This is a genomic window from Micromonospora sp. H61, from assembly GCF_018070325.1.
Lineage (GTDB): Bacteria > Actinomycetota > Actinomycetes > Mycobacteriales > Micromonosporaceae > Micromonospora > Micromonospora salmantinae.
In genome coordinates this window covers 1-41627 of the sequence record NZ_JAGPXY010000061.1, presented here as the reverse complement: position 1 = coordinate 41627, position 41627 = coordinate 1, and the positions used below count along the sequence as shown (strand labels likewise).

The 41627-nt window shown below is 70.5% G+C and carries 42 protein-coding genes; 27 read left to right on the top strand and 15 right to left on the bottom strand.

Annotated features, from left to right (window positions below):
- Positions 1–220: 220 nt before the first annotated feature.
- On the bottom strand, positions 221–1681 hold the full coding sequence (locus KBX08_RS25070; RefSeq protein WP_210785823.1) for an SDR family oxidoreductase: 1461 nt from the start codon (positions 1679–1681) through the stop codon (positions 221–223).
- Positions 1682–1716: 35 nt separating this feature from the next.
- On the opposite strand from KBX08_RS25070, the gene glyA reads away from it, so the two are divergent.
- The 13 genes from glyA (at position 1717) to KBX08_RS25005 (ending at position 12743) form a co-directional block, all read left to right on the top strand.
- Positions 1717–3006 (top strand): serine hydroxymethyltransferase, encoded by a 1290-nt coding sequence (gene glyA / locus KBX08_RS25065; RefSeq protein ID WP_210785822.1) that lies wholly within the window; start codon positions 1717–1719, stop codon positions 3004–3006.
- A complete protein-coding gene (locus KBX08_RS25060) occupies positions 2999–3424 on the top strand; it encodes a hypothetical protein (protein ID WP_210785821.1) in 426 nt (141 codons plus the stop codon). Before glyA ends, KBX08_RS25060 begins: the two co-directional genes overlap by 8 nt.
- A 181-nt stretch (positions 3425–3605) precedes the next feature.
- On the top strand, positions 3606–3842 hold the full coding sequence (locus KBX08_RS25055) for an AtpZ/AtpI family protein (RefSeq protein ID WP_210785820.1): 237 nt from the start codon (positions 3606–3608) through the stop codon (positions 3840–3842).
- A gap of 11 nt (positions 3843–3853) precedes the next feature.
- Complete coding sequence (gene atpB, locus KBX08_RS25050; RefSeq protein WP_210785819.1) at positions 3854–4651, top strand: F0F1 ATP synthase subunit A; 798 nt, start codon at positions 3854–3856, stop codon at positions 4649–4651.
- Positions 4652–4718: 67 nt separating this feature from the next.
- Positions 4719–4961 (top strand): F0F1 ATP synthase subunit C, encoded by a 243-nt coding sequence (locus KBX08_RS25045; RefSeq protein WP_130404096.1) that lies wholly within the window; start codon positions 4719–4721, stop codon positions 4959–4961.
- A gap of 28 nt (positions 4962–4989) precedes the next feature.
- A complete protein-coding gene (locus KBX08_RS25040; RefSeq protein ID WP_130404094.1) occupies positions 4990–5529 on the top strand; it encodes a F0F1 ATP synthase subunit B in 540 nt (179 codons plus the stop codon).
- Positions 5529–6350 carry a F0F1 ATP synthase subunit delta gene (locus KBX08_RS25035; protein ID WP_210785818.1) on the top strand — a complete coding sequence of 274 codons (822 nt, stop codon included), beginning with the start codon at positions 5529–5531 and terminating at the stop codon, positions 6348–6350. The genes KBX08_RS25040 and KBX08_RS25035 overlap by 1 nt, the downstream gene beginning before the upstream one ends.
- Positions 6351–6515: 165 nt before the next feature.
- A complete protein-coding gene (gene atpA / locus KBX08_RS25030) occupies positions 6516–8168 on the top strand; it encodes a F0F1 ATP synthase subunit alpha (protein WP_210785816.1) in 1653 nt (550 codons plus the stop codon).
- A 4-nt stretch (positions 8169–8172) separates the two neighbouring features.
- The gene (locus KBX08_RS25025; protein WP_210785814.1) at positions 8173–9102 is read left to right on the top strand and encodes a F0F1 ATP synthase subunit gamma; all 930 of its coding nucleotides are present in this window, start codon (positions 8173–8175) and stop codon (positions 9100–9102) included.
- A complete protein-coding gene (atpD, locus tag KBX08_RS25020) occupies positions 9102–10538 on the top strand; it encodes a F0F1 ATP synthase subunit beta (RefSeq protein WP_210785813.1) in 1437 nt (478 codons plus the stop codon). The genes KBX08_RS25025 and atpD overlap by 1 nt, the downstream gene beginning before the upstream one ends.
- Positions 10539–10762: 224 nt before the next feature.
- Positions 10763–11905, top strand: a complete 1143-nt coding sequence (locus KBX08_RS25015) for an LCP family protein (protein ID WP_210785826.1) — start codon at positions 10763–10765, stop codon at positions 11903–11905.
- 88 nt (positions 11906–11993) lie between these two features.
- Complete coding sequence (locus KBX08_RS25010; protein WP_030333186.1) at positions 11994–12275, top strand: F0F1 ATP synthase subunit epsilon; 282 nt, start codon at positions 11994–11996, stop codon at positions 12273–12275.
- 12 nt (positions 12276–12287) lie between these two features.
- Positions 12288–12743 carry a DUF2550 domain-containing protein gene (locus KBX08_RS25005; protein ID WP_210785812.1) on the top strand — a complete coding sequence of 152 codons (456 nt, stop codon included), beginning with the start codon at positions 12288–12290 and terminating at the stop codon, positions 12741–12743.
- A 362-nt stretch (positions 12744–13105) separates the two neighbouring features.
- On the opposite strand, the gene KBX08_RS25000 is transcribed toward KBX08_RS25005, so the two are convergent.
- Positions 13106–13678, bottom strand: a complete 573-nt coding sequence (locus KBX08_RS25000) for a cob(I)yrinic acid a,c-diamide adenosyltransferase (protein WP_091405871.1) — start codon at positions 13676–13678, stop codon at positions 13106–13108.
- On the opposite strand from KBX08_RS25000, the gene murA reads away from it, so the two are divergent.
- Positions 13677–15119: a UDP-N-acetylglucosamine 1-carboxyvinyltransferase gene (gene murA / locus KBX08_RS24995; RefSeq protein WP_210785811.1), complete on the top strand. Its 1443-nt coding sequence runs from the start codon at positions 13677–13679 to the stop codon at positions 15117–15119. The two genes, KBX08_RS25000 and murA, sit on opposite strands and share 2 nt — an antisense overlap.
- 96 nt (positions 15120–15215) lie before the next feature.
- Entirely contained in the window at positions 15216–16064 is an 849-nt protein-coding gene (locus KBX08_RS24990; protein ID WP_030333194.1) for a 3-hydroxyacyl-CoA dehydrogenase family protein, read from the top strand.
- Positions 16065–16104: 40 nt separating this feature from the next.
- Here the strand turns inward: KBX08_RS24990 and KBX08_RS24985 are convergent, their stop codons facing one another.
- Positions 16105–16950 (bottom strand): ABC transporter permease, encoded by an 846-nt coding sequence (locus KBX08_RS24985; RefSeq protein ID WP_112584029.1) that lies wholly within the window; start codon positions 16948–16950, stop codon positions 16105–16107.
- Positions 16947–17798: an ABC transporter ATP-binding protein gene (locus KBX08_RS24980; RefSeq protein WP_210785810.1), complete on the bottom strand. Its 852-nt coding sequence runs from the start codon at positions 17796–17798 to the stop codon at positions 16947–16949. The genes KBX08_RS24985 and KBX08_RS24980 overlap by 4 nt, the downstream gene beginning before the upstream one ends.
- Positions 17799–17949: 151 nt before the next feature.
- Between KBX08_RS24980 and KBX08_RS24975 the strand changes: the two genes are divergently transcribed.
- The gene (locus KBX08_RS24975) at positions 17950–19956 is read left to right on the top strand and encodes a protein meaA (RefSeq protein ID WP_210785809.1); all 2007 of its coding nucleotides are present in this window, start codon (positions 17950–17952) and stop codon (positions 19954–19956) included.
- A 54-nt stretch (positions 19957–20010) separates the two neighbouring features.
- Here the strand turns inward: KBX08_RS24975 and KBX08_RS24970 are convergent, their stop codons facing one another.
- Positions 20011–20307 carry a DUF1540 domain-containing protein gene (locus KBX08_RS24970; RefSeq protein WP_210785808.1) on the bottom strand — a complete coding sequence of 99 codons (297 nt, stop codon included), beginning with the start codon at positions 20305–20307 and terminating at the stop codon, positions 20011–20013.
- An 85-nt stretch (positions 20308–20392) separates the two neighbouring features.
- Positions 20393–21010 carry a DUF4126 domain-containing protein gene (locus tag KBX08_RS24965; protein WP_210785807.1) on the bottom strand — a complete coding sequence of 206 codons (618 nt, stop codon included), beginning with the start codon at positions 21008–21010 and terminating at the stop codon, positions 20393–20395.
- Between the two features lie 71 nt (positions 21011–21081).
- On the opposite strand from KBX08_RS24965, the gene nucS reads away from it, so the two are divergent.
- Complete coding sequence (gene nucS, locus KBX08_RS24960) at positions 21082–21741, top strand: endonuclease NucS (RefSeq protein WP_112584054.1); 660 nt, start codon at positions 21082–21084, stop codon at positions 21739–21741.
- An 8-nt stretch (positions 21742–21749) separates the two neighbouring features.
- Here the strand turns inward: nucS and KBX08_RS24955 are convergent, their stop codons facing one another.
- Both KBX08_RS24955 and KBX08_RS24950 read right to left on the bottom strand, forming a co-directional pair.
- Positions 21750–22406 (bottom strand): methyltransferase domain-containing protein, encoded by a 657-nt coding sequence (locus KBX08_RS24955; RefSeq protein ID WP_210785806.1) that lies wholly within the window; start codon positions 22404–22406, stop codon positions 21750–21752.
- An 80-nt stretch (positions 22407–22486) separates the two neighbouring features.
- A complete protein-coding gene (locus tag KBX08_RS24950) occupies positions 22487–23983 on the bottom strand; it encodes an aldehyde dehydrogenase family protein (protein WP_210785805.1) in 1497 nt (498 codons plus the stop codon).
- 256 nt (positions 23984–24239) lie between these two features.
- On the opposite strand from KBX08_RS24950, the gene KBX08_RS24945 reads away from it, so the two are divergent.
- From KBX08_RS24945 to KBX08_RS24925, 5 genes are all read left to right on the top strand, one after another.
- Positions 24240–24656, top strand: a complete 417-nt coding sequence (locus KBX08_RS24945) for an FHA domain-containing protein (protein ID WP_210785804.1) — start codon at positions 24240–24242, stop codon at positions 24654–24656.
- Between the two features lie 80 nt (positions 24657–24736).
- Positions 24737–25807 (top strand): alpha/beta hydrolase, encoded by a 1071-nt coding sequence (locus KBX08_RS24940; protein WP_210785802.1) that lies wholly within the window; start codon positions 24737–24739, stop codon positions 25805–25807.
- Between the two features lie 126 nt (positions 25808–25933).
- The gene (locus KBX08_RS24935) at positions 25934–27724 is read left to right on the top strand and encodes a 3-hydroxyacyl-CoA dehydrogenase family protein (RefSeq protein ID WP_210785801.1); all 1791 of its coding nucleotides are present in this window, start codon (positions 25934–25936) and stop codon (positions 27722–27724) included.
- A gap of 98 nt (positions 27725–27822) precedes the next feature.
- Positions 27823–28152 (top strand): ATP/GTP-binding protein, encoded by a 330-nt coding sequence (locus KBX08_RS24930; protein WP_124821217.1) that lies wholly within the window; start codon positions 27823–27825, stop codon positions 28150–28152.
- Positions 28153–28218: 66 nt separating this feature from the next.
- Entirely contained in the window at positions 28219–29028 is an 810-nt protein-coding gene (locus KBX08_RS24925) for an alpha/beta hydrolase (protein ID WP_210785799.1), read from the top strand.
- 27 nt (positions 29029–29055) lie between these two features.
- Here the strand turns inward: KBX08_RS24925 and KBX08_RS24920 are convergent, their stop codons facing one another.
- The 3 genes from KBX08_RS24920 to KBX08_RS24910 all read right to left on the bottom strand — a co-directional run bounded on the left by KBX08_RS24920 (position 29056) and on the right by KBX08_RS24910 (position 30647).
- Complete coding sequence (locus tag KBX08_RS24920) at positions 29056–30156, bottom strand: AI-2E family transporter (RefSeq protein ID WP_210785825.1); 1101 nt, start codon at positions 30154–30156, stop codon at positions 29056–29058.
- 165 nt (positions 30157–30321) lie between these two features.
- Positions 30322–30510 (bottom strand): DUF397 domain-containing protein, encoded by a 189-nt coding sequence (locus KBX08_RS24915; protein ID WP_210785798.1) that lies wholly within the window; start codon positions 30508–30510, stop codon positions 30322–30324.
- Positions 30501–30647: a hypothetical protein gene (locus KBX08_RS24910; RefSeq protein ID WP_210785797.1), complete on the bottom strand. Its 147-nt coding sequence runs from the start codon at positions 30645–30647 to the stop codon at positions 30501–30503. The genes KBX08_RS24915 and KBX08_RS24910 overlap by 10 nt, the downstream gene beginning before the upstream one ends.
- A 348-nt stretch (positions 30648–30995) precedes the next feature.
- Here KBX08_RS24910 and KBX08_RS24905 point away from each other — a divergent pair, with 348 nt between their 5' ends.
- Positions 30996–31970, top strand: a complete 975-nt coding sequence (locus KBX08_RS24905) for a hypothetical protein (protein ID WP_210785796.1) — start codon at positions 30996–30998, stop codon at positions 31968–31970.
- 72 nt (positions 31971–32042) lie between these two features.
- Here the strand turns inward: KBX08_RS24905 and KBX08_RS24900 are convergent, their stop codons facing one another.
- The 4 genes from KBX08_RS24900 to mce form a co-directional block, all read right to left on the bottom strand.
- Positions 32043–34133 carry a hypothetical protein gene (locus KBX08_RS24900; protein WP_210785795.1) on the bottom strand — a complete coding sequence of 697 codons (2091 nt, stop codon included), beginning with the start codon at positions 34131–34133 and terminating at the stop codon, positions 32043–32045.
- A gap of 177 nt (positions 34134–34310) precedes the next feature.
- Positions 34311–35576, bottom strand: a complete 1266-nt coding sequence (locus KBX08_RS24895) for a DivIVA domain-containing protein (RefSeq protein ID WP_091405818.1) — start codon at positions 35574–35576, stop codon at positions 34311–34313.
- A 379-nt stretch (positions 35577–35955) separates the two neighbouring features.
- On the bottom strand, positions 35956–37311 hold the full coding sequence (ccrA, locus tag KBX08_RS24890) for a crotonyl-CoA carboxylase/reductase (protein ID WP_210785824.1): 1356 nt from the start codon (positions 37309–37311) through the stop codon (positions 35956–35958).
- A 363-nt stretch (positions 37312–37674) separates the two neighbouring features.
- Entirely contained in the window at positions 37675–38151 is a 477-nt protein-coding gene (gene mce / locus KBX08_RS24885; protein ID WP_210785794.1) for a methylmalonyl-CoA epimerase, read from the bottom strand.
- Positions 38152–38212: 61 nt separating this feature from the next.
- Between mce and KBX08_RS24880 the strand changes: the two genes are divergently transcribed.
- The 4 genes from KBX08_RS24880 to KBX08_RS24865 all read left to right on the top strand — a co-directional run bounded on the left by KBX08_RS24880 (position 38213) and on the right by KBX08_RS24865 (position 41590).
- Positions 38213–39412, top strand: coding sequence for an acetyl-CoA C-acetyltransferase (locus tag KBX08_RS24880; RefSeq protein WP_091405811.1), 1200 nt, complete (start codon positions 38213–38215; stop codon positions 39410–39412).
- Positions 39413–39467: 55 nt separating this feature from the next.
- On the top strand, positions 39468–40469 hold the full coding sequence (gene meaB, locus KBX08_RS24875; RefSeq protein WP_210785793.1) for a methylmalonyl Co-A mutase-associated GTPase MeaB: 1002 nt from the start codon (positions 39468–39470) through the stop codon (positions 40467–40469).
- A 228-nt stretch (positions 40470–40697) separates the two neighbouring features.
- Positions 40698–41117, top strand: a complete 420-nt coding sequence (locus KBX08_RS24870; protein ID WP_112584058.1) for an Asp23/Gls24 family envelope stress response protein — start codon at positions 40698–40700, stop codon at positions 41115–41117.
- A gap of 59 nt (positions 41118–41176) precedes the next feature.
- Positions 41177–41590, top strand: a complete 414-nt coding sequence (locus KBX08_RS24865) for an Asp23/Gls24 family envelope stress response protein (protein WP_210785792.1) — start codon at positions 41177–41179, stop codon at positions 41588–41590.
- Positions 41591–41627: the final 37 nt, after the last annotated feature.

Below are 41627 nucleotides of genomic sequence, written 5' to 3'. Positions count from 1 at the left end.
CTTGCACAAGGCACACCCGCACTCCGAGCGGCCGGATCGGCAATGAGCCACCCAAGCGATCACCGACGCCGAACCTAGCGGCAACCAGCCGAACCGATCACCACCGACATAGAAGCGTCTTGCACTTTCTGTCGCGACAAAAGGTGCCGAGGCCCACAAATCAGCAACACAAAGTGCAAGATCGCGGGGAGCGGGGAGCGGGGGCGGGTGCGGGGGGCGGTTAGGGGGTTTGCTCGGCGTTGCGGGCTATGTTGCGGGCCATCCCGCCGAAGACCACCGCGTGGAACGGGGCCACCGACTTCCAGTACGCGTGCCCCGGCAGGCCGCGCGGCAGGAAGACGGCGCGTTGCTGGTAGCGGCTGCGACCGTCGTCGGCCGGCACCACCCGCATCTCCAGCCAGGCCCGGCCGGGCAGCCGCATCTCGGCGCGCAGTCGCAGCAGCTCGCCCGGGACGATCTCCTCGACCCGCCAGAAGTCCAGCGCCTCGCCGACCTGGAGGCGGTGCGGATCGCGTCGACCCCGGCGCAGCCCGACCCCGCCGATCAGCCGGTCCAGCCAGCCCCGGATCGACCAGGCGAGGGGAAACGAGTACCAGCCGTGTTCGCCGCCGACGCCCTCGACGACCCGCCAGAGCGCCGCTGGTGTTGCGTCCACCGCCCGTTCCCGGACGTCGGTGTAGGCGGTGCCACCGGACCACACCGGGTCGGTGGGCAGTGGCTCGGCGGGCGCGTCCGGGCCGCTCGCGGTGGACCAGCGGGTTTCCACCTGGGCGTCGCGCACCTTAACCAGCGCCAGCGCCACCGCGTCGTCGAAGCCGGTCAGCCCGCCGGGCGGGTCCGGGACGTAGCGGGCGATGTCGTGTTCGTCCGCGACCGCCTCCTGGATCAGGCTCTCCACCAGCGGGCGGGCGATCTTGTTCGGCACCGGGGTGATCAGACCGACCCAGTGCGAGGAGAGCGACGGGGTGAGCACCCGGACCGGCACGATGATCCGCCGGCGCAGCCCGGCCACCCGGGCGTAGCGCTGCATCATCTCGCGGAAGGTGAGCACGTCCGGCCCGCCGATGTCGAAGCCCCGGTTGACCTCCTTTGGCAGGGCGGTGCAGCCGACCAGGTACCTCAGCACGTCGCGGACCGCGATCGGTTGGATCCGGTTGCGCACCCAGCGTGGCGTGATCATGGCCGGTAGCCGCTCGGTCAGGTACCGCAGCATCTCGAACGACGCCGAGCCGGACCCGATGATCACCGCGGCGCGCAGCACCGCCGTGGGCACCCCGCTGCCCAGCAGGATCCGGCCCACCTCGGCACGGGACCGCAGGTGCGGCGAGGGGACCGCGTCGGTCGCCGGCAACGGACCGCCCAGGTAGACGATTCGACGTACGCCGGCCGCGCGCGCCGCCGCCGCGAAGTTGGTCGCGGCCGTTCGGTCGACCGCCTCGAAGTCGGACCGGCCCAACGAGTGCACCAGGAAGTAAGCGACGTCCACGTCCGCGAACGCGGCGGCCAGCGTCTCCGGTCGACTGAGGTCTCCTTCCACGATTTCGGCCGCCGAGGCCCAGGGCACGTCGCGCAGCCGCACCGCCTTGCGGGCGAGGCAGCGCACTGTGTGCCCGTCGGCGAGCAGCAGCGGCGTCAGCCGCCCGCCGATGTAGCCGGTCGCTCCGGTGACGAGGCATCTCACAGGTCCCAGTCTGCGGCCCCCTAGACTCGTTCGCTGTGGAGACCGAGACGAGCACCTTCTGGGGGCCGGATTTCGCGCAGCTCAGGGCCACCGACCCGGAGATCGCCGGGGTGGTCCTCGGCGAGCTGGACCGGTTGCGGGGTGGCCTGCAGCTCATCGCCAGCGAGAACCTGACCTCGCCGGCGGTGCTGGCCGCGCTCGGTTCGACGCTGACCAACAAGTACGCCGAGGGTTACCCGGGTCGGCGCTACTACGGCGGCTGCGCCGAGGTGGACCGGGCCGAGGAGATCGGCATCGCCCGGGCCAAGGAGCTGTTCGGGGCCGAGCACGCCAACCTCCAGCCGCACTCCGGGGCGAGCGCCAACCTGGCCGCGTACGCCGCGTTGGTGCAGCCGGGGGACACGGTGCTGGCGATGGACCTGCCGCACGGCGGGCACCTCACCCACGGCAGTCGGGTGAACTTCTCCGGCAAGTGGTTCCACCCGGTCGGCTACCCGGTCCGGCCGGACACCGAGCAGATCGACTACGACGAGGTACGGGACCTGGCGCGGGCGCACCGACCCAAGCTGATCATCTGTGGGGCCACCGCGTACCCGCGCCTGATCGACTTCGCGCGGTTCCGGGAGATCGCCGACGAGGTCGGCGCGTACCTGATGGTGGACGCGGCGCACTTCATCGGCCTGGTCGCCGGCCGGGCGATCCCGTCTCCGGTGCCGTACGCCGATGTCGTCTGCGCCACCACCCACAAGGTGCTGCGCGGGCCGCGCGGCGGCATGATCCTGTGCCGCGAGTCGCTGGCCCAGCGGATCGACAAGGCGGTCTTCCCGTTCACCCAGGGCGGCCCGCTGATGCACGCGGTAGCGGCCAAGGCGGTCGCGCTGCGCGAGGCCGCCCAGCCGGAGTTCCAGACGTACGCCCGGCAGGTGGTCAGCAACGCCCAGGCGCTCGCCGCCGGGCTGGCCGACGAGGGGATGCGCCCGGTGTCCGGTGGCACCGACACCCACCTCGCCCTGATCGACCTGCGGGAGCTGGGGGTGACCGGCGCCGAGGCCGAGCGCCGCTGCGACGCCGCGTCGATCACCCTGAACAAGAACGCCATCCCGTACGACCCGCAGCCGCCGATGGTGGCCTCCGGCATCCGGGTGGGCACGCCGAGCGTCACCACGCAGGGGATGCGCGAGGGGGAGCTGCGCCAGGTGGCGACGCTGATCGCCCGTGCGGTGCGCACCGATCCCGCTGTTCCGGGCGGAGCCGACGAGTTGACCCGGCTCGGTGCCGAGGTGTCCGAGCTGGTCGCGGCGTTCCCGGCGTACCCCCGTGGCTGAGCCCGGGGTGGTCGGGCCGGACACCGACCGGCGGTGGCGGCTGCGGCACCTGCCGGTGCTGTTGGGCGCGTCGGCGGCGCTCGCGGCGGTCGCCGCCGTGGTGGGCGGGGTGACCGGCGGCGTGACGGCAGCGCTCGGCGCGGCGGCCGGCGTGGGCGTCACGGTGCTCAGCTACACCCTCACCACTGTGGTGCTGGCCCGGGCCGACCAGATCAACCCGCAGTTGCTGCTGCCGCTCGGCCTGGGGCTGTACGTGCTGAAGTTCAGCCTGCTGGGTGTGGTGATGGTGGCGGTGGCGTCGACCGGTTGGCCCGGGTTGATCCCTCTCTGCCTCGGCATCGTCGCCGGGGTGGCAGTGTGGACTGCGGTGCACATCTGGTGGCTGACCACGGTGCACGCTCGTCGGGCGCAGAGTTGACCTGACGGTCGTCCCACCTTTCGGACGCGCGGCAATGTGTCGGCCTCCGGTCATTTTCCGACGGGCGGAAGGGGAGTAGCGTGCCCACAGACGACGGCGCCCACGAGAAGCCCACACAACCACGGTTGTGCGGGGGGTGAGGCACAGCCTCGTCTTCCCGGCTGATATCGTTCGCCCCGTCATGGCTGGTGACCAAACCCCCCGTCCCGCCGGTGAACCGGACGATTATCCGTCCGGTGCCGGTCAGGGTTGGACCGCGCTCAGCTACCTCATCGGAGGCATGCTCGTGTGGGGTTTCATCGGTTGGGTTGTTGACCAGTGGCTCGACACCGGCGGCGTCGCCACCGGGATCGGCGTCGTGCTCGGTATGGCTGGGGGCATCATCCTGGTCATCCGCCGACTCGGCACGCCTACTTAGGAAGGGACGCGGTGTTCGGACAGGCGAACGTTCTGGCAGCGGGCCAGGCGGGATTCCCACCCAGTGTGGACGACTTCTACCTGCCCAGCATCCTGCCCTGGGGTGCGGAGAACTCGTACTGGTTCACCAAGATCACGGCGATGGTCTGGATCGCGGTCGGCGTCCTGATCATCTTCTTCCTGGCGAGCTACCGGAACCCGCAGTTGGTGCCGACCAAGAAGCAGTGGTTCGCCGAGTCGATCTACGGCTTCGTGCGTAACAACATCGCGGTCGACATGATCGGGCACGCGGGTGTGCGGTTCGCTCCCTACTTCACGACGCTGTTCTGCTTCGTGTTGCTGACGAACGCATTCGCGATCATCCCGCTCTTCCAGATCTCGCCGAACTCGCACATCGCCTTCCCGGCGATTCTCGCGATCATCAGCTACGTGCTGTTCAACTACATCGGCATCAAGAAGCACGGCTTCGTCAAGTACTTCAAGAACTCGCTGATCCCGCCGGCACCCTGGTACATCCTGCCGCTGCTGATCCCGATCGAGCTCTTCTCGACCTTCATCGTCCGGCCGTTCTCGCTCGCGGTGCGTCTCTTCGCGAACATGTTCGCCGGCCACATGCTCCTGCTGGTCTTCACGCTCGGCGGCTTCGCGATGCTGAGCGCCAACGCCTGGCTGGCCCCGGTCTCGGTGCTCTCCTGGGTGATGACCATCGCGCTCACCTTCCTCGAGTTCCTGGTGATCTGCCTGCAGGCATACGTCTTCACCGTCCTCACCGCCAGCTACGTGCAGGGCGCGCTCGCCGAAGAGCACTGATCCACCCGCACCATCCGTTGTCGTCCCGCGTGAGAGTCACGTGTGATAACCAGGAGGAACCACACCAATGGACGCTAGCGTTCTCGCCGAGGTCACCGGTAGCACCGCTGCCATCGGCTACGGTCTCGCCGCCATCGGCCCGGGCATCGGCGTTGGCCTGGTCTTCGCTGCCTACATCCAGTCGACCGCCCGCCAGCCGGAGTCGTCCCGGATGACCCTGCCGTACGTCTGGATCGGCTTCGCCGTCATCGAGGCGCTCGCGCTGCTGGGCATCGCGTTCGGCTTCATCTGGGCCGGCTCCGCCGCCTGATCCAGCCCTTTCGACCGGGAGGTCTTCCATGTACTTCCTCGCCGCCGAGGGTGGTGAGTCCGCCCACAACCCGATCATCCCGCTCTGGCAGGAGATCGTGGTCGGTTCGGTGGCCTTCGCCGTGCTCTGCTTCGTGCTGATGAAGTTCGTCTTCCCGCGCATGGAGCAGACGTTCCAGGCTCGGGTCGACGCGATCGAGGGCGGCATCAAGCGCGCCGAGGCTGCTCAGGCCGAGGCGAACCAGCTGCTCGAGCAGTACCGTGCCCAGCTCGCTGAGGCCCGGACCGACGCCGCCAAGATCCGTGACGACGCGCGGGCCGACGCCGAGGGCATCCGGCAGGACATCCTCGCCAAGGCGCGAGAAGAGTCCGACCGGGTCATCCAGGCGGGCAAGGACGCGCTCGCCGCCGAGCGGGCCACCATCGTGCGCGAGCTGCGCGCGGAGGTCGGCACCATCGCGGTGGACCTGGCCAGCAAGATCGTTGGCGAGTCGCTGGCCGACGAGGCGCGGCGTAAGGGCACCGTCGACCGGTTCCTGAGCGGCCTCGAGAGCACGGGGGCCCGCTGATGCAGGCCGCCAGCCGGGAGTCGTACAAGGTCGCGGCCGAGCGCCTCGACGCGTACGTCCGCGGCGCGGAGCCGTCAGCGGTGGCCTCCACCGCCGACGCCATCCTCTCCGTGGCGACCCTGCTGCGGCGTGAGCCGCGGCTGCGCCGGGCGCTCTCCGAGCCGTCCCGGTCCGGCGAGGATCGCGGCGCTCTGCTCGGCGACATGCTCGGCGGGCGGATCGGCGCCGACGCGCTCGACCTGCTCGTGTCGCTGGTCGCCGGCCGATGGTCGGCACCGTCGGAGCTGCTCGACGGCGCCGAGCGGCTGGGCGTGGAGGCGCTGCTGGCCAGCGCCGACAAGGCCGGCGAGCTGGGCGAGGTCGAGGACGAGCTGTTCCGCTTCGGTCAGGTAGTGGCCGGTCAGTCGGCGCTGAGCAACACGCTCGCCGACCCGGTCGCCCCGGTCGAGCAGCGGGCCACCCTGGCTCGCGAACTGCTCGCCGACAAGGCCCGTCCGGTCACCGTCCGCCTCGTCGAGGTCGCACTCGGCGGGTACGGCGGGCGCTCCTTCACCGGCGCGCTCACCCGGCTGGTGGAACTCGCCGCCGAGCGACGCGACCGGCAGGTGGCGTACGTGACCGTCGCGGCCCCGTTGAGTGACGAGGACGAGCGCCGGCTGGGTGCGAGCCTCAGCGCGATATACGGTCGAGAGGTCTCCGTCAAGCAGACGGTGGACCCCCACGTCCTGGGTGGCGTGAGCGTGCGGGTCGGCTCCGACCTGTACGACGGCACCATTTTGCGCCGCCTCAACGAGACCCGCAACGCGCTCGCGAAGCGCTGAGCGGCTCCGCCGCCCAGCAATGCGGTGGCTTCGCCGCCCCGGCGCTGAGCGGCTCCGCCGCCCAGCATCGGGGTGACTGGATCGCTCAGTGCCCGGAATGACAGACGCCATTCGGACCGGTCGGTACTAGGTATCCCGGGCCCCTGAATTTTAAGGAAGCAGAGGATGGCCGAGCTGACCATCTCGACGGAGGAGATCCGCGGCGCCCTGGAGCGCTACGTCTCTTCCTACTCGTCCGACGTCTCCCGCGAGGAGGTCGGCACCGTCGCCGACACCGGCGACGGTATCGCCCACGTCGAGGGCCTGCCCTCGACCATGACCAACGAGCTCCTGGAGTTCGAGGACGGCACGCTCGGCGTGGCGTTGAACCTCGACGTCCGGGAGATCGGCGTCGTCGTTCTCGGTGACTCCGCCAAGCTGGAGGAAGGGCAGCGCGTCAAGCGCACCGAGCGGGTTCTCTCCGTTCCGGTCGGCGACGCCTTCCTCGGCCGCGTGGTCAACGCGCTCGGTGAGCCGATCGACGCGCTCGGCGACATCGCCAACGAGGGCTTCCGCGAGCTGGAGCTGCAGGCTCCGAACGTGATGTCCCGGCAGTCCGTCGACGAGCCGCTGCAGACCGGCATCAAGGCCATCGACGCGATGACCCCGATCGGTCGGGGCCAGCGGCAGCTGATCATCGGTGACCGGAAGACCGGTAAGACCACTGTCGCCCTGGACGCCATCCTCAACCAGCGGGACAACTGGCGCACCGGCGACCCGAAGAAGCAGGTTCGCTGCATCTACGTCGCCATCGGCCAGAAGGCCTCCACGATCGCCTCCATCAAGGGGCAGCTCGAGGAGGCGGGCGCGATGGAGTACACCACCATCGTCGCCTCCCCGGCCTCCGACCCGGCCGGCTTCAAGTACCTCGCCCCGTACACCGGCTCGTCCATCGGGCAGCACTGGATGTACGGCGGCAAGCACGTCCTGATCGTCTTCGACGACCTGAGCAAGCAGGCCGAGGCGTACCGCGCCGTGTCGCTGCTGCTGCGTCGCCCGCCGGGCCGTGAGGCGTACCCGGGTGACGTCTTCTACCTGCACTCCCGCCTGCTGGAGCGCTGCGCGAAGCTCTCCGACGAGCTGGGTGGCGGCTCGATGACCGGTCTGCCGATCATCGAGACGAAGGCCAACGACATCTCGGCCTTCATCCCGACCAACGTCATCTCGATCACCGACGGCCAGATCTTCCTGGAGACCGACCTGTTCAACCAGGGCGTTCGTCCGGCGATCAACGTCGGTACCTCGGTCTCCCGAGTCGGTGGCGCCGCGCAGGTGAAGCCGATGAAGAAGGTCGCCGGTTCGCTGCGGCTCAACCTGGCCCAGTACCGCGAGCTGGAGGCGTTCGCCGCCTTCGCCTCCGACCTGGACCGGGCCTCCCGGGCCCAGCTGGACCGCGGTTCGCGCCTGGTCGAGCTGCTCAAGCAGCCGAACTACTCGCCGTTCCCGGTGCAGGAGCAGGTCGTCTCGGTCTGGGCCGGCACCGAGGGCAAGCTGGACGACATCCCGGTGGGCGAGGTTCGGCGCTTCGAGGCCGAGTTCCTCCAGTACCTGCGGCACAAGCACCAGGGTGTGCTGGCCGGCATCGCCGACAACCAGTGGAACGATGACATCATCGGCTCGCTGGACAGCGCGATCGCCGAGTTCAAGCAGGTCTTCCTCGGCAAGGAGGACGAGCGCAAGGTCAACGACGCGCCGGCCGCGCCGCTTGAGGGCGACGAGAACCGCGAGACGGTGACCCGCTTCCGCGACGGCGCGACCGACCGCCCGGCCGAGAGCTGATCCCATGGCGGCCCAGGTACGCGTTCTTCGTCAACGGATCCGCTCGGCGAAGTCGATGAAGAAGATCACCAAGGCGATGGAGCTCGTGGCGACGAGCCGGATCGCCAAGGCTCAGGCCCGGGTGCAGGCGTCCCTGCCGTACGCCCAGGCCATCACCGGTGTGCTCACGGCGCTGGCGTCCAACGCGCGGATCGACCACCCGCTGCTCACCCCGCGTGAGCGGGTGCGGCGGGCCGGCGTCCTGTTGGTCACCAGCGACCGTGGCCTGGCCGGCGGCTACAGCTCCAACGCGATCAGGATGGCGGAGTCGCTGATCGCGCGGCTCAAGGCGGACGGCAAGGAGCCGGTGCTCTACGTCATCGGGCGTAAGGGCGTCGGGTTCTACCGGTTCCGCGAGCGGCCGATCGAGGCGAACTGGACCGGCTTCAGCGAGCAGCCGTCGTTCGAGGACGCCCGTACCGTTGGTGAGACGCTGATCAAGGCGTTCACTGCCGGTGCGGACGACGTCGACGGCGGCGCCGGAGCGGACGGGGTGCTCGGGGTCGACGAGTTGCACATCGTCTACACCGAGTTCCACTCGCTCATGACGCAGAACCCGGTGACCAAGGTCATCGGTCCGATGCAGGTGGAGGACCGGCCGCGCTCCGAGGGGTTGCTGCCGGCGTACGAGTTCGAGCCGGAGGCGGAGGCGCTGCTCGACGCGCTCCTGCCGAGGTACATCAACACGCGGATCTACGCGGCGTTGATCGAGTCGGCGGCGAGTGAGTCGGCGGCACGGCGGCGGGCGATGAAGAGCGCCACCGACAACGCCGAAGAGATGATCGAGAAGTACACGCGCGAGATGAACTCGGCTCGCCAGGCCGGGATCACCCAGGAGATCAGCGAGATCGTCGGCGGCGCCAACGCGCTGGCCGCGTCGGGAAGTGAAGTGTGATGACTGCACCAGTAGAGACCAAGACGGCCACGGGTCGCGTGGTCCGGGTCATCGGCCCGGTCGTCGACGCCGAGTTCCCGCGCGACGCCATGCCGCCCCTGTTCAACGCCTTGAACGTGAAGGTGAACCTGTCCGGCGGTGAGAAGACGCTGACCCTGGAGGTTGCCCAGCACCTGGGTGACAACCTGGTCCGTGCCATCTCGATGCAGCCGACCGACGGCCTGGTCCGTGGCGCCGAGGTGCGCGACCGCGGCGAGCCGATCACGGTGCCGGTGGGCGACGCGGTCAAGGGCAAGGTGTTCAACGCGATCGGCGAGGTGCTCAACCTCAAAGAGGGCGAGACGTTCGAGGCCGACGACCGGTGGGGCATCCACCGCAAGGCCCCGGCCTTCGCGGACCTCGAGCCGAAGACCGAGATGCTGGAGACCGGCATCAAGGTCATCGACCTGCTCGCCCCGTACGTCAAGGGCGGCAAGATCGGCCTGTTCGGCGGCGCGGGCGTGGGCAAGACGGTGCTCATCCAGGAGATGATCACCCGGGTCGCCCGCAACTTCGGTGGCACCTCGGTGTTCGCCGGCGTGGGTGAGCGCACCCGTGAGGGCAACGACCTCATCGCCGAGATGACCGAGTCCGGCGTCATCGACAAGACCGCGCTGGTCTACGGCCAGATGGACGAGCCGCCGGGCACCCGGCTGCGGGTGGCGCTCTCCGCGCTGACCATGGCCGAGTACTTCCGGGACGTGAAGAAGCAGGAGGTGCTGCTCTTCATCGACAACATCTTCCGCTTCACGCAGGCCGGTTCGGAGGTGTCCACCCTGCTCGGCCGTATGCCGAGCGCCGTGGGTTACCAGCCGACCCTGGCCGACGAGATGGGCGAGCTCCAGGAGCGGATCACCTCCGTCCGGGGCCAGGCCATCACCTCCATGCAGGCGATCTACGTGCCGGCGGACGACTACACCGACCCCGCCCCGGCCACCACGTTCGCCCACCTGGACGCGACCACCAACCTGGAGCGGTCGATCTCCGACAAGGGCATCTACCCGGCCGTGGACCCGCTGGCGTCCTCGTCCCGGATCCTCGCCCCGGAGTTCGTCGGCGCCGAGCACTTCCAGGTAGCCACCGAGGTGAAGCGGATCCTGCAGCGCTACCGCGACCTGCAGGACATCATCGCCATCCTCGGTATCGAGGAGCTCTCCGAGGAAGACAAGATCACCGTGGCTCGCGCCCGGCGGATCGAGCGCTTCCTCTCGCAGAACACCTACGCGGCGGAGCAGTTCACCGGCGTGCCGGGCTCGACGGTCCCGATCAAGGAGACCATCGAGGCGTTCCGCAAGATCAGCGAGGGTGAGTACGACCACTTCCCCGAGCAGGCGTTCTTCATGTGCGGCGGTCTCGAGGACCTGGAGCGCAAGGCTGAGGAGCTGATGAAGAGCTGACCCAGCTCTCATCCGATTCGTAGCAAAAAGACTGCCCCGGCAATGCCGGGGCAGTCTTTTGTTCATGTTCGCGTCTTACCATCGTCGCGGTCCGTTACTCGTGGTCGTCACTTCCGCGGCTCCCGAGCTACGGTTCGTTCCGCGCTCACCTGAACGAGCGTTGATCTCTGCAACCTTTCGACGACGTGCGCCCGTCTTCCTCGTCGTGGGCGTAACGAACGGAGCTGCTCGTGGGTAAGGCCGGCAAGAGTGGCCGCAAGCCGTCCATCTGGCGAGGTGTGCCGCGATGGGCCAGGATCTGCACGGTGTTCGGCACCGTGCTGACCGTGCTCAGCGGCGCCGTGCTGGTCGGCACCGAGGTGCTCATGGCCCGCTACGAGGGGTCCGTCGGCAAGGCCGACCTCTTCGGCGACCAGGCGGCGGGCGCCCAGGCGAAGAAGAGCGACATCAAGGGTCCGCTGAACATCCTGCTCGTCGGCATCGACCCGCGTACGCCGACGGCCGCGCCGCTGGCCGACTCGATCATGGTGTTGCACGTGCCGGCCTCGATGGACCGGGCCTACCTGTTCTCGCTGCCTCGTGACCTCTACGTGCGGATCCCGGCGTTCAAGAAGGCCGACTTCCCGGGTGAGACCACGAAGATCAACGCCGCGATGTCCTTCGGCAGCAAGGTGCCGGGGGCCAACCCCGACGCGGCGCGGGGCTTCGAGTTGCTGGCCGCCACAGTGCAGAACGTCACGGGCATCAAGCGCTTCGACGCCGGCGCGATCATCAACTTCACCGGTTTCCAGAAGATCGTCGACGCCATGGGCGGCGTCGACATGTACATCGAGCGCGACGTGAAGTCCGAGCACAAGCAGCCGGACGGCAAGCCGCGGCCGGGCAACACCCGTGGTGAGGGCTACGTCGGCCCGCAGGCGATCTACAAGAAGGGCAACCGGCACCTGAGTGGGTGGCAGGCGCTGGACTACGTCCGGCAGCGCTACCCGAAGAACGGCGTTCCGGATTCCGACTACGGTCGGCAGCGCCACCAGCAGCAGTTCGTCAAGGCCATGGTGGGCCAGGCGTTCAGCGCCGACGTGGTGTCCAACCCGATCAAGCTGGACAAGGTGCTCCGCGCCGCCGGCCAGTCGTTGATCTTCAGCGGTCGAGGCAACAGCGTTGTCGACTTCGGGCTAGCCCTGAAGGACATCCGCCCGAACACCATCGAGATGATCAAGCTGCCCGGCGGCGGGGTCTTCGAGGGCAGTAAGTACCTGGGCGAGCAGTTCCAGGAGGGTGTTCCGGACTTCTTCACCGCTCTGCACAACGAGCAACTCGACCCGTTCCTGCTGGAGCACCCGGAATTCGTCAACAAGGCCAAGTAGTCAGGTCGGCGTTGTCCCCACCCGCGTTGGGCGCGCCGCGTCGTCAGGCTAGACTTTCGGCAATCCGTAGCCGCAGCAAGGAGACAGCGTGGCACAGCAGCTTCACGTCGAGCTCGTCGCCGTCGAGGAGAAGGTCTGGTCCGGTGACGCCGAGATGGTCGTCGCCCGGACGACCGAAGGCGAGCTCGGTGTCCTGCCGGGGCACGCGCCGCTGCTCGGCCAACTCGCCGAGCCCGGCCAGGTACGCATCAAGCTCGCCGGCGGCGAGCAGGTCGCCTACGAGGTGGCCGGCGGCTTCCTCTCGGTGAGCGCCGACGGGGTCACCGTGCTGGCCGAGAGCGCAACCCCGGTCTCCGCGCAGAGCCGCTGAGCCACACCGGGGATGGAGATCGTCGAAGGATTCGGAATCGGCGTTGTCGTCATCCTCGGCGCGCTTCTGATCCTCTTCGTCCGGCGAGCTCTGGTCACCCGCAGCGGTGGCATCATCCGGCTCAGCGTCCGGGTCTCCACCATGCTCGACGGCCGCGGCTGGTCGCCCGGCTTCGGCCGGTTCGCGGGTGACGAGCTGCGCTGGTACCGGATGTTCAGCTTCGCGATCCGGCCCAAGCGGGTTCTCTCCCGCAAGGGGCTGGCTGTGGAGCGCCGCCGGTTGCCCGAAGGTCAGGAACGCTTCTCCATGCCGGCCGACTGGGTGATCCTCCGCTGTACCAGTGACCACGCACCGGTGGAGATCGCCATGGCGCGATCGACAGTGACTGGTTTTCTCTCCTGGCTCGAGGCCGCCCCTCCGGGGGCGGTCTCGCCGCGTATGGCCTCCCAGGACTGGCCGGCTGCCTGATCGGCTCTTCTGTAGTTGCTCTTCTGGGTTTCCGGGGGAGCCCGCCCGGCTCCGGGCGGTCAGGCTTGATCCCTGCGCCGGGCGGGCTCCCCCGGAAACCCTTCGTTGGGCACTGTCCGCCGGCTCGGCGCGGGCTTTGATCACCTGCCGTTACCGATGCGGCTGAGTCTCGCCTCCTCGGTGCGCGCAGCGAGCCGGCCCCGGGGAGCGCGTCGGGCTGCGCGGCGGGCGCGTTGGGCTGGTTGATCGACTCGGTTTTCTTGATGTCGGGGTGTTCTGGTGGCTGGGATGGGCCCGCTTGGCTACGCGTGGTGGCGGGCAGAGTGGGAAACCAGACCTCGACGTGGTGCGGAGCCCGACGTTCAGCGCTTGCCGCCCGGCACCCATAGCACGTCTCCTGCCGGATTTGCCGTTCTTGACAGGATAAAGAGCAGATCGGAGAGCCGGTTGAGATACTTTGCCGGGAGCGTGCTGGTTCGTTCCGGATCGTGGCTGACCAGCGCCCACGCTGCCCGTTCGGCACGCCGGGCGACGGTCCGCGCCACGTGCAGCAGCGCCGCACCCGCGGTGCCGCCGGGGAGGATGAAGGAGTCGAGCTTGCTCAGGCGTGCGTTGTACTCGTCGCACCAGCCCTCCAGGCGCTCGACGTACTCCTCGGTGACCCGCAGCGGTGGGTACTTCGGCTCCGGCTCGACCGGGGTGGACAGGTCGGCGCCGACGTCGAACAGGTCGTTCTGCACCGACCCCAGCACGCCGCGAAGCTCCTCGTCGAGGTTTCCCAGCGCGAGCGCGACGCCGATCGCCGCGTTGCACTCGTCGACATCCGCGTACGCGGCGATCCGTGGATCGGTCTTCGGCACCTGCTCGTTGTTGCTCAGCCTGGTCATGCCGGCGTCGCCGGCCTTGGTGTAGATGCGCGTGAGGTGGACGGCCATGACGCACAGCCTACGGATTCCCGACCTGACGATCCCGGCGCGGCCGGACAGCACCGCCGGCTGGCCGGTGGTGGTGGGCCCCGGCGACGCCGGCGATTCGGCGGTCAACGACGTCGACGTCATCCGGGTACGCGGTGACGCCCGACTGTCCGGCACCGTGCACGTGGTCGGTGCCAAGAACTCGGCGTTGAAGCTGATGGCCGCCGCGCTGCTCGCGCCGGGCCGCAGTGTGATCACCAACGTCCCCCGGATCACCGACATCGCGATCATGGGGGAGGTGCTGCGTCGGCTGGGCTGCGACGTCCAGTTCGACGCGGACGACCCGGTCGACCCGATGGTCGCCCGTGGCGGCGTGGCCCGGTCCCGGTCGGTGACGATCGACGTACCCGAGCAGCCGGGCGCGGAGGCCGACTACGACCTGGTCCGCCGGTTGCGTGCGTCGATCTGCGTGCTCGGCCCGTTGCTGGCCCGCCGGGGGTACGTGCGGGTGGCCCATCCCGGCGGCGACGCGATCGGCTCGCGGGGGTTGGACATGCACATCTCCGGGCTGACCCGGATGGGCGCGGAGATCTCCGGTGAGCACGGGTTCGTCATCGCCTCCGCCCCGCACGGGCTGCGCGGCGCGGACATCGTGCTGGATTTCCCCAGCGTCGGCGCGACCGAGAACCTGGTGATGGCGGCGGTGCTGGCCCAGGGCACCACGATGATTGACAACGCCGCCCGGGAGCCGGAGATCGTCGACATCTGCACGATGCTCAACCAGATGGGCGCGCGCATCGTCGGCGCGGGCACGTCGACGTTGCGCATCACCGGTGTGCCCGGTCTGCGTCCGGTGCGCCACGCCACTGTGGGGGACCGGATCGTCGCCGGCACCTGGGCGTTCGGCGCGGCGATGACCCGGGGCGACGTGACGGTGACCGGGCTGGACCCGGCCTTCCTGGAGGTCGCCCTGGACAAGGTGGTGGCCGCCGGCGGGCTGGTGGAGACCCGGGCAGACGGCTTCCGCGTACGGATGGACGAGCGGCCCCGGGCGGTGGACGTGGTGACGCTGCCGTACCCCGGCTTCGCCACCGACCTGCTGCCGATGGCGATCGGGCTGGCGGCCGTCAGTGACGGCGCCTCCCTGATCACCGAGAACATCTTCGACGGCCGGTTCATGTTCGCCAACGAGATGATGCGGCTCGGCGCGGACATCAAGACCGACGGGCACCACGCTGTGGTCCGGGGCCGGGATCGGCTCTCCGGTGCCCCGGTGCGGGCCACCGACATCCGGGCCGGAGCAGGGTTGATCATTGCCGGACTCTGCGCGGAGGGGGTCACCGAGGTCTCCCACGTGCACCACGTCGACCGGGGCTACCCGGACTTCGTCGCCGACCTGCGTGCGCTCGGGGTGGCGGTCGAGCGGGGCACCACGCCGGAGGAGCCGGCACTGGAGATCTGAGGCCCCCACGACCCCGGCCCGACCGCCACTTAGCCATCGTTCAGGCTCGCCGACTAGGGTGCAGGCAGGCACTCAATCGCAGCGAGGGAGAAGCAGATGGCGGGTCGACTCGCGGTCGTCGGGGCCGGGTTGATGGGCTCCGGCATCGCCCAGGTGGCGGCGCAGGCGGGCTGGCAGGTGACGCTGCGCGACCTGGACGACGCGGCCACCACCCGGGGTCTCGGCGGTATTCGGAAGTCACTGGAGAAGTTCGCCGAGAAGGGCAAGATCGAGGCGTCCGAGGTCGAGGCGACGCTGGCTCGGATCACCCCGACCACCGACCTGGAGGCGGCGGCCGACGCGGACATCGTGGTCGAGGCGGTCTTCGAGCGCCTGGAGATCAAGCACGAGGTGTTCCGCGCCCTGGACAAGATCTGCAAGTCGGACGCGGTGCTCGCCACCAACACCTCGGCGATCCCGGTCACCCAGATCGCCGCGGTGACCGAGCGGCCCGAGGCGGTGGTCGGCACCCACTTCTTCTCCCCGGTGCCGATGATGCAGCTCTGCGAGCTGGTGCGCGGTTACAAGACCACCGACGCCACGCTGGACACCGCGCGGGCCTTCGCCGAGGAGATCGGTAAGACGGTCGTCGTGGTCAACCGGGACATCGCCGGCTTCGTCACCACCCGGCTGATCTCCGCCCTGGTGATGGAGGCGGTCAAGCTGGTCGAGTCCGGGGTGGTGTCCGCGGAGGACCTGGACACCGCCTGCCGGCTGGGCTTCGGGCACGCGATGGGCCCGCTGGCCACCACCGACCTGACCGGCGTGGACGTGCTGCTGCACGCCTCGAAGAACATCTACACCGACACCGCCGACGAGAAGTTCTTCCCGCCGGAGCTGCTCCAGCGGATGGTCACCGCCGGCGACCTGGGCCGCAAGACCGGCAAGGGCTTCTACACGTACTGAGTCGTGGCGACCGGGGCGGGCGTCCGCCCCGGTCGGCCGCTCAGCCGTCGCGCTTGGTGGTCCAGCGGAAGGTGGTCAGGCAGAGCACCACACCGATCACGCACCACAGGGCCAGCACCACCGCCACCCGGCCCAGCTCGAACGAGCCGCCCGGCTCCTGGGCGCCGAAGCTCTCCGGCAGGAACACCGACCGCAGCCCCTGGCACATCCACTTGAGCGGGAACAGCGCCGCCACCTGCTGCATCCAGGTGGGCAGGTCGGTGAAGACGAAGAACACCCCGGAGATGAACTGGAGCACCAGGGCGACGGGGGTGACCACCGCCGAGCCGCTGCGGGCGGTGCGGGCCAGCGACGAGATCGCGATGCCGCACAGGGTGCACGCGGTCACCCCGAGCACGGCGACCCAGCCGAAGGTGAACCACTTCGCGGCGGTGCCCGGCAGGTCGAGGTCGAACAGCGCCACCGCGACGGCCAACAGCAGGACCGTCTCGGCGATGCCGATCGCCACCACCATGATCACTTTGCCGGCGAACCAGACCCACTTCGGCATCGGCGTGCCCCGGTAGCGCTTGAGCACGCCCCGGTCCCGCTCGATCGGGATCCAGATGCCGAGGTTCTGGAAGCTCACAGTCATCAGGCCGGTCGCGATCATGCCGGTGATGAAGTACTGGGTGAACTTGACCCCGCCGCCGATCGTGCCGTCGAAGATCGACGCGAAGATCAGGATCATGATGATGGGGAAGCCCATCGTGAAGACGACCGACTCCCGACTGCGCAGGAACTGGGTGATCTCCAGTCGGCCCTGGCGCAGGGCGAGCGCGCCGGCACCCGGCCGCCGGCCGCGAGTCGCGGTGACCGGCGTCGCCGGCTTCGTCGTGGTCGTCATCGCGCGTGTCCGATCATGGTGAGGTAGACGTCCTCCAGGGTCGGCCGGGTCACCGTGAGCCCGGGGACCTCGCCGCCGTAGCGCGCGGCGAGGTCGGCCACGAAGGCCGTCGGCGTCGCGCTCTGCGCGCTTTCCCGCGTCCCTTCCGGGGTACGCCAGGAGACCGTCGCGAGGGCCTCCTGCCGATTGCCCAGCCGGTTGGGGGCGGCGACCTCGACCAGCCGGCCGCCGGCGATCACGCCGACCCGGTCGGCGAGGGCCTCGGCCTCGTCCAGGTAGTGGGTGGTGAGCACGATTGTGGTGCCGGCCGCGGCGAGATCGCGGATCAGCTCCCAGAACTCGCGGCGGGCCTCCGGGTCGAAGCCGGTGGTCGGCTCGTCGAGGAAGAGCAGCTCGGGACGGCCGACGATGCCCAGGGCCACGTCCAGGCGGCGCTTCTGCCCGCCGGAGAGGGTGTGCGTCCGGGCCTTCGCCTTGTCGGCCAGCCCGACCCGCTCGATCACCTTGTCCGGGTCGTCCGCGTCGGGGTAGAAGCCGGAGAAGTGCCGGATCACCTCGGCCACTGTCAGCTCGTCGAACTCGCCGGTGCCCTGGAGCACGATGCCGACCCGGGAGCGCCAGTCGGCATCCGGTTGGGCCGGATCGACGCCGAGGACTGTGACCTCGCCGGCGTCCCGGCGGCGGTAGCCCTCCAGGATCTCCACCGTGGTGGTCTTGCCGGCGCCGTTCGGGCCGAGCAACGCGAACACCTCGCCCCGGTGGACGTCCAGGTCCACGCCCGCCACCGCCACGTTGTCGCCGTACGCCTTGCGCAGCCCTCGGACGGAGATGGCCAGCTCGTCATCCATGCCGTCCAGTGTGCGTCCTGGCCTGGGCCGGGTGGTGCCCGGGGTGTGGCGGTCCACGCCACTGCGGGCGCTTGCCACCCGGTCGTCCCCGACATGGACCTGTGTGGTTTTCCACAGCTCCTTTTACTGAACGGTAACTTAGACTCCGGCCATGGATGAGACGGCATTCCCGGGGCGGCTGCCCGAGCGGGACCGCCCGTGGGTGATGCGCACCTACGCCGGCCACTCGTCGGCCGCGGCGACCAACGCCCTCTTCCGCCGCAACCTGGCGAAGGGGCAGACCGGCCTGTCGGTCGCCTTCGACCTGCCCACCCAGACCGGGTACGACCCGGACCACGAACTCGCCGCCGGCGAGGTCGGGCGGGTCGGCGTGCCGGTGGCCCACCTCGGCGACATGCGGGCGCTTTTCGACGGTCTCCCGCTCGCCGACACGAACACCTCGATGACCATCAACGCCCCGGCGATGTGGCTGCTCGCCCTGTACGGCACCGTCGGGCTGGAGCAGGGCGCCGACCTGGCCCGCTGCGCCGGCACCACCCAGAACGACATCATCAAGGAGTACCTGTCCCGGGGCACCTACATCTTTCCGCCGGCGGCGTCGCTGCGGCTCACCGCCGACGTGGTGGCGTACACGCTGCGCGAGATGCCCCGGTGGAACCCGGTCAACATCTGCTCGTACCACCTCCAGGAGGCCGGCGCCACGCCCGTGCAGGAGGTCGGCTTCGCGCTGGCCACAGCGGTCGCCGTGCTCGACGCGGTCCGGGACTCCGGCCAGGTCCCGGCCGAGCGGATGGGCGACGTGGTCCAGCGGATCTCGTTCTTCGTCAACGCCGGGGTGCGCTTCGTCGAGGAGATCGCCAAGATGCGCGCGTTCGGCGCGCTCTGGGACGAGATCACCCGGAACCGGTACGGGGTCACCGACGCCAGACAACGGCGGTTCCGCTACGGGGTGCAGGTCAACTCGCTCGGCCTCACCGAGGCGCAGCCGGAGAACAACATCCAGCGCATCGTGCTGGAGATGCTCGGCGTGACGATGTCCCGCGACGCCCGGGCCCGCGCGGTCCAGCTGCCCGCCTGGAACGAGGCGCTCGGCCTGCCCCGCCCGTGGGACCAGCAGTGGTCGCTGCGGATGCAGCAGGTCCTGGCGTACGAGTCGGATCTGCTCGAATATCCCGACCTCTTCGCCGGCTCGCACGTGATGACCGCGCTCGTCGACGAGGTCGTCACCGGGGCGCGGGTCGAGCTGGACAAGGTGCTGGAGCTGGGCGGCGTCGTCGCCGCAGTGGAGACCGGCTACCTCAAGAGCGCGCTTGTCGCGTCGCTGGCCGAGCGCCGTCGCCGGATGGAGTCCGGTGCCGACGTGGTGGTCGGGGTCAACCGGTACACCGCCACCGAACCCTCCCCGCTGACCGCCGCAGGCGCGGACGCGGTCGAGCAGGTCGATCCCGCGGTCGAGGCGGCCGCCGTGGACGGCGTACGCCGGTGGCGGGCCGACCGGGACGCGGCCGGCGTCGACGCGGCGCTGGCCCGGCTGCGCGCGGACGCCGCGACCACCACCAATCTGATGCCGGCCACCCTGGAGTGTGTGCGGGCCGGGGTGACCACCGGCGAGTGGGCCGGCGCGCTGCGCCAGGTCTTCGGCGAGTACCGGGCACCGACCGGCCTGGCCGGTGCCACCGGCGGTGGTGGGGAGCCGGGCCTCGTGGCGGTCCGCGAGCGGGTCACCGCCACCGCGCGGGAGCTGGGCAGCGGCCGGCTGCGGCTGCTGGTCGGCAAACCCGGCCTGGACGGGCACTCCAACGGCGCGGAGCAGATCGCGGTACGCGCCCGCGACGCCGGCTTCGAGGTCGTCTACCAGGGCATCCGGTTGACCGCGGGGCAGATTGTCGCCGCCGCCGTCGAGGAGGACGTCGACCTGGTCGGGCTCTCCGTGCTCTCCGGGTCGCACCTGGCCGCCGTGCCCGCGGTGCTCGACGGGCTGCGCGCCGCCGGCCGGGCCGACCTGCCGGTGGTGGTGGGCGGCATCATCCCGGCCAGTGACGCGGACACCCTCCGGGCGGCCGGGGTCGCCCGGGTCTTCACCCCGAAGGACTTCGCCCTCACCGGCATCATCGACGACCTGGTGACGGTCATCCGTCACGCCAACGACCTGCCCTGATCGAGCGCTGTCCCGGCAGGTCGCCGGCCGGCGTGGGTCAGCGGCCAGTGTGGGTCAGCGGCCGGCGTAGGTCATGCAGTCGGCCATGTCGTTGTCCGGGCCGACCCTGATCGACGCCGCGTGGCACTCCAGCTGCTCGTTGTGCCGGCAGTCGGCGCGCTGGCAGGCGCCCACCTGCGCGATCAGGCTCTCCACGCCGCCCCGGACGGGCGACTCGACGAAGGTGTGGCAGTGGGCGTGATCCATGCTGCCGATGGTGATCGCGAAGGCGTGGCAGTCACCTGCCTGGTTGTACGCGCACGCGGCGACCACACATTCCTGGACTCGGGGCATCTCCAACGCTGCGGTCATGCCGACCTCCTCTAGGCTCTTGCCCCGATACTAGGCTTTTGTCGACCCGTGGAGCCCCGGTATCGCGGGCCGCCGATCCGCCGCGTCAGACGCGGAAGCCGGCGACGCGGGCGGCCTCTCGTTCGCGGCGTCGTTCGGATCGACGACGGAAGAACCAGAAGGTGAAGAACGCCAGGCCGACCAGGACGACGAGCACCAGCACCGGCAGGATGATCGCCACCAGGGAGACCACCACGCTGGTGGCGTCCTCGGCGGTGCTGGCGACCGGGGCGCCGATTCCGGCGGTGGTCGCGTTGATCACCGGGCGGGCCGCGGACTTGAGCAGGTGCACGCCCAACGCCAGCAGTACGCCGGTGACGACCGGCACCCACTGGTGGGACGAGAAGAAGCTCCCTGGGTCGCTGACCGTCACCGTCTCCGACGAGGAGCCGGCGCCGAAGGCCAGGCCACCGGCGGTGGGTCGGACCACTGTCTGCACCACGTCGTTGATGTGGTCGACCACCGGCACCTTGTCCGCCACCATCTCCACGGCGAGCAGCACGGCCATGATGGCGATGACCCAGCCGTTGCCGAGCCAGGTCCAGCCGCTGGGCAGGTCGATCAGGTCGGTGTAACGGCCGAGCAGGCCGAGGATGAGCAGGGGTATGTAGGCGTTCAGCCCCGCCGAGGCGGCGAGACCGGTGCCGGTGAGGACTTCGAACACGGTCTCAGCATCGCACCGACGCGCCAGTGCCGCTCGCTGGCGACCGGTGGGTGCTCGGCTACCCTCGTCGGGTGCGGTTGGTCATTGCGAAGTGCTCGGTGGACTATGTCGGACGGCTCTCGGCTCACCTGCCGCTGGCCACCCGGTTGCTGATGGTGAAGGCGGACGGGTCGGTGTCTATTCACGCCGACGACCGGGCGTACAAGCCGTTGAACTGGATGAGCCCGCCGTGCCGGTTGGAGGAGGCCCCCGGCGTGTGGCGGGTCGTCAACAAGGCTGGCGAGGAGCTGCGGATCACCCTGGAGGAGATCTTCCAGGACACCTCGTACGAGTTGGGTGTGGATCCGGGCCTGCGCAAGGACGGAGTGGAGGCGCACCTCCAGGAGTTGCTGGCCGCCAACCCGGGTGCCCTGGGTGAGGGGTTCACGCTGGTCCGCCGCGAGTACATGACGGCGATCGGCCCGGTCGACCTGCTGTGCCGGGATGCCAACTCGGGCTCGGTCGCCGTCGAGGTCAAGCGACGTGGCGACATCGACGGCGTGGAGCAGTTGACCCGCTATCTCGAGCTGATGAACCGTGACCCGCTGCTCAGCCCCGTCGTCGGGGTCTTCGCTGCCCAGGAGATCAAGCCGCAGGCCCGGGTGCTCGCCACCGACCGGGGCATCCGGTGTGTGGTGGTGGACTACGACAAGCTGCGCGGCATCGTGAAGGACGAGCTGACCCTTTTCTGACCGGCGTCCTACCCGGTGCGCACCGCGATCAGTGACTTCGGCAGACCGAACACCCGCTCCACCAGCATCGTCGAGTCGGGGAAGTAGTGACGCATCTGCGAGCGGTCCAACAACTCGGTCCAGAGCACCTGGTGGATGGCGGCGTCGTGGCTGCGGGTCGGCTTGTGCCCCAGCGGCCACCGTCGGGCGAACGCGGTGCGCAGTCGTACCGGCAGGAACTGCATGCCGGGCGCGATCCAGTGTGGCTCGATGGGGAAGTAGCGGTAGGGCGTCTGGACCCAGTGCCGGTCGGCCAGTGAGCGGGCGGCGGCGGCGAAGCGGATCCGCCGTTCGTGCCCGCCCACGTGCTCCAGCACCGAGTTCGAGAAGACCAGGTCGAAGCTGCCCTTGGTGAGGTGCGGGGGCAGGTCGCAGGCGTCGGCCTGCTCGACGTGGGCCCAATCCGGGACGACGGCGGGCGGCTGCTCCAGGTTGACGACTGTCACCCGGGCCGGTCGGACGGTGGCGCGGTGCCAGGTGCCGAGCCGGCCACCGAGGTCGACCACGTGCATGTCGCCGATGTCGGGAAAGGTGCGCGCCAGCCAGTCCGAGCGGTGCCGACGCCGTCGGGCGCTCCACGACTGGTCACTGTCGACAAGGCGGTAACGCAATCGATTGGGGCCCATTTAACGCAATGTACCGCCGTGACCACGGTGTATAAACATGTGGATACGCCGATCCTTGTTGATGATCGGTTATCCGACACTTACCTCCCGTACATGACCTTGATGGCCTTGACGAGTCGGGCCACGTCGGCGGGGGTGCGCTCGAAGGTCATCGACGGCAGCAGCGACCGGGCACGACGTCGGGTGATCGCCTTGGACCGACCGAACTCACGCAGGCCGTCCTCCCCGTGGATCCGTCCGAAGCCGGAGTCGCCGACACCGCCGAACGGCAGGGTGGACATGCCGGCGAAGGTCAGCGTGGAGTTGATCGACGCCATCCCGGAGCGCAGTCGCCGGGCGATGGTCACCGCACGCCGTCGGCCGAAGACCGAACCCCCGAGGCCGTACGACAGGGCGTTGGCGCGGGTGACGGCCTCGTCGGCGTCGCGGACCCGGCTGATGGTCAGCGTGGGACCGAAGGTCTCCTCGCGGACGGCAGCGGACTCCTCCGGTACGTCCACCAGCACTGTGGGGTGGACGTACGGCGGTTGCACGGCGCTCGGGCCGCCGAGCACGGCGCGCCCGCCGGACGTGATGGCGGCGTCGATGTGTCGGCGGATCACGTCGATCTGCTTGGGCATGGTGATCGGGCCGATGTCGGTGCCCTCCGGCCCGACCGTCAACCGACCGGCGCGGGTCACCACCTTGTCGACGAAGGCGTCGAAGACGGCGTCGACCGCGTACACCCGCTCGATGCCGATGCAGGTCTGGCCGGCGTTGGTCATACCGCCCCAGACACACGCCTCGGCGGCCGCGTCCAGGTCGGCGTCGCTGTCCACGATCATGGCGTCCTTGCCGCCACCCTCGATGAGCACCGGGGTCAGCGTCTCGGCGCAGGCGGCCATCACCTTTCGGGCGGTGGCGGTGGAGCCGGTGAAGGCCAACTTGTTGACGCCGGAGCGGCACAGCGCCGCGCCCACGTCGCCCAGCCCGTGCACGGCGGTGAACACCGGCTGCTCGGGCACCACCTCGGCGAAGCTGTCCACCAGCCACTGGCCGACGGCGGGCGTGTACTCGCTCGGCTTGAGCACCACGGCGTTGCCGGCGGCGAGGGCGTACGCGGCGGAGCCGATCGGCGTGAAGACCGGATAGTTCCACGGCCCGATCACGCCGACCACCCCGTACGGCTGGTATTCGAGGTGCCCGGAGAACTCGGCCAGGATGAGCCGGGACCGCACCCGGCGTGGACCGAGCACGCGGCCGGCGTTGCGGGCGGCCCAGTCGATGTGCTCGATCGCCGTGACGATCTCGACGATGGCGTCGGCGACCGGCTTGCCGCCCTCGACGTGCACCAACTCGGCCAACTGCTCGATGCGCTTGGCGAGCAGCGCACGCCACCGCAGCATCCGCTGGCGGCGGCCGGTGAAACCGAGGCCCGCCCACCACTCGCCGGCGGCGCGGGCGCTGTCGACGGCCTGCCGTACGTCGGCGTCGGTGGCGACCGGGAGGCGACCGGCCTCGGCGCCGGTCGCCGGGCTGGTGGAAACCAAGTGGCCCGCGTCGATGACCGGAACGCCCGGGATATGCACTGCCGTCATGGCGGAAGTCTAGACCCGAGGATTACTCGCCGGTAGGGTCCCCGATTCGGGGCGGGGGAGCGGCGTCGCACCAACCCGGCCGATCGTTGATCAGTGCAGGTCAGGGCGTTGGTGACGGATGCGGCCCGCCCGAATCGTCGAACGGCAGGTGGCCGGGAGGTGACGAGAGGCTGACCGGCCGGTCGGTATTGACGACTACCGTCTGATGGCAAGCTGACGCGCGGAGTGACGGTGTGGGGTGGAGGGCTGACTGTCCATGGAGGAACTTCCGGAACTGATGCCGCTGTTGACGGTCGCGGGTGGACCGATGCGCGGCGCGAGCTTTCGTATGCGAGCCGAGATACAGGTGATCGGCCGAGCGCCGACCGGTCAGGTGGTCATCAACGACCCGCACCTGAGCCGTCGCCACGCCGAGGTGTGGCTGGCACCGGAGGGCCCGTCCCTGCGGGACCTGGGCTCCACCAACGGCACCTGGCTCAACGACCGGCGGATCACCGAGGTGGAACGACTCTCCGACGGTGACGTGATCCGGCTGGGCCGCACCGAACTGCGCCTGTTCGACCCCGGGGTGGCGCTCACCGACCCGGTGGGGCTCAGCTTCGGCCCGTCCCGGCGCGACGTCCGACCGACGCTGCCGCTGCCGCTGGCCGCGCCACCGGGCTCGCGTCGCTGATCGCCTGGCGGTCCGCCACACCGGGTAGCTCCGTTGGGTGGCGGTCCGACACCTGGACCGGCGGGGACACCCGTGGCACCATGCCGCGGATGGAGACCGAGCAGCGGATCGTGACGGCGAACGGCATCACCCAGGCGGTACGGGTGGCCGGCTCGCCGGACGGCACACCGGTGCTGCTGATCCACGGCAACTGCTCGTCAGCGCTGTTCTGGGAGCCGCTGGTCCGCCGTCTGCCACCGATGCTGCGGGTGGTCGCCCCCGACCTGCGGGGGTACGGCGACTCCGCGACCGCCCCGGTGGACGCCACCCGGGGCCTGCGGGACTTCGCCGACGACGTGGCCGCACTGCTGGACGACCCGACGCTCTTCGACGCCGAGGCGCGCCCGGTGGTGGTCGGGCACTCCCTCGGCGGCGGGGTGGCGATGCGCCTGCTGGTCGACCATCCGCACCGGGTGGGGGCGTTGCTGCTCGCCGCACCGGTCTCCCCGTACGGCTTCGGCGGCACCCGCGACCTGACCGGTACGCCGACCACAGCCGACTTCGCCGGCACCGGCGCCGGCACGGCGAACCCGGACTTCGTGGCCCGCCTCGCGGCCGGTGACCGGAGCACTGACGCGCCGGCCAGCCCGCGCGCCGTGCTGCGAGCCACCTATGTCGCCGATCCCGCCTCGCTGGGCACTGACGAGGAACTGCTGCTGGACACAGTGCTCTCCACCGCCACCGGGGACGACAACTACCCGGGCACGGCGGTGCCGTCGGAGAACTGGCCGGGCACCGCGCCGGGGGAGCGCGGGGTGCTCAACGCGCTCGCGCCGACCTGGTTCCGGCTCGCCGACGAGCTGGTGGCCGTCGCCGAGAAACCGCCGGTCACCTGGGTACGTGGAGACGTCGACGTCATCGTCTCGGACACCTCGCTCTTCGACCTGGCGTACCTGGGTTCGCTGGATCTCGTGCCCGGCTGGCCCGGCGCGGACGCCTGCCCACCGCAGCCGATGGTCGGCCAGACCCGGGCGGTGCTCGACCGGTACGCGGCGGCCGGCGGCGCGTACCACGAGGTGGTGCTGCCCGGTTGCGGGCACAGCCCGCACCTGGAGCGCCCGGCGGAGTTCGTCGCGGAGTTGTTGGCCCTGACCAGCGTGGCGGCCGGGTAGCGGCGCCGCTGGGCCGTGGGTGAAATATGCCACGGCGTCTCGACAACTCACCGTCACGTGGCAGACTCGCGCGCATAACCTTAGCGGCCGTTCAGTGGTCGTGCGGAGTCTCTGGGGAGGCCGGTCGTGGCGCGCGAGTTCAGCACCGTTGGTGTGGTGGGGCTGGGCACCATGGGTGCCGGCATCGTCGAGGTCTTCGCCCGCAACGGCATCGACGTGGTGGCAGTGGAAATCTCCGCGCCGGCGCTGGAGCGCGGCCAGGCCACCCTGAAGGGCTCCACCGACCGGGCGGTCGCCAAGGGCAAGCTCGCCGAGGCGGACCGCGACGCCCTGCACGAGCGGGTGCACTTCGCGGTCGGGCTGGACGCGCTGCACTCCGTCGACCTGGTCATCGAGGCGGTGCCCGAGCACCTGGACCTCAAGCAGCGGATCTTCGCGGAGCTGGACCGGGTCTGCCGACCGGAGACGATCCTCGCCACCAACACCTCGTCGTTGAGCGTCACCGAGATCTCCGTCGCCACCAGCCGCCCCAACCAGGTGATCGGCATCCACTTCTTCAACCCGGCCCCGGTGATGAAGCTGGTCGAGGTGGTCCGCACGGTAGTCACCGCACCCGAGGTGGTCGCCGACGTGGAGGCGCTCTGCGCCCGGCTCGGCAAGGTCGACGTCACCATCAACGACCGGGCCGGCTTCATCGCCAACGCGCTGCTCTTCGGCTACCTCAACCACGCGGTCGCCATGTTCGAGTCGCACTACGCGACCCGGGAGGACATCGACGCCGCCATGAAGCTCGGCTGCGGCCTGCCGATGGGCCCGCTGGCGTTGATGGACCTGATCGGCCTGGACACCGCGTACGAGATCCTGGACACCATGTACCGGCGCGGCGGGCGGGACCGCCGGCACGCCCCGGTGCCGCTGCTCAAGCAGATGGTGACGGCAGGGCTGCTCGGCCGGAAGTCGGGCCGGGGGTTCTACACCTACGAGCGGCCCGGCTCCCCGGTGGTCGTACCGGACGAGGCGACGCCGCTCGCCACGGACGCCGCGCTCGCCGACGGCGCGCGCGCCATCGCGAAGGTCGGCGTGGTCGGCTCCGGAACCATGGCCACCGGGATCATCGAGGTCTTCGCGAAGGCCGGCTACGAGGTCGTCTCGGTGACCCGCGGCATGGAGAAGTCCGCGAAGGTCTGCGAGGCGGTCAAGACCTCGCTGAACAAGGGCGTGGTGCGCGGCAAGCTCGCCGAGGCCGACCGGGACGCCGCCCTGGGCCGGATCAGCTGGTCCGCCACGCTCGACCATCTCGCCGACGTCGACCTGGTGGTCGAGGCGGTCGTCGAGGAGTTGAGCGTCAAGAAGGCTCTCTTCGCCAGCCTCGACGAGATCTGCAAGCCGGGTGTGGTGCTGGCCACCACCACCTCGTCGCTGCCGGTGATCGACGTGGCGATGGCCACCCAGCGGCCGGCCGACGTGGTGGGGCTGCACTTCTTCAACCCGGCCCCGGTGATGCCGCTGGTCGAGGTCGTCCGCACCATCCGCACCTCCCCGGAGGCCACCGCCACCGCCCGCGCCGTCTGCGCCGCGCTCGGCAAGACCGGCGTGGTCTGCGGCGACCGGTCCGGCTTCATCGTCAACGCGCTGCTCTTCCCGTACCTGAACGACGCGGTGAAGATGCTGGAGGCCAGCTACTCGACGGCCGACGACATCGACCACGCCATGAAGTTGGGCTGCGGCTACCCGATGGGCCCGTTCGAGCTGCTCGACGTGGTCGGGTTGGACGTTTCCCTGGCCATCCAGCGCGAGCTGTACCTGGAACTGCGAGAGCCGGGTTTCGCGCCCGCGCCGCTGCTGGAGCACCTGGTCACCGCCGGCTACCTGGGCCGCAAGACCCGCCGCGGCTTCCGCGACCACTCGCACCGCTGACCGGTCGCCCACGATGCGGAGGTCAGCACGGTTTCGGCGGGGCTCCGGGTCGCCGACGACCGTGGCGAGCCGGCCAGCTGGGAGTGACCGTAACCTTGGTGACTGTGAGCCCCCGTCGCAACCGCCCTCGCCGGGACGAGAACGCCAACCTGGACGCCGACCGGGTCCGCCAGGGCGTCGCCTCGGTGCAGCAGTGGACCGACGGCGCCTGGCAGGTACGCGGCATCGGCGCGGGCGCGTCGGTCAAGACGTACCGCTGCCCCGGTTGTAACCAGGAGATCCCACCTGGGGTGGCCCACCTGGTGGCCTGGCCGGCGGACGGCCTGGGTGACCTGACCGACCGGCGGCACTGGCACAGCGGCTGCTGGCGGGCCCGGGAGCGGCGCGGCCCGGCGGTGCAGCGTGGCCGGGGCTCCCCGCGCTACTGAGCGACCTGGGTCACCCTGTTCGTGCCTGGGCGGGCGGTGGCGGCGACTTCGCGACAGACTTGGGTGGTGAGCACAGCGATCCGCGCGTCGTCGATCCTGCCCGGCCGCCGGGAGGACATCGAGCTGCACACCGCCGACGGTCTGCGGCTGGTCGGTGAGCTGGCCCTGCCGGCCGACCGGCCGCCGGTGGCCACCCTGGTCTGCCTGCACCCGCTGCCCACCCACGGCGGAATGATGGACAGCCATGTGTTCCGCAAGGCGGCCTGGCGGCTGCCCGCGCTGGCCGACCTGGCGGTGCTGCGGTTCAACACCCGGGGCACCAGCAGCGTGCGCGGCACCAGCGAGGGAGCCTTCGACGGCGCGGTGGGCGAGCGGTACGACGTGGCCGCCGCCATCGAGTACGCGGAGTTCGCCGAGCTGCCCAACATCTGGCTCGTCGGCTGGTCGTTCGGCACCGACCTGGCGCTGAAGTACGGCTGCGACCCGACGATCGCCGGGGCGATCCTGCTCTCCCCGCCGCTGCGCTTCTCCGCCCCCGAGGACCTGGCCACCTGGGCCAACTCGGGGCGGCCGCTGGTGGCGCTGGTGCCGGAGTTCGACGACTACCTACGCCCCACCGAAGCGCGGGAGCGGTTCGCCGCCGTACCGCAGGCCGAGGTGGTCGGGGTGCCGGGCGCCAAGCACCTGTGGGTGGGCGACGCGGAGACGGTGCTCGACCAGATCGTCCGGCGGGTCAACCCGGCCGTCGAGGTGCCGCTTCCGACGACCTGGGACGGCCCGATGGAGGCCGGCGACGTCAGCGCGTACGCCGACCGCACGGTGGCCGCCTTCGCCGACACCCCCGTCCCCGGCCCGGCCGCCACCAAGGCGGACTGACCCGCCCGTTCCCGGCCCGGCTGACGCTCAGCGGCGCTCCTGGCGGGGCAGCACCACCTCGCGCAGGATCAGTTGCAGCGCGGCCACAGTGGGGATGGCGATCAGCGCGCCCACCACACCCAGCAGCGCCACCCCGAGCAGCGCGGCCAACAGGGCGGCCACCTCGTTGACCTCCACCGAACGCCGCATCACCTTCGGGTAGATGAGGTAGTTCTCCACCTGCTGGTAGATCAGGAAGAAGACCGCGCAGGCGATGCCGGTCGGCAGGTCGGCGGCGAAGCCGACCAGACTCACGATCACCGCGCCCAGGGTGGCGCCGATCTGCGGGATCAGGTCGGTCACCGCGACCACCACGGCCAGCGCGAACGGGTACGGCAGGTCGACGATCAGGGCGAAGACGAAGGTGGTCGCGCCGGCCAGCACCGCGATGCTCAGCGCGCCGACCATGTAGGAGCCAACCTTGGCCAATATTTCGTCACCGATCAGCTGCACCCGCTGCCGCCGCGACCGGGGCACCAACGAGTAGCCCAGCGAACGCAGCTTGTCGAAGTACGCCAGGAAGTAGATGGTCAGGACCAGCACGGTCAGCGTCCGAAACACCGTGCCGAAGATCAGTTGTGCGCCGCCCAGCACCCCGCCGAGCGCCCGTCCGACCGTCTCCGCGTTGGCCGCGCCCTGCACCCGCTCCACCACGTCGTACCGCTCCACCAGGTCATTGACCGTCGGGTTGCGGCGCAACTGGTCGAGCAAGCTCGGGATCTGGTCGATGAACTGCCCCGACTGGGTGACGATCGGCGGAACCAGCGCCACCACCCCGCCGCAGAGCAGCAGCACCACGGTCAGGGCGACCCCCGCCACCGCCAGGCCGTGCGGCACACCCCAGCGGCCCAGTCGGACCACCGCCGGGTTGAGGCCGATCGCGAGGAAGAGCGCGATCACCACCAGCACGAGGATGCCGCCGGCATTGCGAATCCCCAGATAGAGGGTGTACGCCAGCAGCACGCCCAGCGCACCGGTGAAGCCGAGCAGGAAACTGCTGCGGCGCAGTGGCCGCCCCGGTGTGCCGAACTTTCCGGACGGGACCGCCGGTGGCTCATCCGGGTCGACCCCGGGGGCGGGGACCGGCACCGGGGGTGGCGTCTCCGCCGACGATGCCGCCCGCGCCTCCGTCGGCTGCGCTTCCGCCGACGGTGGCGTCTCCGCCGGCTGTGGGGTTTCGGCTGGCGGGGGACCGGGGGTCACGTTCGGCTCGTCGCCGGACGGGTCGTGCTGTGGCACCAGGGACCTCCCGGCTCAGACCGTCGGACGACGGGCGACGGCCACGAACGCCCGCCACGCGGCGGGCACGAACACCAGCACCGGGCCGGCCGGGTCCTTACTGTCCCGCACCCCCACGACCTCGGCCAGGTTGTCCGCCACCTCGACACACTCTCCGTTGCCGCTACGGCTGGACGTGCGCCAGAGCGCGCCGGTCAGGTCCATGAGGTCACAACTTCCTTCATCAGCTCGATCGACTGGCGGCGAGAGAACGCACCGTTTCTGATCATCTCCCAACGCGCCAGCAGCGTAGCCACCTCATGGTCGCCATCGACCACGAGACCGTCAATCTGATGCTCCATGTGCCCCACCCAACCACCGTCGGCGCCTCGGGCCAGATTGAACGGTCCGGAAAGTCGGCCCCACGGCCCCAGCGGCTTGGGCCGTACCCCCGGCGTATCCCCGCCCCTGCGGCGCGCGGACGCCGCACACTCCGCTGCGACCCATGTGGTGCTGCCGGGCCGACGGCCGGCCGTGGCCCCGCAAGAACGCCCGGCTGCTGCAAGCGGAGTTCGGCGAGGACCCCACCCACCCCGGACGTCGTCCAGGCGCGCCGAATCCGTGCAGATCTTGGACAGTTCCGTTAGGCCGTGACGGGAACTGTCCAAGATCTGGTGGTGGGGCGGCGCTCAAGGGCGAAAGCTGTCCGGATGCTGCCCGCCGATGACGCCGACGCACTCGACTGGCTCGCCTTCGAGCAGGCGGGCGTGCTGACGACCGCGCAGGTCGCCGGGTTGCTCAGCGAGGGGCGGGTGCGGGGCCGGATTCGCTCCGGTCGGTGGCGGTCGATCTGCCGCGGGATCCTGCTGGCCGGAAACGGTCGGCTCACCCGCGACCAACAACTCTGGGTGGCGGTGCTGGCGGCCGGGCCGGGGGCGGTGCTGGCCGGGGTGTCCGCCGCCGCCGAAGCCGGGGTACGAGGACTGCGACGCGAGCCGGTGCACGTGCTGGTGCCGGCAGCCCGCCGTGCCGCGCGGGCCAGCCTGCGTCGACTTCCGATCGACATGCCCGCCGTCCTGGTCCACCGCACGACGGTTCTCCCCGAGGCCCATGTTCAACGTGCCCGCCCACCGCGTACCACGACGGCGCGGGCCCTGGTGGACGCGGCGGGTTGGGCGGCCGGCGTGGACGAGGCGCAGTCGGTGCTGGCTGCCGGTTGCCAGCAACGCCGGGTGCTGCCCGAGGAGTTGCAGGCGGTGCTCGACGTCCTCCCTCGGGCCCCCCGTCGGCGGCTGATCGGGCAGACCGTCAGCGACATCGCGGGCGGCGCACAGGCGCTCTCGGAGATCGACTTCCTGCGGCTGTGCCGCAGGCACCTGCTGCCCGCCCCGGACCTGCAGGAACACCGGGTCGACGCGGCCGGCCGGAACCGCTGGCTGGACGCGTACTGGCGGGAGTGGCGGGTGCAGGTGGAGATCGACGGCGCGCACCACATGGACGCCAAGCAGTGGGCGGCCGACATGCGTCGGCAGAACGACGTCTGGACCAGCGGCGACCGGATTCTGCGCTTCCCGGCCTGGCTGGTCCGCGCCCGCCCGGACGAGGTCGCCGACACCGTCCGGCGCGCCCTCATCGCGGCCGGCTGGACCCCCACCACGCCCCTACGCCACCCGACGCAAAAGTGAATCTTGGACACTTTCCGTCAACCGATGACGGAAAGTGTCCAAGATTTCGAAGCTTCGACGGGCGGGTGCCCGTCACTCCTTCTCGATGGTGACCTTGCTGGGCTTGGCGCTGCGCTCGTCGGTGGTCGGCTTGGTGGGTCGCTTGCCGTTCTCACCGGTGCTAGTGATCTTGGTGGGCTTGGCGCCCCGACCACCCTCGCCCGGAACGGCGGCCACTGTCGGCTCCCCGTCCACCCCGGCGCTCGCCGTGCCACCGTCCACTGTGGTCATCGGCTCGGCCACCGGCCGCGTCGTGGACTGCCCGGACTCCTCCGCAGCGGCGTTCACCGGCTGCCTGGTGTCGGCGGGCTCCGTCTTCAGCCCGGCGCCCGCACCCGATCCGGAGGTCGCGCCGGCGGCAACGCTCACGCCGTCGTCCCCACCACCGGACACGCCTTCGCTCGCGCCGGCGTCGCCGGCCGGCGCGGTCGGGCCGTCGATCGGACCGGCGACACTCTGCAACCGCAGCTCGGACATCTGACGCTGAAGCTCGTCGGACTCCTGCCGGGCCTTCCAGGTCTCCTGCCGAAGATCCGCCAACTGCTGTTGGGCCTGGGCGATCTCCAACATCACCTGGGCCAACTGCTGACGGCCCGCCGCCGACTCCTGCTGGGTCGCCGCCAGGTGCTGCTGGGTGGTGGCCAGGTGCTGCTGCGTGGTGGCCGCGTACTCCTCGAACTGCCGTCGGGACCCCGCGACATGCTCGTCGGCCTTGCGGCGCTTGTCGCTGGCCTCGGCCTCGGCCCGGCTCAGCAGATCGGCGGCCTCCGCCTCGGACCGCTGGCGCAGCGCCGCCGCGTCCCGCTCGGCTGCCTGACGGACGCCGGCCGCGCCCTGCTCGATCTCGTTCTTGCGAGCCGTGTACTCGGTCTCCAGCTCGTTCTTCCGGGTGGAGTATTCGGTTTCCAGCTCGTCCCGACGGGTGGTGAACCCGCTCTCCAGCTCCTGCTGACGGCTGGCGAGTCCGGCCTCCAACTCCTGCTGGCGCGCCGCGTGTTGCTTGTCCAGCTCGTCGCGGCGCTTGGCGAACTCCTGCTCGGCCGCGGACCGCCGCTGCGCCAACTCCCGGTCGGCCGCCTCCCGACGGGAGTTGACCTCCTGCTCCACCCCGGCCCGCCACGCGCCCAGCTCCTGCTGGGTCTGCGCCCGGGTGTGCTGCACGTACGCCTCGGTCTCGGTGCGCATGCGCTGCACGTACGCCTCGGTCTCGGCCCGGCTGCGCTTCGCCGACTCGGTTGCCTGCGTCGTCAGCCGCTCGGCCTCCTGCTGCGCCTTGGCGCGGGTGGCCCGCCCGGCCATCGACGCGTCGTCGATGATCTGCTTGGCCTCCTGCTGCGCCTTGGCGTGGGTGGCCCGCCCGGCTTCGGTCGCGGTGTCGGTGAGCCGCTTGGCCTCCTGGAGCGCCTTGGCATGCACCTCCTTGGCGGCATCGCGCAGGTCGCTGGCCTCCTGCCGGGCGTTGGCCAGCGTCTCGCGGGCCGTCTCGCGCAGCTTGGTGGCCTCCTGCTGGGCCCGGGTGTGGATCTCCTTGGCGGAATCCCGTAGCTGGGTGGCCTCCTGCTGGGCCTTCGCCAGAGCGTCCTGCGCGGCCTTGCGCAACTGCGCCGACTCGTCCTTGGCCGACCGCAGGGCCGCGTTCGCCTCGGCCCGCTGCGCGGCGCTGTGCCGCTCCTCCTCCGCGCGTCGGGCGGCGAGGGCGATCTCGAAGTCCTTCAGCGCCCGCGCGGCCTGCTCGCGGGCCTCCTCGATGATGTGCTCGGCCGCGGCACGACGGGCCTCGATCTCCCCGTTCGCGTCGCCGAGGATCTGCTCCGCCTGTTCCTCGGCGAGAGTGAGGATCGACTCGACCCGCGGGCCGAGGTGCCGGAACGACGCCCGGTCGACGACGTTCATCTGCTTGCGCACCTGGGTCAGGTCGCGCTGGAGAACCTCGACCTGGCCGGCGAGCTTGTGGATCTGTGTATACGCCTGTTCCCGTTCGGAGGCGAGGGTCGCGATCTCGTGCTCAGCACGTGCGACATAACGGTCGACCTGTTTCTTCTCGTACCCCCGCAGAGCGGACTCGAAGCTGGGCTCCGTCGTCACGTCCCCGCCGAGAGCGAACAGTTCCTCGCCGTGCGACATGCCCCCATCCTCACACGCAACGGGCCCTGCTGGGGCGATACGGACGGGCCTTGTGGGAGCTACTTCACTCCGTTGCGGTCAACGGATACCCGGGGTTAGGAAACGCATACGGCGCGAGGTGGCACCGGTTACCCGGTGTCACCTCGCGCCGTCGATGCCCCGACCTGACGCCTCGCGTCAGCCGGCGGTCTCCGCGGGCACCCGCTCCTGACCGCCATCGGTCTTCTTGGCTGCTTCCGGCTTGGCAGCCGGAGCGGCCTGCGCCGGCATTCCCGGAACGATGCCGGCGAGGCCGGAGAGCATCTGACCCAGCTGCGACGTGACAGCGTCCTTCTGCCGGGTGAGGTCCTCGACCTCGCGGCGGGCGGCCTGCGTGGTCAGCTCCGCCTCGGTGCGAGCCTCGGTGAGCAGGCGCTGCGACTCGGCCTTCGCCTCGTTGAGGGTCTTCTCCGAGTGGGCCTTGGCCTTGTCGACCGTCTCGGCGGCGTTGCGCTCCGACTCGACCCGCCGCGCCTCGGCGCGCTGCTCGATCTCCTTGGCCCGCTCCTGCGCGGCCCGGGCACGCTGCTCGGCCTCGCTGACCATCTTCTGGGTCTGCGCGACCTGGGCGGCGTGCCGCTCGGACTCCTCGCGCTCGGCCTTCTCCCGCCGCTCGGCCAGCTGGAGCTCCAGGGCCTGCAGGTCCTTGTCGCGCTTGTCCCGCGCATCGGTGAGCAGCTTGGTCGCCTCGGCGCGCTTCTCCTCAGCCTCGCGGGCGGCCTTCGCCCGCTGCTGGGTGATCTCCCGCTCTGCGGTGGCCCGCAGGGTGGCGACCTCCCGCTCGACTGTCGACTTCAGCTCGGCCACCTCGTGCGCGGTGACCGTACGCAGCTGCTTGGTCTCCCGGTCGGCGTCGGCGCGCAGCGTGTCGGCCTCGCGGCGAGCCTGCACCCGGACCTCGGCGGCCTCGCGCTCGGCGGCCGTGCGCAGGTTGCCCGCCTCGCGCTCGGCGCTCGCCTTCATGGCGGCGGCCTCGGCGCGGGCCTTGTCGGTGATCTCGCGGGCCTCGAGGCGGGCGGCGGAGAGAATGCCCTCCGACTCGCGCTTGGCCTCGTTGCGGTGGTCGTTGGCCTGCTCCTCGGCGAGCCGGAGGATCTGCTCGACGCGCGTGCCGAGCCCGGAGAGGGTGGGTCGGCTGTTCTCTTCGAGCTGCTTGTTCGTGTCGGTGAGCTTCTGCTCCAGCGCACTCATGCGCTGCTCGGCCTGGCGGAGCCGACGCTGGGCGTCGTTCATCCGCTGCTCGGCCTCGGCACGGGCCTGCTCGGACTGGGTCAGCGCGGCGGTCATCCGGCCGAGGAAGTCGTCGACCTGATGGGTGTTGTATCCGCGCAGGCCAACGGTGAAATCTGGCTGCGAGTTCGCGTTATCGAAGAACGCGAGAGGGGAGGACTGCTGCTGGGGCATTGGGACATACTGGCAGACGCCCCAGGGTGCTTCGCAAGAGCGGTGCGAAGCTTTCGTGCCCTCTTTACATGGTCAACTCCCGCGATCGGCGAGGTTGGACCAATCGGCGATCTTGGCAGGTCCCGGCGGGTCGGACGCCACGCAGCGTGACGCGGAAAAGGGCCCCGGGGTTACCCCGAGGCCCTTTGTTCGATCCGGGTGGCTTATCCGCTAATGGGGGCGGAAGAACAATGAGCGATCAGCGCAATGGTCATCCGGCGTTCCACCGTCCGGCCGGGGCCCGCCTCGGCGCTCCGGATGCCGGTCGACGCCCCCGAGGCCGGCGGCGCCGGTCAGTGACCCCGGGCCGGCGGCGCCGACCCCGGGCCGGCGGCGCCGGTCAGTGACCCCGGAACCGGTTGATCGCGTCCTCGTGCCGGGCCCGCAACTCTCCGTCGCGCACGCCCAGCCCGTCGGTGGGTGCGAGGCAGCGTACGCCGACCTTGCCCTGGTGGGCGTTGCGGTGCACCTCGTACGCGGCCTGGCCGGTCTGCTCCAGCGGGTAGGTGCGGGACACCGTCGGGTGCACCTTGCCGAGCGCCACCAGGCGGTTGGCCTGCCACGCCTCGTGGTAGTTGGCGAAGTGGCTGCCCACGATCCGCTTGAGGTGCATCCACAGGTAGCGGTTGTCGTACTGGTGCAGGAAGCCGCTCGTGGAGGCGCAGGTGACGATGGTCCCGCCGCGCCGGGCCACGTAGACGCTGGCGCCGAACGTCTCCCGGCCCGGGTGCTCGAACACGATGTCCGGGTCCTCGCCGCTGGTCAGCTCGCGAATCCGTTCGCCGAAGCGCCGCCACTCGTCCGGGTCCTGGGTCTCCTCGTCCTTCCAGAAGCGGAAGCCCTCCGCGGCCCGGTCGATGACCAGCTCCGCGCCCATCTTGCGGCACAGCTCGGCCTTCTCCGGTGAGGACACCACGCAGACCGGAATCGCGCCGCCGTTGAGCGCCATCTGGGTGGCGTACCCACCGAGGCCGCCGGAGGCGCCCCAGATCAGCACGACGTCGCCCTGCTTCATGTTGGCGCCGTGGTGCGAGACGAGCTGCCGGTACGCGGTGGAGTTGACCAGCCCGGGACTGGCCGCCTCCTCCCAGCTCAGGTGCCGCGGCTTGGGCATCAGCTGGTTGGCCTTGACCACCGCCAGCTCGGCCAGTCCGCCGAAGTTGGTCTCGAAGCCCCAGATCCGCTGTTGCGGGTCGAGCATCGTGTCGTCATGACCGGCCGCGTCCTCCAACTCGACGGAGAGGCAGTGCGCGACCACCTCGTCGCCGGGGGCCCAGCGGGTCACCCCGGGGCCGGTGCGCAGCACCACGCCCGCCGCGTCCGAGCCGACCACGTGGTACGGCAGGTCGTGCCGGCGGGTCAGCTCGGAGACGCGGCCGTAGCGCTCCAGGAACTTGAAGGTGGGCAGCGGCTCGAAGATGCTGGTCCACACCGTGTTGTAGTTGATCGCGCTGGCCATCACCGCGACCAGCGCCTCGCCCGGCGCCAGCTCCGGCGTCGGCACCTCCTGCACGTGCAGGGCCTTGCGCGGGTCCTTGTCCCGGGTGGCCATGCCGTCGAACATCCGGGCTTCCTCGGCGCGGACCACCACGCCCCGGTAGCTCTCCGGTACGGGCAGCCCGGCGAGGCCGGCGAGTTCGCGGTCCGGATCGTTCGATTCCTCCGCCGCCATGATCGCTTCGAGGATGTCCTGCACGGTGACCTCCGGTTCATCCGCACCCGCACGGGCCCGGGTGCTGCCATCGTCGGCGCCGGTGGGCACGACCGCCATGTCGGCATTCGACACATCCGGCACCGGTCGCGCTCCTGTGGGGCCGGACGTTACTGAACGGTAGCTAGGCCGGGAAGTCCTCTGTGAAAAACTGCATCCGCCGATGCGTGAAGGTGTCCGACCACAGCGCCAACCGCGCACTGACGTGCGCGCACCCGGCGTCCGACGGCCGTTACCCCTCGCTGATCAAGAGTTTTCGGTCATCTGCGCGGCGCAGGATGACGCAAACCTCTTGATCAACAGGGGGTGAGGGCGGGGCAGGGGGTGAGGGCGGGGCAGGGGGGTCGGTCAGTGGGGGGTGGGGGCGGGTTGGACCAGTTCGACGAGGACGCCTCCGGCGTCCTTGGGGTGGACGAAGTTGATCCGGCTGTCCGCGGTGCCACGCCTCGGAGCGTCGTAGAGCAGGCGCACGCCACGCTCGCGCAGCGCCGCGCAGGCCGCGTCGATGTCCACCACGGTGTACGCGACCTGCTGCACGCCCGGCCCGTTGCGGTCCAGGAACTTCGCGATCGTCGACTCCGGGGTGAGCGGGGCGAGCAACTGCACGCAGCCGCCCTCGGTGGTCGGCCCGACGGCCAGCATCGCTTCCCGGACGCCCTGCTCGGTGTTGGTCTCCACGTGGACGCAGCGCATCCCGAACGTCCGCTGGTAGAAGTCGATCGCGGCGTCCAGGTCGGCCACGGCGATCCCGACGTGGTCAATCTTGCGAAGCCCGATGTCTGTGACGTAGTCCGCACCGGGCTCGACGGGGGAGTTCTCTGCCATGGCGCTAGTCTGGCCGAACAATCGTTAAGGCGTACAGCTCGGCACCCCCTCGGAGGCAGGCATGGCTTCGGTGATCGTCAGCGGCGCGCGGACCCCGATGGGCCGGCTGCTGGGCAACCTCAAGGACCTCCCGGCCACGAAGCTCGGCGGGATCGCCATCAAGGCGGCGCTGGAACGTGCCGGCGTCAGCCCGGACCAGGTCCAGTACGTGATCATGGGCCAGGTGTTGCAGGCCGGCACCGGTCAGATCCCGGCTCGGCAGGCGGCGGTCGAGGCCGGCGTGCCGATGTCCGTGCCGGCGCTGACCATCAACAAGGTCTGCCTCTCCGGCCTGGACGCGATCGCCCTGGCCGACCAGCTGATCCGCGCCGGCGAGTTCGACATCGTGGTGGCCGGCGGCATGGAGTCGATGACCAACGCCCCGCACCTGCTGATGGGCCAGCGCACCGGCTACAAGTACGGCGACGTGGTGGTCAAGGACCACATGGCGCACGACGGGCTCAGCGACGCCTGGGACTGCTGCTCGATGGGCGAGTCGACCGAGCGACTCGGTGCCAGGCACGGCATCTCCCGCGCGGAGCAGGACGCCTTCGCCGCCGCCAGCCACCAGCGGGCCGCCGCCGCGCAGAAGAACGGCCACTTCGCCGACGAGATCGCTCCGGTGGTCATCCCGCAGCGCAAGGGTGACCCGCTGGTGATCACCGAGGACGAGGGCATCCGCCCGGACACCACTGTCGAGTCGCTGGCCAAGCTGCGTCCCGCCTTCGCCAAGGACGGCACCATCACCGCCGGCAGCTCGTCGCCGATCTCCGACGGCGCCGCCGCGGTGCTCGTGATGAGCAAGGCCAAGGCGAAGGAGCTGGGGCTGACCTGGCTGGCCGAGATCGGTGCGCACGGCAACGTGGCCGGCCCGGACAACTCCCTGCACTCGCAGCCGTCCAACGCCATCAACCACGCCCTGAAGAAGGGTGGCCTGAGCGTGGCGGACCTGGACCTCATCGAGATCAACGAGGCGTTCGCGCAGGTCGGTGTCCAGTCCACCCGGGACCTCGGGATCAGCCCGGACAAGGTCAACGTCAACGGCGGCGCGATCGCGCTGGGGCACCCGATCGGCATGTCCGGCGCGCGTCTCGTACTGACCCTCGCCCTGGAGCTGAAGCGGCGCGGCGGTGGCACCGGCGCGGCCGCGCTGTGTGGCGGCGGTGGCCAGGGCGACGCGCTGATCATCCACGTGCCGGGCAAGGCCGAGACCAGCCAGTGAGCACCAGGAGCGAGCCGGTCCCGCGAGCCCCGCGGTCGCGAACGGGGGTGACGCGGTGAGCGAGGCTGAGCACGTCCCGGCAGCGGGCACCACGTCGGTGCGCCGCAGCCGGGACGTACCGCTGCTGGTCGAGCGGGCCCGCACGGGCGACCCCCGCGCGGTGGCTCGCCTGATCACGTTGGTGGAGAACGGTGACGCGCTGTTGCCGGAGATCGCCGCGGCGCTGGCGCCGTACGCCGGGCAGGCCCAGGTGGTCGGGCTGACCGGTTCGCCCGGGGTGGGCAAGTCGACCACCACGAACGAGCTGGTCCGCGCGCTGCGGGCGCGCGGGCACCGGGTGGGCGTGCTGGCTGTCGACCCGTCCAGCCCGTTCACCGGCGGAGCGATCCTCGGTGACCGGGTGCGGATGCAGGACCACGCCACCGATCCGGGCGTCTACATCCGGTCGATGTCCAGCCGGGGCCACCTCGGCGGGCTGGCCGCGGCCACACCGCAGGCGGTCCGGGTGCTGGAGGGCGCCGGCTGCGACGTGGTGCTGGTGGAGACGGTCGGCGTCGGGCAGGCCGAGGTGGAGGTCGCCTCGCTCGCCGACACGACGCTGGTGCTGCTCGCACCCGGGATGGGCGACGCGATCCAGGCGGTCAAGGCCGGCATCCTGGAGATCGCCGACGTGTTCGTGGTCAACAAGGCGGACCGGGACGGCGTCGACGCCACCGTCCGTGACATCCAGGGCATGATCGCGCTCGGTGAGCGCGGACCGGGGCAGTGGCGGCCCCAGGTGGTCCGGTCGGTCGCCGCGCGCGGCGAGGGCATCGACGACATCGCCGCCGCCATCGACAAGCACCGGGGCTGGCTAATCGAGCACGGCGAGCTGCGCCGCCGCCAGGAGGCGCGGGCCGCCGCCGAGATCGAGGCGATTGCGCTCGGCACCCTCCGTTCCCGGATCGGCTCACTGCGCGACGGTACGGAGTTGGCCACGCTCGCCACCAAGGTTGCCGAGGGCGCTACCGACCCGTACACGGCGGCGGACGAGTTGCTCGCCCAGCTCGCACGCTGACCCGGCGACCTGCCGGCCGGCGCGTCCACATGGTGGAACCCGATCGGCACCGTCCGGTGCGGACGGACGCCGTCGCCCGTGCGGCCGGTCGGGCGCGCTGCACGCCTGCAAGCGAAGGTCCCTCTGGTTTTAGTAGGCTCGCCGCGCGTGGCCGCAAGCGGGGCTTCCGCGAAGCGGGCTGACGAGCCGGTCGGTCCACAATTCACCGGGACCAGGGGAGATGTGATCATGACGGACGCGGTGGAGAACGCCGGTGCAGTGCAGCCCGCGACGGGCGCGGCCCGGGGTGTCACGTCGGTTTCCGACGAGGTCGTGGAGAAGATCGCCGGTACGGCCGCTCGTGCCGTGCCCGGTGTCGCCGATCTCGGCGGCGATGTTTCCCGGTTCTTCAACAGCGTGCTGGACAAGATCGGCCTGGACGAGGTGGGCGACGCTCGGCGGGGCGTGTCGGCCGACGTGAAGGGCAGTTCGGCCGTCATCAACGTGGTCCTGGTGATCGACGCCGGGCACGTCGTGGCCGACGTGACCGAGGCGGTGCGGGCCGCGGTGATCGAAGCGGTGGAGAAGTACGGCCTGACTGTCACCCAGGTCAACGTCACTGTGGACGACATCGAGCTGAACCAGCCGGGGGCGGCAGCCGGAGCCTGACGCGTGGCTGCCCGACAATCTGACGGCTGACTCGGTGGTGTGAGGAGCAGGGAGCGACTGTGGACCTGGAAGCAACGCGGGAGCTGACCAGGGCGTCGGTGCCGGCCGGCGGGACGACGCAGGTCGCCGACGAGGTGATCGAGAAGATCGCCGTCGCGGCGGCCCGCGCGGTGCCCGGCGTGGCCGACCTGGGCGGGGACGTCGCCCGGTTCTTCAACGCGGTTCTCGACCGGGTCGGGCTGGACCAGGTGGGTGACGCCCGGCGGGGTTGCTCGGCCCACGTGACCGGGGACGCCGCCGTGGTCAACCTGGTGTTGGTGATCCAGGCCGGTCGACAGGTGACAGAGGTCAGCGGTCAGGTGCGCGCTCGAGTGACCGAGGCGGTCGAGACCTTCGGGCTGCGGGTCGACGAGGTCAACATCCGGGTCGACGACCTGGCGATCAGCGAAACCCCCACCACACCCCCAGCCTGAGCGGTCCTGGTCCCACCCCCCCCCCCCCCCCCCCCCC

Excerpts from the sequence above, each read along its gene's own strand:
- KBX08_RS25055 (WP_210785820.1), top strand. The coding sequence starts at position 3,606 with ATGGCTGGTGACCAAACCCCCCGTCCCGCCGGTGAACCGGACGATTAT.
- KBX08_RS25045 (WP_130404096.1), top strand. The coding sequence starts at position 4,719 with ATGGACGCTAGCGTTCTCGCCGAGGTCACCGGTAGCACCGCTGCCATC.
- KBX08_RS25040 (WP_130404094.1), top strand. The coding sequence starts at position 4,990 with ATGTACTTCCTCGCCGCCGAGGGTGGTGAGTCCGCCCACAACCCGATC.
- KBX08_RS25035 (WP_210785818.1), top strand. The coding sequence starts at position 5,529 with ATGCAGGCCGCCAGCCGGGAGTCGTACAAGGTCGCGGCCGAGCGCCTC.
- atpA (WP_210785816.1), top strand. The coding sequence starts at position 6,516 with ATGGCCGAGCTGACCATCTCGACGGAGGAGATCCGCGGCGCCCTGGAG.
- KBX08_RS25025 (WP_210785814.1), top strand. The coding sequence starts at position 8,173 with ATGGCGGCCCAGGTACGCGTTCTTCGTCAACGGATCCGCTCGGCGAAG.
- atpD (WP_210785813.1), top strand. The coding sequence starts at position 9,102 with ATGACTGCACCAGTAGAGACCAAGACGGCCACGGGTCGCGTGGTCCGG.
- KBX08_RS25005 (WP_210785812.1), top strand. The coding sequence starts at position 12,288 with ATGGAGATCGTCGAAGGATTCGGAATCGGCGTTGTCGTCATCCTCGGC.
- murA (WP_210785811.1), top strand. The coding sequence starts at position 13,677 with ATGACGCACAGCCTACGGATTCCCGACCTGACGATCCCGGCGCGGCCG.
- KBX08_RS25000 (WP_091405871.1), bottom strand. The coding sequence starts at position 13,678 with ATGGCCGTCCACCTCACGCGCATCTACACCAAGGCCGGCGACGCCGGC.
- KBX08_RS24990 (WP_030333194.1), top strand. The coding sequence starts at position 15,216 with ATGGCGGGTCGACTCGCGGTCGTCGGGGCCGGGTTGATGGGCTCCGGC.
- KBX08_RS24985 (WP_112584029.1), bottom strand. The coding sequence starts at position 16,950 with ATGACGACCACGACGAAGCCGGCGACGCCGGTCACCGCGACTCGCGGC.
- KBX08_RS24980 (WP_210785810.1), bottom strand. The coding sequence starts at position 17,798 with ATGGATGACGAGCTGGCCATCTCCGTCCGAGGGCTGCGCAAGGCGTAC.
- KBX08_RS24975 (WP_210785809.1), top strand. The coding sequence starts at position 17,950 with ATGGATGAGACGGCATTCCCGGGGCGGCTGCCCGAGCGGGACCGCCCG.
- KBX08_RS24970 (WP_210785808.1), bottom strand. The coding sequence starts at position 20,307 with ATGACCGCAGCGTTGGAGATGCCCCGAGTCCAGGAATGTGTGGTCGCC.
- KBX08_RS24955 (WP_210785806.1), bottom strand. The coding sequence starts at position 22,406 with ATGGGCCCCAATCGATTGCGTTACCGCCTTGTCGACAGTGACCAGTCG.
- KBX08_RS24950 (WP_210785805.1), bottom strand. The coding sequence starts at position 23,983 with ATGACGGCAGTGCATATCCCGGGCGTTCCGGTCATCGACGCGGGCCAC.
- KBX08_RS24945 (WP_210785804.1), top strand. The coding sequence starts at position 24,240 with ATGGAGGAACTTCCGGAACTGATGCCGCTGTTGACGGTCGCGGGTGGA.
- KBX08_RS24940 (WP_210785802.1), top strand. The coding sequence starts at position 24,737 with ATGCCGCGGATGGAGACCGAGCAGCGGATCGTGACGGCGAACGGCATC.
- KBX08_RS24915 (WP_210785798.1), bottom strand. The coding sequence starts at position 30,510 with ATGGACCTGACCGGCGCGCTCTGGCGCACGTCCAGCCGTAGCGGCAAC.
- KBX08_RS24910 (WP_210785797.1), bottom strand. The coding sequence starts at position 30,647 with ATGGAGCATCAGATTGACGGTCTCGTGGTCGATGGCGACCATGAGGTG.
- KBX08_RS24905 (WP_210785796.1), top strand. The coding sequence starts at position 30,996 with ATGCTGCCCGCCGATGACGCCGACGCACTCGACTGGCTCGCCTTCGAG.
- KBX08_RS24900 (WP_210785795.1), bottom strand. The coding sequence starts at position 34,133 with ATGTCGCACGGCGAGGAACTGTTCGCTCTCGGCGGGGACGTGACGACG.
- KBX08_RS24895 (WP_091405818.1), bottom strand. The coding sequence starts at position 35,576 with ATGCCCCAGCAGCAGTCCTCCCCTCTCGCGTTCTTCGATAACGCGAAC.
- mce (WP_210785794.1), bottom strand. The coding sequence starts at position 38,151 with ATGGCAGAGAACTCCCCCGTCGAGCCCGGTGCGGACTACGTCACAGAC.
- KBX08_RS24880 (WP_091405811.1), top strand. The coding sequence starts at position 38,213 with ATGGCTTCGGTGATCGTCAGCGGCGCGCGGACCCCGATGGGCCGGCTG.
- KBX08_RS24870 (WP_112584058.1), top strand. The coding sequence starts at position 40,698 with ATGACGGACGCGGTGGAGAACGCCGGTGCAGTGCAGCCCGCGACGGGC.